The organism is Pseudoxanthomonas sp. SGT-18, from assembly GCF_003931645.1.
Taxonomy (GTDB): Bacteria; Pseudomonadota; Gammaproteobacteria; order Xanthomonadales; family Xanthomonadaceae; genus Pseudoxanthomonas.
Genome location: NZ_RRYJ01000001.1, coordinates 1 through 55,536 on the forward strand (window position 1 = coordinate 1; position 55,536 = coordinate 55,536).

Genomic DNA, 55,536 nt, shown 5'->3' on the forward strand with positions numbered 1-55,536 from the left:
GGGGGGGGGGGGGGGGGGGGGGGGGGGGGGGGGGGGGGGGGGGGGGGGGGGGGGGGGGGGGGGGGGGAACGCGCGCGTTGGGTAGCGGAATTTTAATTTCGGCAGCCGCCCCCGGCAGCCCGGCCCGTGGAACATTGCGTCATCGCTGCTTCAGCTGCGCGGGCGTCGCGCGGCTGTACGCGGGCCAGCCGCGTGGCACCCTGCGCAGTGCCAGGCACGGAGGAACGCGAACCATGACCCTGCGAATGCGGGCGGTACAGGCCGACATCACCACCCTGGCGGTGGACGCCATCGTCAATGCCGCCAATTCCTCGCTGCTGGGCGGCGGCGGGGTCGACGGCGCGATCCACAGCGCCGCCGGGCCGGGCCTGCTGGAGGAGTGCCGCGCGCTGGGCGGCTGCCCGACCGGCGAGGCGCGGATCACCGCCGGCCACCGCCTGCCGGCGCGGCACGTGATCCATACCGTCGGCCCGGTCTGGCGCGGCGGCCAGGCCGGCGAACCGGAACTGCTGGCGGCCTGCTACCGCAACAGCCTGGCCCTGGCCGAGGCGCATGGCTGCGCCAGCGTCGCCTTCCCCTCGATCAGCACCGGCGTGTACGGCTATCCACCGGACCTGGCGGCGCCGCTGGCGCTGGCCACAGTGGCGGGGTTCCCGGCGCGGGTGGTGCGGGAAGTGCTGTTCTGCTGCTTCTCGGCGGCCGACCTGGCGCGCTACCAGCGCCTGCTGGCCGGCGCCTGAGCCGGCTCAGGGCAGCGGCAGCGGCTCGTCGAACACCGCCACGTGCGGCACCCCGTCGGCGCCGATCCAGCCGCGGTACATGCCGCCGGTGTTGAACGGCAGGGCGATGCTGCCGTCCGCGCCCAGGGCGATGGCGCCGCCGTTGCCGCCGGCGGCGGGGATGTCGCGGTTGATCACCTCCGCGGCCGCCTGCACCAGCGGCTGCCCGGCCAGCCGCACCCGCGCGCAGATCTCGTGCGCGGCGGCGGCGCGGATGTAGTACTCGCCCCAGCCGGTGCCGGACACCGCGCAGCGGGCGTCGGCCCAGGTGCCGGCACCGATGATCGGGGAGTCGCCGATCCGGCCCCAGCGCTTGTTGGTCATGCCGCCGGTGGAGGTGCCGGCGGCCAGGCCGCCGCGCGCGTCCAGCGCCACCGCGCCGACCGTGCCGAAGTAGGGGTGCGCCGGCGCGGTGGCGGCCTGGCCCTGCTCGCGCGCCCGCGCCTGCTGCAGCTGGCGCCAGCGCTTGTCGGTGCGGAACCAGGACGGATCGACCAGCTCGATGCCCCGGGCCGCGGCGAAGGCCTCGGCGCCCTCGCCGGCGAGCATCACGTGCGGGGAGGCTTCCATCACCGCGCGCGCCAGGCGGATCGGGTTGCGCACCCGGCGCACCCCGGCGATCGCGCCGGCGCGGCCACTGGCGCCGTCCATGATCGCCGCGTCCAGCGCGTTGTGGCCGTCGTGGGTGAACACCGCGCCGCGGCCGGCATTGAACTCCGGCGCGTCCTCCAGCACCGCGATCGCGGCAGTCACCGCGTCCAGCGCCGCGCCGCCCTCGCGCAGCACCGCGTGCCCGGCCTGCAGCGCCCGGGCCAGGGCCTGGCGCGCGGCGGCTTCCTCGGCGGCCGCCAGGCTGCCTCGCTCCACCCCGGCGCCGCCATGCAGCACCAGCAGTGGCGCCGCTGCCGGGGCGCCGTCGTGTACCGGATCGGACTGCACTCCGGCCTGGGCGCCGGCCGCGAGCATCGCGCCCAGTGCCAGCCAGGCCGCCATCCAGGTCCCGCCACGCTTGCCCATTGCCATCCTCCTCTTCCGGTGCGGCGCGCGGCGCCGCGCTCAGGCCGGGTGCACCACGCCCAGCACGCGGGGTCCGCGCGCGCCGGTGACCGCCGCCAGGTTGCCGGGGCGCCCGGCCAGGGTTTCGCGCGCCAGCCAGGCGAACGCCATCGCTTCCACGAAATCCGGGTCCAGGCCGTAGGCCGCGGTGGACTCGACCGCCACCTGCGGCAGGCGCGCGCCCAGCCGCGCCATCAGCACGGGGTTGCGCACGCCGCCGCCGCATACCAGCACGCGCGCGGTGCCGGGCTGGTGCGCCTGCAGCGCGTCCGCGACGGTGGCGGCGGTCAGTTCCAGCAGGGTGGCCTGCACGTCGGCCGCGGGCTCGCCGCGCAGGCGCGCTTCCACCCACTCCAGGTGGAACTGCTCGCGGCCGGTGCTCTTGGGCGGTGGCAGGGCGAACCAGGGCTCGTCCAGCAGCCGTGCCAGCAGCGCCTGGTCCACGCTGCCGGAGGCGGCGAACGCGCCGCCGGCGTCGAACGCCGCGCCGGTATGGCGCAGGCACCAGGCATCGAGCAGGGCGTTGGCCGGGCCGGTGTCGAAGCCGCGTATCGCGCCGGCGCGCGGCAGCAGGGTGTAGTTGCCGATCCCGCCGAGGTTGAGCACGGCGCGGTCCTCGGCCGGCGAATGCAGCAGGGCGGCGTGGAACGCCGGCACCAGCGGCGCGCCCTGGCCACCGGCGGCGACGTCGCGGCGGCGGAAGTCGCAGACCGTGGCGATGCCGGTGCGCTCGGCGATCACCGCGCCGTCGCCGACCTGCAGGGTGAACGGCGCCGGGCCGTGCGGGCGGTGGCGCAGGGTCTGGCCGTGCGAGCCGATCGCCGCCACCTGCGCCGGCGGCACCCCGGCCTGGCGCAGCAGGGCCAGGGCCGCGGCGGCGAAGGCCTCGCCCACCTGCACGTCCAGCCGGCCCAGCTCGTCCAGCGACTGCGGCTCGCCGCCCTGGCCGATCGCGACCAGGCGTGCGCGCACGGCTTCTTCCCAGGGATGGGTATGGGCGGCGACCAGGCGCAGGCCCGCGGTGGCGGGGCCGTGGGGGAATTCGACCAGCGCCGCGTCGATGCCGTCGGCGCTGGTGCCCGAGATCAGGCCAAGGAAGAGTCGGGACATGCGCGCCATTGTAGGCGCGGGCGCCGGCTCAGCCGCGCTTGCCGGCGGCCTTGTCCGCCTCCGCCTTGGGTGCGCTGGCGTAGAGCAGCTGCTCCATCGACTCGATGCGCGCCAGGGTCGGCGCGGTCTGCTGCCGGAACGCGGCCAGGGCGGCGCCCTTGAGCGGCTCCGGTGGCGGCATGGTCACCGACAGCGGGTTGCGGTGCTGGCCGTTGACCCGGAATTCGTAGTGCAGGTGCGGGCCGGTGGCCAGGCCGGTGGAGCCGACGTAGCCGATCACCGTGCCCTGGGACACGTGCTGGCCCTGGCGGATCTTGCCGAAGCGCGACATGTGCGCGTACAGCGTGGTGTGGCCCTTGCCGTGGTCGAGGATCACCACGTTGCCGTAGCCACGCTGCTGGCCGACGAACTGCACCCTGGCGTCGCCGGCGGCCATGATCGGGGTGCCGGTGCCGGCGGCGTAGTCCACGCCCTTGTGCATGCGCATCTTGCCCAGCACCGGGTGGTGGCGCGCGCCGAACTTGGACGACAGCCGCGCATACGGGATCGGCATGCGGATGAAGCTCTTCTTCAGCGGGCGCCCGTCGGGGGTGTAGTAGCCGACCTTGCCCTCGTGCTCGAAGCGCACGCCGGTGTAGGTCTTGCCGCCGGTGGTGAAGCTTGCCGCCAGGATGCGGCCGCCGCCGATGCGCTCGCCCTCGCGCCAGGTCTCCTCGATCACGGCGCTGAAGCGGTCGCCGCGCTGCACGTCCTTGAAGTCGATGTCGTACTTGAAGATCTCGTCGGTCATCACCGCGATCGAGGCCGGGCTCAGGCCGGCCTTGCGCCCGGCGGCGTACAGCGAGTGCTCGATCTCGGCGCTGGCCACCGCGATCCGGGTGGTGGTGGCGCGCTCGAGCACCTTCTGGTGGATCTTGCCGCCGGCCAGGGTCAGCTCGACCCGCTCGGTCGGGCTGCGGTCGAAGCGGAAGCCGTGCAGCTGCCCGTCCTCGCCCAGGGCGAAGGCCAGTTCGGCGCCGGGACGCAGGCGGCTGAGCGGCTCGCGGTTGCCGGGCTGCTCGAGGATCTGGTGCATCACCTGGCTGGACACGCCCATCGCCGCGAACAGCGCGCCCAGGGTCTGGCCGGGCTGGATCTGGACCACTTCCCACTGGTGCCCGGGCTGGGCCGCGGTGGGCGCGCGCACGGTCAGCGGCGGCAGGCTCAGCGGCAGGGTGGCGTGCAGCCGGGTCTGCGGCTCCAGCTGCGCGGAGAATCCGGGGATGATGGTGGCGATCAGGGCGCCGAGGGTGGCGAACAGGCTGGCGTGGACCCAGTGGCGGCGGGTCCAGCGGGTGTTGAAGGCCGCCGGGAAGCGCTTCTTCAGCTTGAGCTTGTGGCGGAGGGTTCTGTGGTGGAGGATCCCGAGCCGGTCGTGGAACTGCTGCTTGCGCACGCGGTGTTCGGTCAGGGGCATTGGACGGCTTCCTTCACGGGACCCCGGAATGCGGCCCACCGCCGCGTACCTTAGACACATGAAATCCATGCGTCAAACCATTGAAGAACCTGAACTTTCCGGTGGCGCCCCCGTTAACTAGCACTTAACATGACGTTCAAGTTTGTCAGCCCCCTTCCCCCGACTTCCCGCTGGAGCAGAACGTGCCTTCCGTCGAAGAATCCCTTGCCCTGATCGGTCGCGGCGCCGACGAGATCCTCAAGCCCGAGGAGCTGGAGGCGCGGCTGAAGCTTGGCCGCCCGCTGCGGGTCAAGGCCGGCTTCGACCCCACCGCGCCGGACCTGCACCTGGGCCATACGGTGCTGCTGAACAAGATGCGCCAGTTCCAGGACCTGGGCCACCAGGTGATCTTCCTGATTGGCGACTTCACCGGGATGATCGGCGACCCCACCGGCAAGAGCGCCACCCGCAAGCCGCTGACCCGCGAGGACGTGCTGGCCAACGCCCAGACCTACGCCGAGCAGGTGTTCAAGGTGCTGGACCGCGAGCGCACCGAGGTCCGCTTCAACAGCGAGTGGTTCGGCAAGATGTCGGCGGCGGACATGATCCGCCTGGCCGGCCAGCACACCGTGGCGCGCATGCTCGAGCGCGACGACTTCTCCAAGCGCTTCGCCGCGCAGCAGTCGATCGCCATCCACGAGTTCCTGTACCCGCTGGTGCAGGGCTACGACTCGGTGGCGCTGCAGGCCGACGTCGAGCTGGGCGGCACCGACCAGAAGTTCAACCTGCTGATGGGCCGCGGCCTGCAGGAGCACTACGGGCAGGCGCCGCAGATCGTGCTGACCATGCCGCTGCTGGAAGGCCTGGACGGCGTGAACAAGATGAGCAAGTCGCTGGGCAACTACATCGGCATCGCCGAAGCCGCGATCGACATCGTCAACAAGACGATGAAGATCGGCGACGAGCTGATGTGGAAGTGGATCGAGCTGCTCAGCTTCGAGATCTCCGCCGCCGAGGCGCGCAAGCTGCGCGAGGAGGTCGCCGCCGGCCTCAATCCGCGCGACGTCAAGCTGCGCCTGGCGCGCGAGCTGGCCACCCGCTTCCACGACGCCGCCGCGGCCGAGACCGCGATCGCCGGCTGGCACGCCGCGGTCACCGGCCAGGGCGATACCTCGCTGCTGCCGCTGCAGGACGTGGCCGTTCCGGCCGAGGGCCTGCGCATCGCCGCCCTGCTGACCGCCGCCGGCATCACCCCGTCCAACTCCGAGGCCAACCGCAAGCTCAAGGAGCGCGCGGTCAAGGTCGACGGCGAAGTGGTCGAGGACGCCTCGCGGGTATTCACCCCGGGCTTCGAAGGCGTGCTGCAGGTGGGCAAGCGCAACTTCGCGCGGGTGCGCCTGGTCGCCGCCTGAGCCCGGCGGCCGGCGGATGGAAAAGGGGCGCCGATGGCGCCCCTTTCCGTTTCCTGCGTGGCTGGCCGCGGCTCAGTCGCCCAGGGTCAGCAGCGAGGCGTTGCCGCCGGCGGCGGTGGTGTTGATGGTCACCGTCTTCTCGGTGGCGAAGCGCAGCAGGTAGTGCGGGCCGCCGGCCTTGGGGCCGGTGCCGGACAGGCCCTGGCCGCCGAACGGCTGCACGCCCACCACCGCGCCGATCTGGTTGCGGTTGACGTAGACGTTGCCGACCTTGGCCCGCGCCACGATGTGCTCGACGGTCCCGTCGATGCGCGAGTGGATGCCCAGGGTCAGGCCGTAGCCGGTGGCGTTGACCTGGTCGATCACCGCGTCCAGCTGGTCGGCCTTCCAGCGGACCACGTGCAGCACCGGGCCGAACACCTCGCGCTGCAGCTGCGAAAGCGACTGCAGCTCGTAGGCGCGCGGGGCGAAGAAGCTGCCGTGCTCCAGCGCCGGATCCAGCGGCGCCACCGCGATCGCGCGCGCCTCCTGGTCCATGCGCGCGGCGTGCGCCTTGAGCATCTCCAGCGCGTCGGCGTCGATCACCGGGCCGACGTCGGTGGCCAGCAGCGCCGGGTCGCCAACCTGCAGCTCGGCCATTGCGCCGGCCAGCATGGTGGTGACCTTGTCGGCGATGTCCTCCTGCACGAACAGCACGCGCGCGGCCGAGCAGCGCTGGCCGGCGGAGGTGAAGGCGCTGGCGATGGCGTCCTTGACCAGCTGCTCGGGCAGGGCCGAGGAATCGGCAATCAGCGCGTTCTGGCCACCGGTCTCGGCGATCAGCACGGCGATGCCGGCGTCCTCGCGCGCGGCCAGGGCGCGGTTGATCGCGCGCGCGGTCTCGGTCGAGCCGGTGAAGGCCACGCCGGCCACGCGCGCGTCGCTGGTGAGCGCGGCGCCGACGCTGGCGCCGTCGCCGGGCACGAACTGCAGCACCGCCTCCGGCACGCCGGCCTCGTGCAGCAGTTGCACCGCGGCGTGGCCGACCAGGCTGGTCTGCTCGGCCGGCTTGGCCACCACCGCGTTGCCGGCGGCCAGGGCCGCGGCCACCTGGCCGAGGAAGATCGCCAGCGGGAAGTTCCACGGGCTGATGCACGCGAACACGCCGCGGCCCTGCAGCTGCAGCTGGTTGGACTCGCCGGTCGGGCCCGGCATCTGCTCCGGGGCGCCGAACTTCGCCCGTGCCTGGGCGGCGTAGTAGCGCAGGAAGTCGACCGCCTCGCGTACCTCGGCCACCGAGTCGGGGATGGTCTTGCCGGCCTCGCGCACGCACATGGCCATGAACTGCGGCATGCGCTGCTCCAGCAGGTCGGCGGCGTGCTCGAGGATCGCGGCGCGGCTGGCGGCCGGGGTGCGGTCCCACTGCGGCTGCGCGGCCACGGCATTGGCCAGGGCGCGGTCCACGGTGGCCGCATCGCCCGGCTGCCACTGGCCGACGACCTGGCGGCGGTCGGCCGGGTTGCGCACCACCGCCGGCTCGCCGGCGGGCGCGGCGGCGCCCGGCACCAGCGGCGCCGCGCGCCACGGACCGGTATGCGCGGCCATCTGCGCGGCCAGTTCCCTGATGGTGTTGTCGTCGGCGAGGTTGAGGCCCATGGAGTTGTTCCTGTCGAAGCCCTGGTGGGTGTAGAGGTCGCGCGGCAGCGGGATGCGCGGATGGGGGATGGAGGCGAAGCCGGAGACCACGGCCACCGGATCGCGCACCAGCTCGGCCACCGGCACGTCCTCGTCGGTGATGCGGTTGACGAAGCTGGAATTGGCGCCGTTCTCCAGCAGGCGGCGGACCAGGTAGGGCAGCAGGTCCTCGTGGCTGCCCACCGGCGCGTACACCCGGCAGGGCACGCCCAGGCGGTCGGCCGGAACCACCTCGGCGTAGAGGTCGTCGCCCATGCCGTGCAGCTTCTGGTGCTCGTAGGTGCGGCCTTCGGCGATCGCCCGCACCGCGGCGATGGTGTGCGCGTTGTGGGTGGCGAACATCGGGTAAAGCGCGTCGGCATGGCCGAACAGGCGCCGCGCGCAGGCCATGTAGGACACGTCGGTGTTCTGCTTGCGGGTGAACACCGGGTAGCCGGCCAGGCCCTCGACCTGGGCGCGCTTGATTTCCGCGTCCCAGTACGCGCCCTTGACCAGGCGCACCTGCAGGCGGCGGCCGGTGCGGCGGGCCAGGTCGGCCAGGTAGTCGATCACGAACGGCGCGCGCTTCTGGTAGGCCTGCACCACCACGCCGAAGCCGTCCCAGCCTTCCAGCGAGGCGTCGCTGACGACCTTCCCGATCACGTCCAGCGACAGCTCCAGGCGGTCGCATTCCTCGGCGTCGACGGTGCAGCCGATGCCGTAGGAACGGGCCAGCTGCGCAAGTTCCAGCACCGCCGGGGCCAGTTCGGCCAGCACCCGCCCGCGCTTGGCGTGCTCGTAGCGCGGATGCAGGGCCGAGAGCTTGATCGAGATGCCGTGGGCGCGGGTGACGTCGCCGCCCGGGCCGCCGCCGCGGGCGAGGTTGTCCTTGCCGATGGCGTGGATGGCGCGCTTGTAGTCCTCCAGGTAGCGGCGCGCGTCCTTCGTGGTCAGCGCGCCCTCGCCGAGCATGTCGAAGGAATAGCGGTAGCCGGCGTTGTCGCCCTTGTGCGAGCGGGCCAGCGCCTCCTCGATGGTGCGGCCCATGACGAACTGGTGGCCCATGATCCGCATCGCCTGGCGCACGGCCAGGCGCACCACCGGCTCGCCGATGCGCGCCACCAGGCGCTTGAACGCGCCGGGCACGTCGTGGCGGGTGGCGTCGTTGAGCTGCACCAGGCGGCCGGTGAGCATCAGGCCCCAGGTCGAGGCGTTGACCAGCACCGATTCGCTCTGGCCCAGGTGCTTCTCCCAGTCGGCGTCGCCGAGCTTGTCGCGGATCAGCTTGTCGGCCGTTTCCTGGTCGGGGATGCGCAGCAGCGCCTCGGCCACGCACATCAGCAGCACGCCTTCCTCGCTGCCCAGGTCGTACTGGCGCATGAAGGCCTCGATCGCGCCCTGGTCGGCGGCGCGGGCGCGCACGCGGCGGACCAGGTCGGTGGCGAGGGCCTCGACCTCGGCCTGGCGGGCGGGGTCCAGGCGCGCCTGCTCCAGCAGCTCGCGCACATGGGTGGTCTCGTCGCGCAGCCAGGCGGCGGTGATGGCTGCGCGCAGGGGCGAAGCGGTGCCAGGCGGCAGCTCCTGGCAGGGGACGGTCAGGGCGGACATGGGTCGACTCGGAACGGGGCGGCCGGAGGGCCGCCGTGCGAGCGCATCTTCGCCGCCGGGCGTGGCGGCTGGATTGATCGATTCCCCCGGCGCGGACGCGGGGGGCGGCACAAACGCAGCGCGCGCGGGCCGCGTCCCCAGCCTGGTCCACCGGCGGGCGGATGGCGTGAACGCCGGCGTCGCCTGCCTGTCCGGTTCAGCCCGCGCGCAGGCGCCGGTACTCGCCCGGGGTCATGCCCACCAGGGCCACGAAGCGCCGGGTGAAGGCGCTCTGGTCGGAGAAGCCGCAGGCCTGGGCAATGGAGGCGATGCTGCCGGGCCCGTGCAGGCGGTGCATCGCCGCCTGGATCCGCACCCGGGTCAGCAGCTGCAACGGCGAGAGCTGGAACACCTTCTGGAAGGTGCGCTCGAGCTTGGACTCGGAGAAGCCGGTGATGTCCAGCAGGTCCTGCACCCGGATGTTCTCGGCGTAGTGCCGGTTCATGTGCACCAGGGCCTCGCGCAGGGAGCGGTAGTCCGCCTCCAGGCCCTCGCGCCCGGCCAGGTCGCGGGAGATGCCGATCAGCCCGGCCACCTGGCCGTCGATCCGCAGCGGGCGCTTGCAGGTCAGGCACCAGCCCGGCTCCTGGTCGGAGAACAGGTGCAGCTCCAGCAGGTTGTCGATCACCGCCCCTTCCAGCACCTGGCGGTCCTGCAGGCCGTAGTTGGCGCCCAGGCCGCTGGGATACACCTCGCTGGCGCGCTTGCCGATGATCTCCTTGCGCGAGCGCAGGCCGAGGCGGCGCAGCATGGTGGCGTTGACGTGGGTGTAGCGGCCCTCGCGGTCCTTGATGAAGAACAGCACGTCCGGGATCGAGTCGAACAGGGCCTCGACCTCGGCGGCATCCACGGCGAGCGGGCTGGGCTTCACGGGGGCAGGGGGTCCGGCGGCAGGGCACGACATTCTAATTGGGTGCGGTGCCAGGCCGCCCCCGGTCCGGCCCGGGCCGCCCGGGCGCGACCCCCTCCATGCCACGGCCCGGGCCCGGCCGCCTTGTCCTGGATCAATGCGGGTTGCCGCTGCCAGTGATTCGCGCTTACCATCTTTCGGTTTTCCGCAGCTGCGAGCGGCGGTAGGCGACGTGATCGAGGTGCTGCCAGGCAGGTCCGGCGACGCCGGCGCGCAGTTGAGGCTGCGCCCGCCGCGGGCCCTGACGGCAGGCCAGTTCAGGGCGCTGTTCGCCGCGCTGGCGGGGGCGATGTGGCTGGCGGCCGGCCTGGGCTGGCTGGCGGGCAACGTCTTCGCGCCGGCGTTCGCACTGCTGCACAGCGCAGGGGTGGCGCTGGCGTTGCGCATGCTGTGGAGCAACGGGGAACGCGGCGAGGAGATCGCCATCGGGCCGCGGGCGGTGGAAGTCCGCCGCGGCGCCGAGACGGTATTCAGCGCCCATCCTTACTGGGTGAGGCTGCAGGTGGCGCCGGAAGATGGCATGGTCATGCTCTCCTCCGGCGGCCGGGACGTGGAGGTGGGAGCCTTCCTCGGCCCGGGCGAGCGCCGGCAGCTGGCGCGGTGCCTGAGGGAATTCCTGGCGGCCGCCAGCGGCCGCAACCGATGACGCAACCAGGGTCTAGGCAATGATGCAAGCGAAGGGATGGTGGAAGCGTTGGATGGCTGCGGGCACGCTGATGGCGGCACCGTTGCTGGCCTGGGCCCAGTCGGCCGATCCGCAACGGTGGCAGCTGAACATGGGGCGCGGCGTCACCGCCACCTCCCAGAACGCCTATGACGCGCACATGGTCGCGCTGTGGATCTGCGTGGCCATCGGCGTGGTGGTGTTCGGCGCGATGGCCGTGGCGGTGGTCCGCTTCCGCAAGTCCAAGGGCGCGGTCGCGGCCCAGTTCAGCCACAACACCACCGCCGAGCTGATCTGGACGGTGATCCCGGTCCTGATCCTGATCGCGATGGCCTGGCCGGCCACCGCCAAGCTGATCTCGATGTACGACACCCGCGACGCCGAGATGACCGTCAAGGTCACCGGCTACCAGTGGATGTGGAAGTACGAGTACCTGGGCGAGGGCGTGAGCTTCACCAGCCGCCTGGACCGCGAGCACGACCGCATCCGCCAGAGCGGCGAGCGCCCGGACCCGGCGCAGCACCCGCACTACCTGCTCGAGGTGGACAACCGCCTGGTGCTGCCGGTGGACACCAAGGTCCGCTTCGTGATCACCGCCGACGACGTGATCCACTCCTGGTGGGTGCCGGCGCTGGGCTGGAAGCAGGACGCCATCCCCGGCCTGATCAACGAGGCCTGGACCGAGATCAAGACCCCTGGCGTGTACCGCGGCCAGTGCGCCGAGCTGTGCGGCAAGGACCACGCGTTCATGCCGATCGTGGTCGAGGCGGTCTCCAAGGAGGAATTCGCGCGCTGGCTGGCCTCGAAGAAGCCGGCCGCGCCGGAGGCGCCCGCGGAGGAGTCCGGCGAAGCGCCGGCCGACGCCGCCGAGCCGGTCGACGAGGCCGAGGGCAGCGCCCCGGCCGCGGCGCCGCAGGCCGCCTGATCCCGCACGCAACGGCCGCCGCCGCGGCCGCCACGCAAACGCATCCCAGAGGTAGCAACGCCATGGCCCATACCGCCGCCGAGCACCACGACGACCACCACGGCCACAAGCAGGGGTTCGTCGAGCGCTGGTTCTTCTCGACCAACCACAAGGACATCGGCACGCTGTACCTGCTGTTCTCCTTCGTGATGTTCATCATCGGCGCGGCCATGAGCGTGGTCATCCGCGCCGAGCTGGCCACCCCCGGCCTGCAGGTCGTCAGCCCCGAGTTCTTCAACCAGATGACCACGGTGCACGCCCTGGTCATGATCTTCGGCGGCGTGATGCCGGCCTTCGTCGGCCTGGCCAACTGGATGGTGCCGCTGCAGATCGGCGCGCCGGACATGGCCCTGCCGCGCATGAACAACTGGTCGTTCTGGCTGCTGCCGGTGGCCTTCACCCTGCTGCTGATCTCGCTGTTCCTGCCCGGTGGTGCGCCGGCCGGCGGCTGGACCCTGTACCCGCCGCTGTCGCTGCAGGGCGGCTACAACGTGGCCTTCACCATCTTCGCCATCCACGTGGCGGGCATCAGCTCGATCATGGGCGCGATCAACATCATCGCGACCATCCTCAACATGCGCGCCCCGGGCATCGACCTGCTGAAGATGCCGATCTTCTGCTGGACCTGGCTGATCACCGCGTTCCTGCTGATCGCGGTGATGCCGGTGCTGGCCGGCGCGGTGACCATGCTGCTGACCGACAAGTTCTTCGGCACCAGCTTCTTCAACGCCGCCGGCGGCGGCGACCCGGTGATGTACCAGCACATCTTCTGGTTCTTCGGCCACCCCGAGGTCTACATCATGATCCTGCCCGCCTTCGGCGTGGTCAGCGAGATCATCCCGACCTTCAGCCGCAAGCCGCTGTTCGGCTACCAGGCCATGGTGTACGCCACCGCCGCGATCGCCTTCCTGTCGTTCATCGTGTGGGCGCACCACATGTTCACGGTGGGCATGCCGCTGGGCGGCGAGATCTACTTCATGTTCGCGACCATGCTGATCTCGGTGCCGACCGGCGTGAAGGTGTTCAACTGGGTCTCCACCATGTGGAAGGGCTCGCTCACCTTCGAGGCGCCGATGCTGTGGGCGATCGCCTTCGTGCTGCTGTTCACCATCGGCGGCTTCTCCGGCCTGATGCTGGCGATCGTGCCGGCCGACTTCCAGTACCACGACACCTACTTCGTGGTCGCGCACTTCCACTACGTGCTGGTCACCGGCGCCGTGTTCGCGCTGATCGCCGCGGTGTACTACTGGTGGCCGAAGTTCACCGGCCGCATGTACAACGAGCGCTGGGCCAAGTTCCACTTCTGGTGGTCGGTGGTGTTCGCCAACCTGCTGTTCTTCCCGCAGCACTTCCTGGGCCTGGCCGGCATGCCGCGCCGCATCCCGGACTACAACGTGGTGTTCGCCGACTGGAACCTGGTCAGCTCGATCGGCGCGTTCGGCATGTTCGCCACGCCGTTCATGATGGGCTTCATCCTGTGGCACTCGCTGCGCCACGGCGCCAGGGCCGAGGCCCGCGCCTGGGAAGGCGCGCGTGGCCTGGAGTGGACCATCCCGTCGCCGGCGCCGCACCACACCTTCACCGTGCCGCCGGTGATCAAGGACGGCGACCTGGCCCACGGCGACATCACCCACTGAGCTTCCGCCGCGGCGGAAGCAGTTCCCGCCCGGCGCGCCCGGGCGGGCCCGGAACAACGGAGGAACGATGAACCACGCCCCCGACCATCGCGATGACGCCGCACGCCGCCGTGGCGTGGTGCGCACCGTGTGGGTCGTGGGCGCGATCGCCCTGGCGATCTACGTGGGCTTCATCCTCTCGGGGGTGCTGCAGGCATGAGCGATCCGCGCGCCGACGCCGCTCCGCGCCGCCGCGGCTGGCTGAAGCTGGCCGGGGTGTCGCTGGCCGCGTTCGCGTTCGCCTTCTCGCTGGTGCCGCTTTACCGGATCGCGTGCGAGAAGGTGTTCGGCATCCGCCTGGAAGGCGGCACCGGCCAGGCCCGTGCCGCCGCGCCGGCCGCCGCCGGGCCGCGCCAGGAACGCACCGTCACCGTGCTGTTCGATGGCGGCGTGAACTCGAAGCTGCCGTGGTCCTTCGGCCCGGAGCAGCTGACCATGCAGGTGGTCCCGGGCGAACTGGCCGAGGCGACGTACTACGCGCGCAACGACAGCGACCGCCCGATCGTCGGCAGCGCCGTGCCCTCGGTGGCGCCGGCGCGGGCCTCGGGCTACTTCACCAAGACCGAGTGCTTCTGCTTCACCGCCCAGACCCTGCAGCCGGGCGAGCGGCGCGAAATGCCGGTGCGCTTCATCGTGGACCCGGACCTGCCGGCCGACGTGAAGACCATCACCCTCTCGTATACCTTCTTCAGGAACGAGGCCCTCACCGCGCAATTGGGCGCGGGCGGGGCTTCCCGCGCGCCGCTCGCGGCGCCTTGACCCGAGCAACGGAATCCACGCCATGGCCCATTCCCAGACCGACGCCAACATCTACTTCGTGCCGGCCAAGAGCAAGGCGCCGATCTTCGCTTCGGTGTCGATGTTCGTGATGATGATCGGCGTGGCCACCTGGCTCAACGAGATCGCCTGGGGCAAGTGGTCGTTCTTCCTCGGCGTGGCGCTGATGGTGGCGACCCTGTTCTACTGGTTCGGCGAGGTGATCCGCGAGTCGCAGGGCGGCCACTACAACCGCCAGGTCGACGGCTCGTTCCGGATGGGAATGATCTGGTTCATCTTCTCCGAGGTGATGTTCTTCGGCGCGTTCTTCGGCGCGCTGTTCTACACCCGCCAGTTCGCGCTGCCGTGGCTGGGCGGCGAGGGCGACGGCGTGCTCACCAACGAGCTGCTGTGGCAGGGCTTCAGCGCGGCCTGGCCGAGCGCCGGCCCGGGCGGCGTCGGCGGCCAGTTCCAGACCATCCCGGCCTGGGGCCTGCCGCTGGTCAACACCCTGATCCTGCTGACCTCGGGCGCCACCCTGACCATCGCCCACCATGCGCTCAAGGCCGGCAAGCGCGGCCAGCTGCTGGTCTGGCTGGGTGCCACGGTGCTGCTGGGCCTGACCTTCCTGGTGTTCCAGGGCGAGGAGTACATCCACGCCTACAAGGAGCTGAACCTGACCCTGGGCTCGGGCATCTACGGTTCGACCTTCTTCATGCTCACCGGCTTCCACGGCGCCCACGTCGCCCTGGGCACGATCATGCTGATCGTGATGTGGTTCCGCGCGCTGAAGGGCCACTTCACCCGGGACAAGCACTTCGGCTTCGAAGCCGCGGCCTGGTACTGGCACTTCGTGGACGTGGTCTGGCTGGGGCTGTTCCTCTTTGTTTACGTGCTGTGATTCGTGATTCGATAGAAGCGAAGCGCGAGCCACAAGCAACAAGGGCGCCATCAGGCGCCCTTGTTGTTTCGGATCACTGATCACCAATGACAAACCACGGGCTGGCGGCCTCAGCCGCCAACCCCATGCGGCTGTATCACGCCGGTCCAGATGCCGATGATGACCAGCAGGATCAGGCCGATGGACAGGGCGATGCGGCGGGTGAGGGCGTTGACCGTGCGCTTGCTCTCGCCGCGGTCCACCATGAGGTAGTAAAGCGCCGAGCCGAGGTTCCAGATGATGAGCAGCAGGAACGCGACGACGATCAGGGTTTTGAGCGAATCGTTCACGGGACGTGGCTCGTGGCGTGCGGGTTTGCGCCGGGCATTATCGCAGCCCGGCGCCGCGGCGGGCGTGGGGGCCGCGTGAGCCGTCGCCTGCCGTCGTGGGCGGGCTGGGGCCTGGCCCTGGCCGTGGCCGCGGCCTGCTGCGGGCTGGGCACCTGGCAGCTGCAGCGCATGCACGCCAAGCAGGCCCTGCTGGACGCGTCGGCGCAGGTGCTGGCCGAGCGCCGGCCGCAACCGCTGGCGCTGGCCGCCGATCCGGCGCGCGCGCGCGGCTACGACTGGGCGTCCGGCCGCGGCCGCTTCGCCGACCTGCCGGCGGTGCTGCTGGACAACCAGAACCGCGATTCCCGGCCCGGCGTACGCGCCTACCGCGTGTTCGAACCGGAGGACGGGCTGCCGCTGCTGGTGGATCTGGGCTGGCTGCCCCTGCCCGGCGACCGCCGCATGCCGCAGGTCCCGCCACCGGCAGCCGGCACGATCGAAGCCTCGGGCCTGCTGCTGCCGCCGCCGGCCCGCGGCCTGGCCGCGCCGGCGGTGCAGCGCCAGGCCGACGGCACCGCGCTGGTGGTGGCGCTGGAGCCGGCGGCAGTGGCCGCCGCACTGGGCCTGCCGGCGCTGGCGCCGCGGGTGCTGCGCCTGGATCCGGAACTGCCGCTGGGCTACGCGCGCGACCTGGAACTGCTGCCGAACACGCTGCCTCCGCAGCGCCACCTGGGCTACGCGGTGCAGTGGTTCGCCCTGGCCGCCGCGGCGCTGGCCATCGCCCTGGTGCTGACCCTGCGGCGGCGCCGGTGAGGCGCGTGGCCGGCGCGCGGAACAGGGCATGGCCCGGCATGCGAAAATCCCGCGCATGAGCCATTCCGTTCCCGACGCTGATCGCACTGCCCGCGGCCGCCTGGTGCTGGTTGCGCTGTTCGTGCTGTTCTTTGGCAGCGCGCTGGCCGCCGGCGCGCTGCGCTTCAGCGGCTGGATGCCGGCCGGCCTGCGCAACCACGGCCAGCTGCTGGAGCCGCCGGTGGACCTGCGCCAGGCCCGCCTGCAGCTGGCCTCCGGCGAGGCCTATCCCTGGCAGCCGCAGGCCCGCATCTGGCGCATCGTGGCCGTGCCCCCGGCCTCCGGCTGCGACGCGGCGTGCACCACGCTGGCGGCGCAGCTGGACAAGGTCTGGCGCCTGTTCGGGCACAACGCCGACCACGTGCACGTGCTGTGGCTGGGCGCCGCCCCGGCCGGCGCTGCGCAGCTGCCGGAGATGCGCGTGCTGCGCGACGACCCGGGCGTGCGCGCGTCCCTGCCCGGCGCCTCCGACCCGGCCGGCGTGCCGGTGTACGTGGTCGATCCCAACGGCTTCGTGATCCTGCGCTACGCGCCGCAATCCGATCCGGCCGGCCTGCGCGCCGATGTCGCGCGCCTGCTGAAACTGAAGTGAGGCTTCCCATCCGATGAACGCGCTCGTCCGCCCGACGCTGGCACGCCATTTCCACCGCATCGCCTGGCTGGCGGTGGCGCTGACCGCCTGCGTGGTCGTGTTCGGCGCCTTCGTGCGCCTGTCCGACGCCGGCCTCAGCTGCCCGGACTGGCCGACCTGCTACGGCCGTGCCACCTGGCCATCGGCGCCGGCCGACGCGGCCGCGCACGCGGCCAGCGGGATCCGTCCGTTCGAGACCCACAAGGCCTGGCGCGAGCAGGTACACCGCCACCTCGCCGCCAGCCTGGGCGTGGTGGTGCTGCTGCTGGCGCTGCTGGCGGTGCGCCGCCGCCGCCTCGGCGTGCCGCTGGTGATCGGCGCCTCGCTGCTGGTCGCCGCCGCGATCCCGGCGTACATGTACGGCCACATCGGCCTGGCCTTCGCCCTGGCCGGTGCCGGCGAGGCGGTACTGCTGCTGGCGGCGCTGCGCTGGTCCAACATCGACCTGGCGCGCGCGGCGGTGCTGACCCTGGCGGTGATCGTGTTCCAGGCGCTGCTGGGCAAGTGGACCGTGACCCTGCTGCTCAAGCCGATCGTGGTGATGGGCCACCTGCTGGGCGGGCTGACCACGTTCGCGCTGCTGGTATGGATGGCCTGGCGCGCCACCGGCCTGCCGATCCGCCTGGCGGACGCGCGCGTGCTGCGGCGCTGGGTGGTCGCCGGGCTGGTGGTGCTGGGCCTGCAGATCGCGCTCGGCGGCTGGACCAGCGCCAACTACGCGGCGCTCGCCTGTGGCGGCGGCGGCTGGACCGGCGCCAGCCACCATTACATGGATTTCCCGCGCTGCGTCGGCCAGTGGTGGCCGCCTGCGGACTTCCGCGAAGGCTTCGTGCTGTGGCGCGGGATCGGCGTGGACTACGAAGGCGGCGTGCTCGACGGCGCCTCGCGCATCGCCATCCAGATGGCGCACCGGATGATGGCGGTGGTCGCGGCGCTGTACCTGCTGCTGCTGGCCGGGCGGCTGTACCGGCTGCCGGGCATGCGCGGCTGGGCCGCGCTGCTGGGCCTGCTGGTGCTGGTCCAGGTCGCGCTGGGCGTGCTCAACGTCAAGCTGTCGCTGCCGCTGCCGGTGGCGGTGATGCACAACGGCGGCGCCGCGGCCTTGCTGTTCGTGCTGGTGACCTTGCTGGCTCGGTTGCGGGAGCCCGAGCAGGTCGCATGAGCACCCACGTTTCCCTCTGGCGCGAATACCTGGAGCTGACCAAGCCGCGGGTGGTCGCGCTGCTGGTGTTCACCGCCCTGGTCGGCATGTTCCTGGCGGTGCCGGGGCTGCCGCCGCTGCGCGAATCGGTGCTGGGCCTGGTCGGCATCTGGCTGGCCGCGTCCTCGGCCGCGGCGATCAACCACCTGATCGACCAGCGCATCGACAAGCTGATGGCGCGCACCGCGCACCGCCCGCTGGCCACCGGCGCGCTGCGCCCGGCGCAGGTGCTGGCGTTCGCGCTGGCGCTGGGCGTGGCGTCGATGCTGGTGCTGGTGCTGTGGGTCAACACCGTCACCGCGGTGCTGACCTTCGCCTCGCTGATCGGCTACGCGGTGGTCTACACCGGCTACCTCAAGCGCGCCACGCCGCAGAACATCGTGATCGGCGGCGTGGCCGGCGCCGCGCCGCCGCTGCTGGGCTGGGCCGCGGTCACCAACATGCAGGGCGCCTGGGACTGGCAGCACGCGCTGCTGCTGGTGCTGATCATCTTCGTCTGGACCCCGCCGCACTTCTGGGCGCTGGCGATCTTCCGCCGCGAGGACTACGCGCGCGCGCTGATCCCGATGCTGCCGGTGACCCACGGCGTGACCTACACCCGCTGGCAGATCCTGTTCTACACCGTGCTGCTGGTCGAGGTGAGCGTGCTGCCGGTGGTGTTCGGCATGAGCGGCCTGTTCTACCTGGGTGGCGCGCTGGTGCTGGGCAGCGTGTTCCTGTGGTACGCCTGGCGCCTGCTCGATCCGCCGGACGAGTTCTACGCCATGCGCGTGTTCAACTACTCGATCGTCTACCTGATGGCGCTGTTCGCCTTCCTGCTGGTGGACCACTGGCTGCCGCTGCTGCTGCCGGCCTGAGCCGGCAGCACGGCCGGGCGCGGGCGGCGGCCCGCGCCCGGGCATCGCTTACTCGGCGACCCAGGCCAGCTGGCCGTCGCTGGCGCGCTCGATGCGGCCCAGGCCCGGGAACGGGAAGTGCACCGAGTACAGGCGTTCGCCGCTGTCGGCGGCGGTGTCCAGCATCTTCGCCCGCTGCGCCGTGCCGGCGGCGGCGTCGCGATCCCACTGGATCGTCCACTGCGGGCGCTGCACCGAGACCACCGGGTGGTGCACCAGGTCGCCCACGTACAGCAGGCTTTCCCCGCCGCTGCTGATGCGGAAGGAGACGTGGCCCGGGGTGTGTCCCGGGGTCGGCAGCGCCTGCACCATGCCCGGCACCAGCTCCGCCTCCGGGGCAAAGGCGTCGACCTGCGGCGCGATCGCCGCGACCAGGCTGGCCATGGCCGCGCCTTCGCCGCTGGCCTGGGCCTGCAGGTCCTCCCACTCCGGCTGCGAGACATGGATGGTGGCGTTGGGGAAGGCCAGCGCGCCGCTGGCATCGACCAGGCCGCCGACATGGTCGCCGTGCGCATGCGAGATGAACACGTCGGTGACCTGCGCCGGCACGATGCCGGCCGCCTGCAGCGCCGCGCCCAGCTTGCCCGCGCTGTCGCCGACGAACTGGCCGGCGCCGGCATCGAACAGCATCACCCGCTGCCCGTCGCGCACCAGCAGCGGCTGCACGCTCAGGTGCAGGCGATCGGTGTCCAGGCCAGCGCCCGACAACACGCCGGCGACCTCGTCCGGAGTCAGGCCGACGCCAAACACCGAGTTGTCGTTGGGCACGGCAATGCCGCCGTCGCGCAGCGCGGCAGCCTGCAGCGATCCGACCTGGAACGGGTGGACGTGCTCGCTGGCGGGCACGCCGGCCTGGGTGGCCTCCGGCGCGGCGACCGGGGCAGGCGCGGCCCCGGCCGCTTCCTCGTTGCGGCTGCAGGCGGCAAGCGCCGCGCCCATTGCTACCACCAGCAGCGGCAGCGCCGCCTTGCGTACGTGCGACATGGCTGACTCCCGTGGATTGACCGCCGGATTCTGGCGGCGCGCCGGCGCAGCGGCAAGGCGATGGCGGCAGGCGCCGACGGAAGGCGGGAACCAGCCCCGCGCCGCCGCGGGCGGGCATGGTGGCTTCCGGCGCCCACCGGGCATGCCCGCCGCCGGCGACCCGCGGCGCGCGCATGACCGCGACGGAAGCATCCGGCTGCCGCGCCGTGTTGCCGCGCTTCACGGTCACGCGGCCATCGGCCGCCCCTGGGCGATACCTGCCCTCCCTTCGCCGGGCGGGGCCGCGCAACCAGGGGCGCGCGTCAGTCCCCGCCTGCCCGCGCCACAGCCTGCTGCTCGCGGCGCCGGATCCACAGGTTGATCAGCTCGACGAACACCGAGAAGGCCATCGCCGCGTAGATGTAGCCCTTGGGGATGTGCTGGCCGAAGCCGTCGGCGATCAGCACCAGGCCGATCATGATCAGGAAGCTCAGCGCGAGCACCTTGACCGTGGGATGGCGCTCGACGAAATCGCCGATCGGGCCGGCGAAGCCGATCATGAACACGATCGAGATCAGGATCGCGGTGGCCATCACCCAGCGCTCGTCGACCATGCCCACGGCGGTGATGATCGAGTCCAGCGAGAACACGATGTCCAGCACCATGATCTGCAGGATCACGCCACCGAAGGAGGTCGCGGCGCGGGCCAGGTTCGGCCCTTCCTCGGCCAGCCCGGCACCCTCGATCTTCTGGTGGATCTCATGGGTGGCCTTGGCGATCAGGAACAGGCCGCCGCCGATCAGGATCAGGTCGCGCCAGGAGAAGGCATGGCCGAACAGCTCGAACAGCGGCCTGGTCAGGCCAATGATCCAGGCGATGGTGAACAGCAGGCCCAGGCGGGTGATCGCTGCGGCGGCGATGCCGAGCCTGCGCGCCCTGTTGCGCTGTTCCGGCGGCAGGCGCCCGGCCAGGATCGAGATGAAGATGATGTTGTCGATACCCAGCACCAGTTCCAGCGCGGTGAGGGTGGCCAGGGCGATCCAGATTTCGGGGTTGAGCAGGGCGTCCATGTGGGTGCGCTTCGGTCAGGCAATCGGAGGGTGCCGCGCCGCGGGTGCAGGCGGCGTCGGCGTGGATGGGGGAGGGGTATCAGAAGTCGAACAGTTCGCCCAGCAGCGACTTCGGCTTCCTGCGCCGATGGTCGCCATGCCGGGCATGGCCGCCGTCGTGTCCGGGGCCGCGCTGGGCGGGATATGCGGGTGCGGGCGCCGCCTCGGCACGGGCGAGCAGCCTGTCCAGTTCGCCACGGTCCAGCCAGACGCCACGGCAGGACGGGCAGTAATCGATCTCGATGCCCTGGCGTTCGGTCATGGCCAGGGTCACGGTGGTGCAGTGCGGGCATTGCATGGGGAGCGGGCTCCGGAAGGTCCAGGGGCCGCGGTGGAGTGGCATCGTGGAACGGATGCACCTTCGCCGCGGGACGGCGAAGGTCTTGCCCACAGGCCGGTGGCCTGCCGCTGCGCCGGGGTCCGGGGACCCGTAATGACGACGCCAGCGTTTGGGGGCTACTCCCCTTCGAGGTGCGCATCCTAGCATGGCCGGGGCTGGCGCCATGGCATGCCAGGCGCGGGCGTGGCCTCAGCCGCGCAGGCTGCTCAGGGCCTGCAGCAGCATGCGCAGCTCGTACTTGTCGGTCTCGTCCAGGCCCTGGCTGCGCTGCTTCTGCTGCAGTTCGTCGATGCGCTGCTGCAGGGTCTGCTTCTCCAGCTGGGCCGCCGCGTCCTGCAGCTCATGCGCCCAGCTGTTCTCGTCGCCCGGCAGCGACTGCGCGGCCAGCTTGCGCAGCGCCTCGCCCTGTTCGTGTTCGGCGAAGTGCTCCAGCAGCGCGCCGGTACTGATTTCCGGGCGCTGGTGGACGACGTCCAGCAGTTCCAGCAGCAGGGGCATGCCCGGCAGGCGCAGTTCGGCGAACGGATACGGCGGCTGCAGCTGCAGGCCCAGCGAGGGCTGCTGCAGGAGCAGGGCGATCATGCTGCGGACCAGGCTGCGCTTCTGCGCCGGTGCGCCCACCCGCCGCGGCGGTGCGCGCTGCGGTTCCGGCGCGGTGGCGGGGGCGGTTGCGCCCACGCCGGTCTGGCGCTGCAGCTCCTGGCGCATCAGGTCGGCGAAGGCGCCGTCGGGCAGCTGTGCCAGCAGCGGACGCGCGCGCTCGGCCAGGCGGGCGCGGCCGTCGAGGGTGTTGCGGTTGATGTCGCGGCCCAGTTCCTCGAAGAAGAACTGCGACAGTGGCGTGGCCTGGGCCAGGCGCGCGTCGAACCCGGCCGCGCCCTCCTTGCGCACGATGGTGTCCGGGTCCTCGCCCTCCGGCAGGAACAGGAAGAACGCCTGGCGCCCGTCCTTCATCCGCGGCAGCACCGACTCGACCGCGCGCCAGGCCGCGCGCCGGCCGGCGGCGTCGCCGTCGAAGCAGAAGTACACGTCCGGCGCGTTGCGGAACAGCAGCTCGGCGTGCTCGGCGGTGGTGGAGGTGCCCAGGGTCGCCACCGCCTGGGTGACGCCGAACTGGAACAGGGTGACCACGTCCATGTAGCCCTCGACCACCACCAGCCGCTCCAGCTTCTGGTTGGCCTGGCGTGCCTGCCACAGGCCGTACAGCTCGCGGCCCTTGTGGAACAGCGGGGTTTCCGGCGAGTTGAGGTATTTGGGGCTGGCGTCCTTGTCCAGCACGCGACCGCCGAAGGCGATCACCCGGCCGCGGCGGTCGTGGATCGGGAACATGATCCGGTCGCGGAACTTGTCGTACACGCTGCCGCGCTCGTTGCGCGAGAGCATGCCGGTGCGCTCCAGCAGCTTGCGCCGGCGTTCGTCCGTGCCCAGCGCGTCCAGCAGGGTGGAATAGCCGTCGGCGGCGTAGCCGATGCCGAAGCGGGCGCGGGTGTCCGCGTCCACCCCGCGGCCCTGCAGGTAGGACAGCGCGCGCGGGCTGTCGGCCAGCTGGCGCTGGAACAGCCGGGCCGCCGCCTCCAGCGCCGCGTACTGGTCGCGCAGGTCGTTGTCCTGCGGGCCGGCGCGGGTGTCCTTTGGCATCTCCATGCCGGCGCGTCGCGCCAGTTCCTCGACCGCGTCGAGGAACTCGAGGCGGTCGTAGTTCATCAGGAAGCTGATCGCGGTGCCGTGCGCGCCGCAGCCGAAGCAGTGGTAGAACTGCTTGGTCGGCGAGACGTAGAACGAGGGCGTGCGCTCGTCGTGGAACGGGCAGGGCGCGGCGTATTCGCGGCCCTTGCGCTTGAGTGGCACCCGCGCACCGACGATCTCGACGATGTCGGTGCGCGCGAGCAGGTCGTCGATGAACGCGTCGGGCAGGCGGGCCATCGCAATAGGATGCCATCCGCGCGGGTTCCTGGCCCTGTCCGCGTGGCGGAAAAAGCCCCGGCGGGGCGCGGCGGCGCGCGCGGGGCCTCAGGGCGCGGCCTGCGTGCCCCCGTCAGCGCCGGTGCGCGGGGGCACGGCGCCGATCCCGGCCCGGCGCAGCCGCTGGCGCGCGTGCGCGCGTTCGTCGATCACCGCGGTCACCAGGGCCCCGGCGAAGAACACCAGGGCCGCGTAGTACATCCACACCAGCAGCAGCACCAGCGCGCCCATCGAGCCGTAGGCGCTGCCCGGGGCGGCCTGGGCCAGGTACAGGCCGATCAGGTAGCGGCCCAGGGCGAACAGCCCGGAGGTGATCGCCCCGCCCAGCCAGGCCTGGCGCCAGTCGACCCGGCGGTCGGGCAGGTAGTGGTAGAGGAAGGCGAAGGCCAGCGCGTACAGCAGCAGGGTGGTCACGTAGCCGACCACCGGCAGCAGCGAGGGGATGCGCGCGAACACCAGCTGCAGCGCGGTGGTGGCGATCATCGACACGATCAGCAGGAAGCCCAGGGCCAGGACCACCCCCAGCGAGAACACCCGCTTGCGCAGCCAGGCACCCAGCCCGCCGAGCTTTTCGCCGCCGGTGCGGAAGATCAGGTTGAGCGCGCCCTGCAGCTGGGCGAACACCACGGTGGCGCCGACGAATAGCAGGCCGGTGCTGGCCAGGCCGGCCAGCGAGCCCACGTCCGGCTGTGAATCGGCATTGCGGATGATGGTTTCGGCCACCACCGCGGCCTGCTCGCCGGCCAGCGCGCCGATCTGGTCCACCAGCGACTGCTGCGCCGGCGGGTACAGCGAGGCGGTCAGCCACAGCAGCAGCACCAGCAGCGGCGCCAGCGACAGCAGGGTGTAGAAGGACAGCGAGGCGGCCTGGGTCATCAGGTCGGCCTCGACGAAGCGCTTCACCAGCGCCACCGGCAGGCTTTCCTGCAGGCGCTGCAGGTGCCGGCGCAGCTTGTTGAGCGAGGGACGGGTCATGCGGGCACGGTCGCGGTGGCGGGCCCAGCTTGTTGGCTGGCGCGTTGCCGGTGCGTGAGCGCTCAGCCGCCGGCCTGGGCCGCCAGCGCGTGCAGGGCCTGGCCGTCGACGCGCTGCACGGTCCATTCGTCCATCGGCCGCGCGCCGAGGCGGCGGTAGAAGGCGATCGCGGGCGCGTTCCAGTCCAGCACCGACCACTCGAAGCGGCCGTAGCCGCGCTCCACCGCCAGCGCCGCCAGATGGGCCATCAGCCGGTGGCCGATGCCACGGCTGCGGAATTCCGGGCGCACGTACAGGTCCTCCAGGTACAGGCCGGGCTTGCACAGGAAGGTGGAGAAGGAAACGAAGAACAGGGCGAACCCGGCGGCCTGGCCGTCGCATTCGGCGATCACCACCTCCGCCGCCGGGCGCGCGCCGAACAGGGCCGCCTCCAGGTCGGCGGCGGTGCCCACCGCCTCGTGGGCCAGGCGCTCGTATTCGGCCAGTTCGCGGACCAGCGACAGGATCAGCGGGATATCCGCGGGGGTGGCGGGGCGCAGGGACAGGTGGCTCATGCGTCGGCGGGAATGGATACGGTGCTGGAACCGCCAACTCTAGGGCGCGCGGAATGAATCGGTACTGGCCTCCGCCCGGTGTGGCGCACGCGCAAACGGCGCCGCCTTGCCGGGGCACCGCTGGCGCGTGGCGGGGCGGCGGGTCAGGGCAATGCCAGCGCGGCGGCCAGGGCGCGGCCCAGCGCCTGGAATGCCTGCTCGGCCTGCTCCAGTTCGCCGAAGTGCTCGGCGCAGGCCACCACGACGGTGGCGCCGTCGCGGCCCAGGCCGGGATCGAGCAGGCCGACATTGCACGCGCGCTGCTGCTGGGTGCCGGTCTTCTGCGCGAAGTCCGCGCCTGCCGGCAGCCCGGCCTGGATGCGGCGGCTGCCGGTGCTGATCGCGCGCATGTGCCCGAGCAGCAGCGCGGTCGAGCGCGGCGACAGCAGCTCGCCGCTGGCCAGCCGCTCCAGCAGGCGGCCGTAGGCCGGCAGGGTCGCCGAGTTCAGGCCGCGCGCGTAGTAGTCCTCGAACACCTGCTCCAGGGTGGTGTCGCCCAGCTCCGCGCGCGGTACGCCCAGCGCATCGGCCAGCGCCTGCAGCCGCGGCTCGCCGGCCTCGGCCTGGCGCAGGGCCAGCATCTGCATGCTGTCCAGCCCGGCCACCCCCGGATGCAGCGCGCCATAGGCGTCGTAGCGTACCTGGCGGATGCTGGTGACGCGGCCGAAGCCGGAGCCGTTCCAGGCGGACAGGCGCGCGTTGAGCCGGTCCTGGCCGATCCGCCGGACCAGCATGTCGGTGGCGGTGCTGTCGCTGTCGCGCAGCGACTTGTGCAGCAGGGTGGCGATGCTGAAGCGCTCGCCCGGTTCGTGCTGGAGCATGTCGCCGGCGCCATCTACGAAGTCGCCGGCGGTCAGTTCCAGTTCCTCGTCCAGGGCCAGTTCGCCGGCATCCACCGCCTCCAGCACCGCGATCGCCACCGGCACCTTGATGGTCGAGGACAGGTACCAGGCACGGCCTTGGCCCAGGTCCAGCTTGCCGGCCTGGGCCGGGGGCCCCAGGCGGTGCACGTACACGCCGAAATCGCCGGGCATGGCCGCGTCGATCGCCGCCACGTCCCGCTCCAGCGCGGCGATCCACGCCGGCGCTTCCGCTTCCGTTGCCGTGGGCGCGGCAGGCGGCTGGGCAGGGCGGCTGCAGGCGGCCAGCACCAGGGCCAGCACGGCCGGCAGCGCAGGATGCAGGGGGCGGGAACTCAGGGCCATGCCGGCGGCGACACCGTGGGTCGTGGCGGGGTGTCCACGAATACCCCGGCGGCGGTGATGGCTGCGGCAATCCGCTGCAGGGCGTGCTCGCCGGCGGCGGTGCCGGTGCCGCGCACGCAGGCGGCAACCACCACCCGCGCCGGATCCGGACGCGCCGGCGGATCGGCCGGCTGCATGGCGATGCCCAGGTCGCAGGTGCGCCGGTACTGGGTGCCGGTCTTGTGGGCGAAGGCGATGCCCGGCGGCAGGCCGGCGCGCAGGCGGCGGTGGCCGGTTTCCACCCGCAGCATCCGCTCCAGCAGCCAGCCGGTGGCCTCCGCGCCCAGGGCCTTGCCGTCGGCCAGGGTGGCGAGCATGCGCCCGTAGTCGACCAGGGTCGCGCTATTGGCGCCGGTGGCGTAGTAGGCCTCGAACGCCGCGGCCAGGTCCGGTTGCCGCAGCTGTTCCGGCGGCACGCCCAGCAGCGCGGCGAGCTTGCGTACCCGTGCCGGGCCGGCGGGGACGCGTTTGAGTGCCAGCAGGTCCTGCGCGTCCAGCCGTGCCGCGCCGGGATGGAACTGGCCGTAGGCCAGGCGGCGCACGTCGGCCAGGGTGGTGATGCGCAGGCGCGCGTCCACCAGTTCGGCCGCGACCCGGTTCACCGCGGCCAGGCCGACGGTGCGGATCAGCACGTCGGTGGCGGTGTTGTCGCTGTGCACGATCATCTGCTCCAGCAGCCAGGACAGCGCCAGCGCCTCGCCGGGGCGGTGCCGGTTCGTGGCGCCGGCGCCGTCGACGTAGTCGTCGGCCCGCAACACCACCGGCGTGTCCAGCGCCAGCGTGCCGCGCTCGACCTCGCGCAGTACCGCGATCGCCACCGGCACCTTCACCCCGGAGGCCAGGTACCAGGGCTCGCCGGCGCGGTAGCCGTAGGACTCGTCGCGATCCATGTGCAGCACGTAGACCCCGATCCCGGCGCCCTCGCCCAGCGCGGCCTCGATCGCGCGCAGCCTGGGCTCCAGTGCGGTGGACCAGGCCGGCACCGCGGCCTGGGTGGCGGGAGGCGCGGTCGGCGGCGCGGCGGCCGCCGGCGGCGGCAGCAGGACGAGCAGGGCCAGCAGCAGGCAGCAGCGGCTAGCCCGCATGCGCGGCTCCGCGCTGCCGCTCCCGCCACTGGCGCAGGCGCGCGCGCAGCGCCTGCCACAGCGCGATCCACGCCGCGGTCGCGACGACCAGGCCGCCGGACAGCAGCAGCGCGTGCTCGTAGGACACGGCCTGGTAATAGCCCAGCGTCCCGCGCAGCAGCAGGAAGATCACCGAGATGTGGACGATGAAGGCCATCAGCGAGTCGCTGCCGACCACCGCCAGCGGCCGCAGTGCGCGCGCCAGGAGGTTGCCGCCGGCCACGCTGAGGCCCAGCAGGACCAGGGCGCCGCCGACGCTGAACAGCGAGAACAGCAGGCCGGGCGGATGCTTGCCTTGGTTGCGGCCGATCTCCACCAGCACCGGGCGCAGCGGTTCGCCGGCCAGGTGTGCGAAGGCCGCCAGCAGCAGCAAGCCGGCCACCACGATCCCGCCCGCCAGCAGCAGCCGGCTGCGGGCCTCCTGGTCCCAGCGCCGCAGCAGGCCGCCGAGCAGCAGTCCCAGCAGCACCAGCGGCAGGCGCGACAGCTGGCCCCAGGTGTACAGCTCGTGGTCTTCGACCAGCACCGCGCGCAGCGGCCGGCTGTCGAAGTCGACGTGGCCGGACACCCACCACCACAGCCCGCCCGCCAGCAGCGGGCTGGCCCAGCGCAGCCAGGCCGGGGTACGCGCCCACAGCGGCAGCAGCCAGGGGATCCACAGCAGGGCGATGGCGTAAAAGCCCAGGATCTCCACGAACGAGGGGAAGGACCGGTACAGCAGGGCGTCCACCACCGCGTCGCGGCCGCGGTCCCACAGCTCGACCACGGTCAGCAGCTTGTACCAGAACAGCACCAGCAGGCCGCGCCGGACCAGGTGGTTGCGCCGCCCGGGCCAGTCCGGGGCGGCGGTCTTCGGCACGAAGGCCACGGCCAGGGCGATGCCGAAGACGATGAAGAACAGCGAGGAGGAGAACTTGGTCAGGGCGTGGACCGGCACCTGGCCCCAGTCCGGGAAGTCGGCGTAGGGCATCAGCCCGTTGGTGCCGTGGGAAACGATCATCAGGCACACGGCCAGGCCGCGGGCCAGGTCGATCGAGCCGATCCGGCCACCGCGCACGGCCACGGCGGCCGGGACCGTCCCGGGCGCGGCCGTGGTCGCGAGGCTGTCAGCGGACATGCGCCCGATCCGCCGCGCAAGCGGGACGGCTGCCCGCGGCGGCGCGGATGGCAACGGGGGCGGCGGCGGGCCGGTCGGGGCGCCCGTCGCGGGCGTGGGTGGCCATGGGCGGGTTCCGGGCGCGGGGACGGCCATTGCAGCAATGCCGCCGTGAGGGCCCGATCAGGGATAGGGCTGCCCCGGTCGCGGGGGCGGCCGGGGCAGGGGCCGGTGCGGGGGCACCGGCGGGGGGAGGGATCAGCCGGCGAGGCGGCGCTTGACCAGGGCCGAGACCTGGCCCATGTCGGCCTGGCCGGCCAGCTGCGGCTTGAGCACGCCCATCAGCTTGCCCATGTCGGCCGGGCCGGCGGCGCCGGTCTGGGCGATGGCGGCGTCGATCGCCGCCAGGATCGCGGCCTCGTCCAGCTTGGCCGGCAGGTAGCGTTCGATCACCGCGATCTCGTTGCGCTCGACCGCGGCCAGGTCCTCGCGGCCGGCGGCCTCGTACTGGGACACCGAGTCGCGGCGCTGCTTGACCATCTTGTCCAGCACGCCGACCACCGCGGCATCGTCCAGCTGGATGCGCTCGTCGACTTCCTTCTGCTTGATCGCGGCGTTGATCAGCCGGATCACGGCCAGGGTTTCCTTGTCGCCGCCCTTCATGGCGGCCTTCATGTCGTCGGTCAGACGCTGCTTGAGGCTCATGGCACACCTTCCAAGGTCGCTAAATCAAAGCCGGACGGCCGCCCGGGGCGGTGCCGCGGCGAACACAAAAAGCCGGCCACGCGACGGCGTGCCGGCTTCGGTGCCCTGTACACCATGCGCCCGCGCACGGGCGGCATGGCGTCAGCAGCGCAGGCTCAGTACAGGCGCTGGCGCTTGGTGACGTCGCGCGACATGCGACGCAGCTGGCGCTTCACCGCGGCAGCAGCCTTGCGCTTGCGCTCCTGGGTCGGCTTCTCGTAGTACTCGCGCTTGCGGGTTTCGGCCAGGACACCGGCCTTCTCGCAGGTGCGCTTGAAGCGACGCAGCGCAAACTCGAAGGGCTCGTTCTCGCGGACTTTGACGCTGGGCATGGAATCTCCGGGACACAAAATACCGGGTCGCGCCCGGTGAGCCGCGTATGATAGCCACCTCGCCGGCCGCGCTGCAAGTGCGCCGGTGCAGGCCGCGCCGCGGCCGCCCCCTTTCCCCCGGAACTCCCCCCATGCGTGTCCTTGGCATCGAAACCTCCTGCGACGAAACCGGCGTGGCCGTGTACGACACCGCCCCCGGCGCAGGCCTGCTCGCCCATGCGGTCTACAGCCAGATCGCCCTGCACGCTGAATACGGCGGCGTGGTGCCGGAACTGGCCAGCCGCGACCACGTGCGCAAGCTGCTGCCGCTGGTGCGCCAGACCCTGGCCGAGGCCGGGCTGGCCCCGGCCGACCTGGACGGGGTGGCGTACACCGCCGGCCCCGGCCTGGTCGGCGCCCTGCTGGTCGGCGCCGGCACCGCGCGGGCCCTGGCCTGGGCGCTGGACGTGCCGGCGGTGGCGGTGCACCACATGGAAGGCCACCTGCTGGCGCCGTTGATGGAGGACAACCCGCCGGCTCCGCCGTTCGTGGCCCTGCTGGTCTCCGGTGGCCATACCCAGCTGGTGGCGGTGGAGGCGATCGGCCGCTACCGCCTGCTCGGCGAGACCCTGGACGATGCCGCCGGCGAGGCCTTCGACAAGACCGCCAAGCTGATGGGCCTGCCGTACCCGGGCGGCCCGCAGCTGGCCGCGCTGGCCGAACGCGGCACGCCGGGTGCGTTCCGCTTCGCCCGGCCGATGACCGACCGCCCGGGACTGGATTTCTCCTTCAGCGGGCTGAAGACCCAGGTGCTGCTGGCCTGGCAGCAGTCCGACCAGTCGGAGCAGACCCGCGCCGACATCGCCCGCGGCTTCGAGGACGCGGTGGTCGACACCCTGGCGATCAAGTGCGGGCGCGCGCTGGACGCGGCCGGCAGCGACACCCTGGTGATCGCCGGCGGCGTCGGCGCCAACAAGCGCCTGCGCGCCAGGCTGCAGGAGATGTGCGCCCGGCGCGGCGGCCGCGCCTGCTTCCCGCGTCCGTCGCTGTGCACCGACAACGGCGCCATGATCGCCTTCGCCGGCGCGCTGCGCCTGGAGGCCGGCCAGCACGAGGACACGTCGGTGCGGGTCACGCCGCGGTGGGACATGGCCGCCCTGCCGGCACTGGCCGCCTCAGGCGCGTAACAGCCCTTCGAACAGCGCCTGCCAGCGGGCCATCACCGCCTGCCCGGAGAAACGCGCGATGTTGCGGTGGGCGGCGGCGCCCATCGCGTCGCGCAGCGACGGATCCGACAGCAGCCGGTCCAGCGCCGCGGCCATGCCTTCGATGTCGCCTGGCGCGACCAGGAAGCCGTCCTCGCCGTGGGTGACGATTTCCGCCGGGCCGCTGCGGCAGTCGCTGGCCACCACCGGCAGGCCGCAGCTCATCGCCTCCAGCAGTACCATCGGGAATCCCTCGTACTGCGAGGACAACGCCAGCACGCTTGCCTGCATCAGCGCGCCGGGCACGTCGCGCACGGCGTCGTCCAGGGTGACCTGCGACTCGATCCCCAGCCTGTGCGCGAGCCGGCGCAGGTCGTCCTTGCCGCCCGGGCCGACGATGCGCAGGGTCGCATCCGGATGGCGTGGCGCCACCCGCGACCACGCTTCCAGCAGGCGGTCGAAGCGCTTCTGCCGGGTATTGCGGCCAAGCGCGATGACCTGCTTCGAATCCAGCGGTGCGCGCGTGGGGCAGGCGAAGCTGGCGGCGTTGGGGATGGAGGTGATGTTGGGGAGCCGGCCCCAGGCCTCGGCATCCTGCGCGGTCAGGGTCACGAAGGCGTCGTAGCCGCCGATCAGGCGGTAGTCGGCGTGCTTGTAGAGCCGGCACAGGGCGCGTCCGGCGGCGGTCCGCTCCAGCCGGTACATGTGCTGCGCGCTCTTGTGCTTGGCGAAATGCAGCTCGCCGACCTTGCGGCACGCATGGCGGGTACGCGGCAGGTGGCGCGAGTACTCGTCGAACATCGAGATCGCGATGTCCGGCTGGAACTGCGTGAGCCAGCGGTCGGCGGCGGCGACGAACGCTTCGACGTTGCGTCCCTTGCGCAGCTTGTTCGCCAGGCCCTTGCGGTAGATCCGCTGCAGGCCGAGGTTGTGGTGGCGCACCTGCGCGGGAAACGGGAAGAACGGCTCGCGTCCCTGCGGATCGACCAGCGACACCACATGCACCTCGTGTCCCTGCGCGCACCACCAGGCGCACTTGTTGGAGAGCACGCGCTCCATGCCGCCGGAAGCGGTCGCATCCTTGAGGAAATAGGCCAGTTTCATTCGGTGCCGTCGCCCTTGGGCTAGAATCCTGAGCCCGTATTGTCGCAGCATCCAATGGACAAGGTATTCATCGAGGGCCTGGAAATCGAGGCGCTGATCGGCATCTACGACTGGGAGCGGCGCATCCGCCAGACCCTGCGCTTCGACCTGGAGATGGCCTTCGACAACCGCGTGCCCGCGGCCAGCGACGACATCGCCGACACCCTCGACTACAAGGCGGTGAGCAAGCGCCTGATCGAGTACGTGGGCCAGTCCGGCTTCGGCCTGGTCGAGACCCTGGCCGAACGTTGCGTCGAACTGGTCATCCGCGAGTTCGGCGTGCAGTGGGTGCGGTTGAAGCTGAGCAAGCCCGGTGCGGTGCGCGGTGCGCAGGCGGTGGGCGTGGTGATCGAGCGCAGTGCGCCGGCGAAGGAGTCGTAAGTGGTGTGGGGTGTATCGACTGCGGGTGATTGGACCAGCCTGATCGGGCTGCATGGGGTGAGGGACCTGCTGGGGCCTTGGCCCTGGGCCTGGCCGGCCCTGCTGCTGGCGCTGCTGCTGGGCGCCGCGGCCATCGCGAACTTCGTCACCAAGCGCATCCTGCTGCGCGGCCTGCGCCGGTTGCTGGCGATGCTCGCCAGCCAGACCGGCAAGGCCGGGATCGCCGACATGCGGGTGATCCCGCGCCTGGCCAACGTGGTGCCGGCGATGGTGATCTCCTCCGGCATCGGCTGGATCCCCGACCTGTCGCCGACGCTGGTCGCCTTCGTCCACGGCGCCTGCCAGGCCTGGGTGGTGCTGACCCTGGCGCTGGCGGTGTCGCACGCGCTGGACGCGGCCAACGAGCTGTACGAGCGCCGTCCCGACGCGCGCAACAAGCCGATCAAGGGCTACCTGCAGGTGGCCAAGATCGTGGTCTTCGCCCTGGCCGGCCTGTCGATCGTCGCCACCCTGGCCGGGGTGAAGCTGCTGCACCTGCTGACCGGCCTGGGCGCGGCCACCGCGGTGCTGATGCTGGTGTTCCAGGACACCCTGCTGTCGCTGGTGGCCAGCGTGCAGATCAGCGGCGACGGCCGCGTGCGCATCGGCGACTGGATCGAGATGCCCAGCCAGAACGCCGATGGCGACGTGATCGACATCGCCCTGCACACGGTCACGGTGCAGAACTGGGACAAGACCGTCACCACCATCCCGACCAAGAAGCTGATCAGCGAGTCGTTCAAGAACTGGCGCGGCATGCAGGAGGCGGGCGGGCGCCGGATCAAGCGCGCGCTGTACCTGGACCAGTCCAGCGTGCGCTTCCTGGAGCCGGAGGAGCGCCAGCGCCTTGGGCGCTTCGTGCTGCTGCGCGAGTACCTGGCGCAGAAGGAGCGCGAGCTGGCCGAGTGGAATGCCGGCCTGGGCGAGGACGGCCAGCTGCCGGTCAACGCCCGCCGCATCACCAACCTCGGCACCTTCCGCGCCTACGTGGAGCGCTACCTGCGCCGCCATCCCGGCGTGCACCAGGACATGACCCTGCTGGTGCGCCAGCTGCAGCCGGGTGCCGACGGCATCCCGCTGGAGATCTACTGCTTCACCAACGACACCCGCTGGGCGGTGTACGAGGGCATCCAGTCGGACATCTTCGACCACCTGCTGGCGATCCTGCCGGAGTTCGGCCTGCGCGTGTTCCAGCAGCCCGGGGGCGCCGATTTCCGCGCCCTGCTGGCCGAACGGGGCGGGCAGGGCCCGCTCGCCCCGGCCTCTTGACGGCCGCCCGCCGGCGTTGCATGTTGCGGTGCAACAACCGGCGCGGGGCCGCCGGGAGGCCGGGCGGGTGCGATGGACTGGACGAAGTACCGGACGCCTTCGTATGACGAGCTGATCGGGCCGGACGGCCGGCCACGCCCGGCCGCGCGCCCGCTGGTGGAATACCTGTCCGGGCTCTCCGACCAGGAGCTGGCCGAGCGCCAGCTGGCGGCCGACGTCGCCGCCCGGGTCATGGGCATCACCTTCACCGTCTACAGCGACGGCCGCAACGTCGACCGCACCCTGCCGTTCGACCTGATCCCGCGCATCATCGACCGCCGCGAGTGGCAGCGCACCGAGGCGGGGCTGGTCCAGCGCATGCGCGCGCTCAACCTGTTCATCGCCGACATCTACGGCGAACAGCGCATCGTCCGCGACAAGGTGTTCCCGGCCGCGCTGCTGGAGCGCTCGGTCAACTTCCGCCCGCAGTGCGTGGGCGTGCGCCCGCCGCTGGACGTGTGGGCGCACGTCTGCGGCTCGGACCTGGTGCGCGACGCCAACGGCACCCTGTACGCGCTGGAGGACAACCTGCGCATCCCCTCCGGGGTGTCGTACATGCTCGAGAACCGCATGGTCGCCAAGCGCGTGTTCCCGGAGCTGTTCGAGACCAGCGCGATCCTGCCGGTGGACGACTACACCGCGCAGCTGTACGACACCCTGGCCGCGCTGTCGCCGCGCCCGGGCGACACCCCGGTGATCGTGCTGCTGACCCCGGGGGTGTTCAACAGCGCCTACTTCGAGCACGCCTACCTGGCCCAGGCCATGGGCATCGAGCTGGTCGAGGGCAGCGACCTGTTCGTGGCCGACGACGACTGCACCTACATGCGCACGGTCGACGGCCCGCAGCGGGTGGACGTGGTCTACCGCCGGGTCGACGACCTGTTCCTGGACCCGGAGGTGTTCCACCCGGACTCGCTGCTGGGCGTGCCGGGGCTGATCCGCAGCTGGCGCGCCGGCAAGGTCGCGCTGGCCAACGCGCCCGGCGCCGGCGTGGCCGACGACAAGGTCGTGTTCGCCTACGTGCCGAGGATGATCCGCTACTACCTGGGCGAGGAGCCGATCCTGCCCAACGTGCCCAGCTACCTGTGCCACGACGCCGACGACCGCCGCTACGTGCTCGAGCACCTTGGCGAACTGGTGGTGAAGCCGGCCAACGAGTCCGGCGGCTACGGCATGCTGATCGGCCCGCGCGCCAGCAGCAGGGAACGCGAGAAGTTCCGCGCCCTGATCGAGGCCGACCCGCGCAACTACATGGCCCAGCCCACGCTGTCGCTGTCCACCGCGCCGATCATCGGTCCCGGCGGGCCGGTGCCGCGGCACATCGACCTGCGGCCGTTCATCCTCTCCCGCGGCGATACCTACGTGACCACCGGTGGCCTCACCCGGGTGGCGATGGCCGAGGGCTCGCTGGTGGTCAATTCCTCCCAGGGCGGCGGCGCCAAGGACACCTGGGTGGTGGACCTGGAGGAGACCGCCTGATGCTCTCGCGCGTCGCCAGCCAGCTGTACTGGTTCAGCCGCTACCTGCGCCGCGCCGAGAACACCGCGCGGCTGGTGGGCGTGGGCAGCCTGCTGCAGCTGGACCTGCCGCGCTCGGTGCGCTTCACCTGGCGGCCGATGATCGCCACGGTCGGCGCCGAGGAGCTGTTCCTGGGCGTGCATCCGGAGCCGGACGAGGCCGATGTGCTGGACTTCCTGCTGCTGGACGCGCGCAACCCGTCCTCGCTGCGCAGTTCGGTGGCGCAGGCGCGCGAGATCCTGCGCAGCATCCGCGACGCGCTGCCGCAGGAGGTGTGGGAGGCGGTCAACGACCTGCACCTGTACCTGGACGCCGACGGCCCGCGGGTGCTCACCCGCCGCTACCGCATGGACTTCATCGGCCGCATCACCGACGGCTGCCTCAAGGTCTCCGGCCTGCTGCAGGCCAACGTCAGCCGCGACATGGGCTTCCACTTCCTGCGCCTGGGCACGGCGATCGAGCAGGCGGACATGACCACCCGGATCATCGACGCCGGCGCCTCCGGCCTGGTGCGGCCGCGCCACGAGGACGACCTGGAGGCCTGGCGCAACATGCAGTGGATGGCGGTGCTGCGCGCGCTGGCGGCGTACCAGATGTACCGCCGCCACCTGCGCCAGCGGGTCACCGCCGCCCACGCCCTGCGCTTCCTGCTGCATGACAACGAGTTCCCGCGCAGCGTGCAGTTCTGCCTGGGGCGGCTGCACCGGATCCTGCCGGCGCTGCCGCCGCGGCCGCCGGTGGACCGCGCCCTCAACCGGGTCACCGGGCTGGTGCGCCAGGCCGACCCGGCGCTGCTGGCCGCAGGCGACCCGGCCGGCTTCATGGACGAGGCGCAGGTGCTGCTTGGGCGCCTGCACGAGGCCATCGCCGAGGGCTATTTCGCCGGCTGAGCGCGCGCCGGCCGCCACCGGGGCCGGGTGTAGAATCCACCGAACCGCAACCTGCAGATACCCATGACCTATTGCGTCGGCATCGAAGTGGACGAGGGCCTGGTGTTCGCGGCCGACACCCGCACCAACGCCTCGCTCGACGACGTGCGCGTGCACCGCAAGCTGCACGTGTTCGAGTATCCCGGCGAGCGCGTGTTCGTGGTCATGAGCGCGGGCAACCTGGCCACCACCCAGCTGGCGGTGTCGCGCCTGCGCCGCGACGCGGAGGATCCGTCCGCGCCGCGCAGCCTGCGCAACTTCCGCCACCTGTTCGAGGTGGCCGAGTACGTCGGCGAGGTGCTGGTCGCCAGCCAGGTGCAGGCCGGCAGCGACAACCCGCACGGCGGCATCAACACCCAGGCCACGCTGATCCTGGGCGGACAGATCGCCGGCGAGCGCCCGGGCCTGTACCTGGTGTACCCGCTGGGCAACTGCATCTCCGCCTCGCCGGAAACGCCCTACCTGCAGATCGGCGAATCCAAGTACGGCAAGCCGATCCTGGACCGCATCGTGCGCCCTGGCACCGCGCTGGAGGACGCCGCGCGCTGCGCCCTGCTGTCGCTGGACTCGACCATCCGCTCCAACCTCTCGGTCGGGCTGCCGGTGGACCTGGCGCTGGTCCGCGCCGGCGACCTGCGGGTGAGCCAGCAGATGCGGCTGGAGGCCGACACCCCGCTGTACGCGGAGATCCACGACACCTGGTCGCGCAAGCTGGAGAACGCGGTGCGCACCCTGCCGCGCTTCCCCTGGGAGCCGCAGGCGCAGGCCACGGAGGACCCGTCCGCGCTGCCACCGTTGCCACCGCGCCGGGTGCCGGCGCGCAAGGATCCCGGCGACCAGTCCGCGCAGCAGTAACAGGCACGCACCGCATGCACAGCCAGCCGGCGCCCGCGGGCGCCACCCCCGTATTGCTCAGCCTCGGCAGCAACCTGCAGCCGGAGCGCCACCTGCGCGCGGCGCTGGAGGAATTGCGCGCCCGCTTCGGCACGCTGCGGGTCTCCCCGGCCTACCGCACCCCGGCGGTCGGCTTCGACGGCCCGCCCTTCCTCAACAACGCCGCCCTGCTGCATACCGGCCTCGCGCTGCCGGAGCTGGAAGCCTGGCTGCACGCGCTGGAAGACCGCCACGGCCGCGTGCGCAGCGGCCCGCGCCTGGCCGACCGCACCCTGGACGTGGACGTGGTGTTCCATGGCGACCTGGTGCTGCGCGAGGGCGGCAAGGTGCGGATCCCGCGCCCGGAACTGAAGCACGCCTTCGTGCTCAAGCCGGCGGCCGACATCGCCCCGGACTTCGTCGATCCGCTCAGCGGCCGCACCCTGGCCGAGCTGTGGCGCGACCACCCGCAGCACGGCGAGGCGTTCGAGGTGGTGCCGCTGTGACCCGCCTTCAGTGGGTGCGGCCGCCGTCCACGTGCAGCACCTGGCCGGTGACGTAGCCGGCCTCCTCCGACAGCAGCCAGGCCACGGCGGCGGCGATGTCCTCCGGCGTGCCGGCCCGGCCAAGCGCGGTATCGCCAAGGATCGTGGCTTGCGCCGCCGGGTCCTGCGCCTGCTCCGGCCACAGGATCGCGCCCGGCGCCACCGCGTTGGCCCGCGCCTGCGGCGCCAGTGCCTGGGCCAGGCCGCGGGTCAGCGAGACCAGCGCCGCCTTGGCCGCCGAGTACAGCGGATGCCCGCGCAGCGGCGTCCCGGCGTACACGTCGGCCAGGTTGACCACCGCGCCGCCGCGCTCGCGCAGGTGTGCGGCAGCGGCCTGGGCGAGGAAGAACGGCGCGCGCGCGTTGACCGCGAACAGCGCGTCCCACTGCGCCGGCGTGGCCTGGTCCAGCGGCGTGGGGAAGAAGTTGGAGGCGTTGTTGACCAGCCCGTCCAGGCGGCCGTAGCGGGCGATGCAGGCCTGCACCAGTGCCGCCGGCGCTTCCTCCGCCTGCAGGTCCGCCTGCAGCACCAGCACGCTGCCCGGGCGCGCCGCCTCCAGGGTGCCGGCCAGCGCCTGCAGTTCGGCGTGCGAGCCGTGGCAGTGCAGGGCGAGGTCGAAGCCGTCGCGGTGCAGGCGCCGGGCGATGGCCGCGCCGATGCGGCGGGCGGCGCCGGTGACCAGGACGACGGGGCGGGGATGGGGCATCGGGCATGTCCGCTCGGCTATGCTGGCCATTCTCCACGCCGTCCCACAGCGATGCACCCCCACACCGACCTGCCGGAACCCGCGCCCGGCGCCCTCCACCACAGCGCGATCCTGGCCGACCACATCCGCGAGGAGATCCGCCACGGCGGTGGCGCGATCCCGATGTCCCGGTTCATGGAGCTTTGTCTGTACGCACCCGGCCTGGGCTACTACAGCGCCGGCGCGACCAAGTTCGGCCCGGCCGGCGACTTCGTCACCGCACCCGAGTCCGGGCGGCTGTTCGCGGCCACCGTGGCGGGCGTGCTGGCCGAGGGCCTGCGCCAGCTCGGCGGCCACGCGCGGGTGCTGGAAGTGGGCGGCGGCAGCGGCGTGTTCGCCGAGGTCGCGCTCAAGCGACTGCTGGAACTGGACGCGCTGCCGGACCGCTACGCGATCCTGGAGCCCTCGGCCGACCTGCGCGAGCGCCAGCGCGAGCACCTCCGGCGTACCCTGGTGCCCACCGTGTTCGAGCTGGTGGAGTGGCTGGACCGCCCGTTCCAGGACGAGTGGGACGGCCTGCTGTTCGCCAACGAGGTGATCGACGCCCTGCCGACGCCGCGCTTCGTGCTGCGCGACCGCCGGGTGTACGAGGAGCACGTGGCGCTGGACGGCAACGACGGCTTCGTGCGCGTGGACCGCCCGGCCGACGCCCTGCTGGAAGCGGCGGTGCGCCACATCGAGGACTACCTGGAGCAGCCATTCCCGGACGGCTACCGCTCCGAGCTGCTGCCGCAGCTGCCGTACTGGCTGCAGGCGGTCGGCGGCGGCCTGCGCAGCGGCGGCATGCTGTTCTTCGACTACGGCTACTCCCGCCGCGAGTACTACCTGCCGCAGCGCAGCGACGGCACCCTGCGCGCGTTCTACCGCCAGCGCATGCACGATGACGTGCTGCGCTGGCCCGGGTTGCAGGACATCACCGCCTCGGTCGACTTCACCGCGCTGGCCGAGGCCGGCACCGGCGCCGGCCTGGACCTGGCCGGCTACTGCAGCCAGGCCAGCTTCCTGCTGGGCAACGGCATCGACCGCCTGCTGGCCGAGGCCGAGACGCGTACCGACGAGGCCGGCGTGCTGCGCCTGCGCCAGGAACTCAAGCGCCTGACCCTGCCCGAACAGATGGGCGAGCGCTTCCAGGCCATGGCTTTCACCCGCGACATCGACCTGGGTGCGGCCTTCCTGCTCGGCGACATGACCTGGCGGCTGTGAGCACCGGCGCGCTGAAGCCGCTGCGGCGGCCGCATCTGTGGCTGGGCCTGTGGCTGCTGGCGGTGGCCGTGGTCTGCGTGGCCAGCCTGACCCCGCCGCCGCCGATGGAACTGCCGCGGCATGGCGACAAGGTCGAGCACCTGCTGGCCTATGCCGCGCTGGCGGCCGCGGCGGTGCAGGTTTTCCGTCCCGGGCGCGCGCTGTGGGCGGCGGGCATCGGCCTGGTCCTGATGGGCGTGGCGCTGGAGTTCGCCCAGGGGGCGCTGACGCAGACGCGCATGGCCGATCCGGCCGATGCCCTGGCCAATACCGCTGGCGTGCTGCTGGGCCTGGGCACCCGCCTGACCCGCTGGCGCGACCTGCTGCTGCGGCGCGGCGGCTGAACGCGACGCCGGCCGCAGCCGCGGGCCGGCGTCGCGCCGCGCGGTCAGCGCCTTTCCAGCGTCACCCGGTCGACCACCCACATTTGCGGGCGGGTATCGCCGGTAAAGCGCAGGCACAGGTCCTGGCGCCCGGACAGCGCGGGCGCCAGCGGCGCCTCCAGTTCGACGAAACCGTCCGCGTCCGGCGCCGCCGGCAGCGGCACGCTGGCCACGCGCTGGCCGTCGCAGCCGCCGGCATGCACGTCCAGCTCGCCATGTGCCGAACGCGCCGGCTCGAAGCGGCGGTGCGGTTCGTCGTGCGCCAGCTGGAAGTAGTAGGGGATGCGCCCGGCGCGCACCTTCACCGCGACCACCCCGTCCAGGCGCGCGGCGGTCCATTGCCAGCACGGATAGAAGATGTCGGTGTCGAAGATCGCGCGCTCGCCCTCGGCCGGGCCGTCGTCCTCCAGGCGCAGGCGCAGCGCCGCGCGCCCGCGGCAGGCGTCCAGCTGCTCGTCGCTGCGGGTCAGCAGCGAGGCCGCGTCCCAGTGCCAGGCGCGCGCCGGCGCCAGCGGCTTGCCGGCGAAGAACGCCGCGGCCTGCAGCCGCGCCGGCAGCGGCAGCTGCAGCGGCGCCTGGTAGCGCGGCGAGGCCGCGGTCGGCGCGCTGCCGTCGCTGCTGTAGCGGATCTCGTAGCCCAGCGGGTTGGACAGGGCCACGCGCACGCCGGCGTCGCTTTCGTCCTGCAGTTCCACGTCCACCTGGAACGGGGTGGACGCGTAGCCGATGCCCCAGCGCCGGTAGCGCTGCAGCTGCACCGGCAGGCGCTGCAGGAAGGAACCCAGGTCGCGCGCCTGGCGCGGCGACCAGGCCACCTCGGCCAGCGCCGCCAGGCGCGGGAACATGTGGTGCTGCAGGCGCTCGAAGCTGCGCGTGTGCTCGGTCCACAGGTTGGCCTGCACGCCGAGGATGTGGTGCTGCCGCTCCGGCTCCAGGCCCTCGGGCACCGGCTCGAAGCCGTAGACCTGCTGCAGGGTGATGGTGGCCGGGCGGCCCGGCGGCTCGTGCGGGGAACCGGTCTGCAGGTAGTCCAGGTACAGCGCCGACACCGGCGCCATGACCACGTCGTGGCCCAGGCGCGCGGCCTTGAGCCCGCCCTCGGTGCCGCGCCAGGACATCACCGCCGCGCCGGCCGGCAGTTCGCCGTCGAGGATCTCGTCCCAGCCGATCGCGCGCTTGCCGTGCTTCTCCAGGAAGGCGGCGAGGCGATGGACGACATGCGCCTGCATCGCGGTCTCGTCGGCCAGTCCCAGCTCGCGCATGCGCGCCTGCACCCGCGCCGAGGCCTGCCACTGGTCCTTGACCGCCTCGTCGCCGCCGATGTGGAAGTAGCGGCCGGGGAACAGCGGCAGCAGCTCGGCGATCACGTCCTCGAGGAAGGCCAGGGTGGCTTCCTCGGTGTTGAACAGGTTGGGGAACACGCCCCACTCGCTGGTCGGGCGCAGCGGCGCATCGGTGCTGCCCAGCTCCGGGTAGGCGGCGATCGCCGCGGTGGCGTGGCCGGGCACGTCGAATTCCGGCACCACGGTGATGTGGTGCTGCGCGGCGTAGGCCACGACCTCGCGCACCTGCTCCTGGGTGTAGTGGCCGCAGTAAGGGCGCGGCTGGCCGCTGGCCGGATCGATGGCGCCGTCGCCGGCCGGCAGGCGGCAGCTGCCGGCCTCCACCAGGCGCGGATGGCGCCTGATTTCCACCCGCCAGCCCTGGTCGTCGGTCAGGTGCCAGTGCAGGGTATTGAGCTTGTGCAGGGCCATCGCGTCGATGACCTGCTTGACCTGCTCCACGCTCCAGAAGTGCCGGGCCGGATCGAGCATGAAGCCGCGCCAGGGGAAGCGCGGCGCGTCCTCGATCCGCAGCGCCGGCAGCCGGATGGGGCCGGACTCGTCCAGGGTGGCCAGCTGCAGCAGGGTCACCGCGCCGTAGAACAGGCCGGCCTGGTCGCCGGCGGTGATGCTGGCGCCGCCGGGCGCGACTTCCAGCAGGTAGCTTTCGCGGCCGCCACCGTGCGCCGGGTCCAGGCGGAAGCGGATGCCGGGGCGGCGGCTGCCGGCCACCACCTTCGGCGCGATGCCGCGGCTCTTTTCCAGCAGCGCGGAAAACTGCGCGGCCACGGTGCGCTCGGCCTCGCCGGCGGCCAGCAGCGGCGTGTCCGCGTCCAGCGCGAACTGCCCGCGCAGCGGCTCGAGCGAGGCCGGCATCGGGATCAGCGGCAGCGGTTGCGCCGGGGCGGAGGCGGTGGCGGTACCGGCCAGCGTGCCTGCCAGCACGACGGCGCCCAGCAGGCACAGCCGCCGCAACGGGTTGGATCGGGTCATGCGTGCTCCCTGGTCATGGCCTTCGGCAATGCAGCGGGCCCGGAAGGCTCCGGGCCCGATGATGCGGCCGGCGCGGACGCGGGTCGACCGCGCCGCGCCGGCGTCCCCGCTCAGTACTTCAGGCGGACGTTGAAGTAGTACTGGCGGCCGTTGCTGTAGAAGGCCGTGGGAATGGTGGAGCTCTGGTAGTAGGTGATCTCCGGGTCGTTGAGGTTCAGCGCGTCCAGGCTGAAGCTGAGCTGGTCGTTGAGCTTGTAGCTCAGTGCCGCCGACAGGGTGCCGAAGTCGTCCTGGTAGTACGGGTTGGCGCCGGACAGGCCGATCAGGAACTCCGAGCGGCGGGTGTAGCTGAGCCGCGCGCCGAAGGCCTCGTTCTCGAACCAGGCGCCGACGTTGTAGGTGTGCCTGGAGGTACCCAGCAGGTTGTTGCTGCCGTCGGCCCAGGTGTGCGCGGTGCTGCCGTCGGCGAAGGTGTAGTTGGCGCTGACGCCGAAGTTCTCGCCGATCGGCTGCTCGTAGGCCAGCTCGACGCCGTGCACCTTGCCGTCGGAGTTCACCGGCACCGAGACCAGGTAGTCCTCCAGCTGGTTGGTCAGCTCCGAGAACAGCTGCCGGGTCTCGGTGCCGAAGGCCACGTAGTCCTTCAGGTCCATGGCATAGGCGCCGACCGAGAGCAGGCCGCGCGGCATGAAGTACCACTCCAGGTTGGCGTCGAAGTTGGTCGACACCACCGGCTTGAGGTTGGGATTGCCGCCGCCGCCGGTCTTGTTGAGGTCCGAGCCCCAGGACGCGGCGCCCAGCGCCGAGTAGTCGGGCAGGGTCTGGGTCTGCGAGGCGGCGAAGCGGAACACCAGGTCCGGGGCCAAGTTGAACTTCAGGTTCGCGCTGGGCAGCACGCGGCTGTGCGAGTTGCTGGTGCGGACCCGGATCCACTGCCCGAACAGGCTGGAGACCTCGGCGTTGGCCGGATTGCTGACCGCCTGGTAGGAGTGGATGTCCTGGTCGATGTCGACGTAGCGCAGGCCGACGTTGCCGCTCCAGTTGTCGCCGCGGAAGTTGGCCTGCACGTAGGCGGCCAGGCTTTCCTCGGCCACCTTCCACTCGCCGCCGTAGTTGTGGCGGCCGGTGGGGCCGTCGTCGCCGGACAGCCAGGTGGAGTTGCCGACCACCGCGTCGCGCAGCGCGCCGGGGGTGAAGTACCACAGGTTGCGCGGGAAGCTGCCGCCGATGCCGTCGGCGAAGCCGGACGGGTAGGGCGCGGTGGCGCCGTCCTGCAGGTCGCTCCAGATGTCGCCCGGGGTCGCGCCCTCGGGCGAGCGTGCCTCGCGCTCGTGGTCGGCGTAGCGCAGGCCGAAGTCCAGCGAGGACAGCGCGCCAACGTCGAAGTAGCGGGTGAAGTCGGCGCTGAACCAGTCCTCCTCGTCGATCGCGCTCACCAGCTGGTTGCCCCAGGTGCCGAAGCTGGTGACGCCGGCCGGGCTGGTGTCGCCGCCCACGCTCCAGTCCACCGGCGCGCTGGCGCCGTGGGTGTTCCAGCTGGCGCCGCCGCCGCGGGCGAGGGTGACCTCGGCGATGTACTGGCGGTTGGTGGTGCCTTCGCCCTTGGTGGTGCCGGCCTGGAAGCGCGAGCGCAGGTCCGGGCTGATGTCCCAGTCCACGTCGAAGGTGGCGTAGCGGGTCTTGGCGCTGGCCTCGCGGTAGATCATGTCGTACACCGCGTAGTCGCGGTCCGGGTCGCCGGCGTAGCTGGCCTGGGCCAGCACGCCGTCGCGCACCACGTAGCCCGGCTCCGGCGCCTGCGCGCGGGCGAAGTTGCCGCCCCAGAGCATGAAGTTGCGGTTGTAGTTGTCCGCGTCCATGTCCGAGCTGAAGGCGCTCACGCCCAGGGTGAGGTTGTCGGCCGGCTTGAACTGGACATCGACCAGTCCGCCCTTGCGCTCGCGCGTCTGCTCGAACAGGGTCGAGCCCAGCAGGCCCGGCGCCCACACCCCGACCAGGTCGGGGTTGGTCGCGGCCACCGGGTCGTCCTCGCCGATCTGGAAGAAGCCGCCCGGGATCTCCTGCGCCTCGCGGCGCAGCTCGCGCTTCTGGCTGAAGGCCTGGACCAGGATGCCGAAGGTGCCCTGCTCGTTGCGGTAGTTGAACAGCGCCGACAGCTGCGGGTCGGTGGAGTCGGCCTGCTCGGAGTTGACCACGCCCAGCGAGGCCTCGGCGGTGATCGCGTCGGCGAATTGCAGCGGCTTGCGGGTGACGATGTTGACGCTGCCGGTGGTGCCGCCGTCCGGCAGCTTGGCCTGCGAGGACTTGTGCACCTCGACCGAGCTGACCAGTTCCGAGGGCAGCAGGGTGTAGCTGACGCTGCGGCCGACGTTGTTGCCCTGGCTGAGCACGAACCAGTCGGCCGAGCCGACGCTGTGGCCGTTGATCAGGGTCTGGGTGAGGCTGGGGCTGGTGCCGCGCAGGCTGACCCGGTCGGCCTCGTCGAAGCCGCCTTCGTCGGCGGAGGAGGAGCTGATGTTCACGCCCGGCAGGCGCTGCAGGGTGTCGGCGACGTTGTGCGCCGGCAGCTTGCCCACGTCCTCGGCGGTGACCACCTCCAGGCGCGCGTCGGCCTCGCGCTTGGTGTCCAGCGAGCGTTCCATCGAGCCGCGGATGCCGGTGACCACGACCGTGTCCAGCTCGGTGGCCCGTTCCCCCGCATCCTGGGCTTGCGCGCCGGCGGCCACGGCCAGGCTGGCAAGGATCGCCGCGCTCAGTGCTGACTTGCAGTACTTCATGATGTCTCTCCCATCATCGGTTTGGTTGTGCCGGCATGCCGGCAATGGACTGCATCAGGTGCGACGGAACGGCACGACCGCTCGACTCCGCGGCACGACTACACCCGGCGCCTGGCGCGCCGTTCCACTCACTGCTCCACGAATTCCGAACCCAGGTACCAGCTGGCGGCGCCGATCACGCCCAGCTGCCCGTGCTCGACCAGCTTCACCGAGACCCGTTCCAGCGCCTCGCGCATCGAACCCTTGTTGAGGAAACGCTCGCGGAAGCGGCTGCCGGCGAGGAAACGGCCGATCTGCGGCAGGATCCCGCCGGCCAGGTACACGCCGTGCACGCCGTACAGCAGGGCCATGTCGCCGACCGTGCTGCCGAGCAGGCCGCAGAACACCTCCAGCGCCTCGCGTGCCAGCGGGTCGCCGCCGCCCAGCGCGGCGGCGGTGATCTCGCCCGGGCGCGCGTGCACCGGCGCGGCGCCGCGCAGCGCGCACAGCGCCTGGTACAGGTTCAGCAGGCCGGGCCCGGACAGCGCGTGCTCGATCGGCACGTGGCTGCGCTGGCCGAGCATGTGCTGCAGCAGCTGCATCTCCAGTTCCGTGCCCACCGCCAGCGCCGCCTGCCCGGCCTCGGTGGCCAGCACCACGCCGCGGCGGCCGGTGGGGATCCACACCGCCGCGCCCAGGCCGGTACCGGGGCCCAGCACCAGCAGCGGGCCGGGTGCGGCCTGGGCAGGGCCGCACAGCTGCAGCACCTCGCTGGAGCCGAGCTGGTTGACCGCGTTGGCCACCGCCTCGAAGTCGTTGATCAGGTGCACCGCGTCCAGGCCGAAGCGCTCGCGCAGTTCGCGCGGCGACAGCGGCCAGGGCAGGTTGTTGGTGATCACCGTGCCGTCGGCCAGCGGGTAGCCGGCGCTGGCGATCACCGCCACCGACACCGGATGGCGGCCGAGGCTGGCGATGAACTCGGCGAGGATGTCGCCGAGGCTGGCGTAGTCGGAGCAGCGGAACTTGCTGTAGGCCAGCACCTGTGGCGCGCCGCCGTCGCCGTCGGCGGCGACCAGGCTGATGCGCACGTGGGTGCCGCCGACGTCGGCGGCGATGAAGGGCGCGATGCGGGATTGGATCGATGCGGTCACGCGGGCTCCCGTTGGGCGGCATGGTTGGCGTGGGCGGCTATCCCGGGCGCCCACCGGACGGGCCGAGTCTTGGGTCATCGTGACAACGATGTCAACACTTCCCCCGGACTATCCCGGGGCGCTGGCCGTGGGTTGCGGCGGCACCCGGCACGAATCCCGGCATTCCCTCGTATTCAGCAAAAAACAGCCGGGTCAAGCGAGGCAGGGCGATGTTGCGGGGCAGCACCACGGATGCGCCGGACGGCGCGCGGGGCGGTTGACATCCGGGCAAGTCTCGCGGAAAGAATGTGACAACGTTGTTCCCACCTGGCTGGCGCCCGTCGCGCCCCCGGGAGCTGCGCGGGAACGGCATCCAGCCGCCGGGGAGGGCTCCACCAGATGTCCGCGACCACCGCCACGCAAGCGCGTTCCAGCCTCGCCGCCTCGATCGCCATCGTCGGCGGGCTGTTCTTCATCATCGGCTTCTTCACCTGGATCAACGGCCCGCTGATCACCTTCGTGCAGCTGGCCTTCGACGTGAGCGAGATCGCCGCGTTCCTGGTGCTGATGGTGTTCTACCTGTCGTACTTCTTCCTCGCCCTGCCGGCGTCGTGGATCCTGCGCCGCACCGGCCTGAAGAAGGGCCTGGCGCTGAGCCTGGCGGTGATGGCCGCCGGCGCGGCGCTGTTCGGCGAGTTCGCCACCCGCCGCTGGTTCGGCGGCGCCCTCGGCGGGCTGTTCGTGATCGGCGGCGGCCTGGCCCTGCTGCAGACCGCGGTCAACCCGTACATCTCCATCCTCGGCCCGATCGAGACCGCGGCGCGGCGCATCGCGCTGATGGGCATCTGCAACAAGATCGCCGGCATCCTCGCCCCGGTGGTGCTCGGCTCGCTGGTGCTGCGCGGCATCGGCGACCTGGCGGCGCAGGTGCAGGCGGCCGACCCGGCGCTGCGCGAGCAGCTGCTGGAGGGCTTCGCCACCCGCATCCACGCGCCGTACCTGGCGATGGCCGCGGTGCTGCTGGTGGTGGCGGTGGCGGTGCTGTTCTCGCCGCTGCCGGAGCTGCGCAGCGAGGAAGCCAACGCCACCCCCGCGCACGCCGGCGGCGGGGGGCCGCGCAGCATCTTCGGCTTCCCGCACCTGTGGCTGGGCGTGGCCTGCCTGTTCGCCTACGTCGGGGTGGAAGTGCTGGCCGGCGATGCCATCGGCACCTACGGCCACGCCTTCCACCTGCCGCTGGACCAGACCAAGTTCTTCACCTCCTTCACCCTGGCGGCGATGCTGCTGGGCTACCTGGCCGGGCTGGCGCTGATCCCGCGGGTGTTCACCCAGGAGCGCTGGCTGAGCGTGTCGGCGGTGCTGGGCGTGCTGCTGTCGCTGGGCGCCCTGCTGACCCATGGCTACGCCTCGGTGGGCTTCGTCGCCGCGCTGGGCTTCGCCAACGCGATGATGTGGCCGGCGATCTTCCCGCTGGCGATCCGCGGCCTGGGCCGCTTCACCGAGACCGGCTCGGCGCTGCTGATCATGGGCATCGCCGGCGGCGCGGTCATCCCGCAGGCGTTCGCCGTGCTCAAGCAGTACTTCCACTTCCAGTGGGTGTTCGCCGCGCTGGGCGTGCCCTGCTACCTGTACATCCTCTACTACGCCCTGCGCGGCCACCGCGCCGGGCTGCCGGCCGGTCGCTGATCGCGCATCATGGACACGGTTTCCAGGAAGACGGACGGCATGCGCAGGCCCACCATCAAGGACGTCGCGGAACGGGCGAAGGTCTCGCTCAAGACCGTGTCGCGGGTCATCAACAACGAGCCTTCGGTGATGCAGGCGACCCGCTCGCGGGTGCTGGCGGCGATCGCCGAGCTGGACTACGAGCCGGACGCCACCGCGCGCAACCTGCGCAGCGGCACCCCGTTCGTGATCGGGCTGGTGTACGACAACCCCAACCCGTACCACATCATCGCGGTGCAGAACGGCGTGCTGGCGGCCTGCCGCGAGACCGGCTTCGGCCTGCAGATCCATCCGTGCGACTCGACCTCGCCGCTGCTGGCCGAGGAGCTGGCCGAGCTGGTGCAGCGCTCGCGCCTGGCCGGGCTGGTGCTGACCGCGCCGATGTCGGAGCGGCCGGACCTGGTGGCGGCGCTGGTGGCGCGCGGCATCCGCGTGGTGCGGATCATCGCCGCCACCGAGGACCCTGGCGATGGTCCCTGCGTGCATATCGACGACCGCGACGCCGCCTACGAGATCACCGAGCACCTGATCCAGCTTGGCCACCAGCGCATCGGCTTCCTCTGGGGCGGGCCGCAGCACCGCTCCTCGGCCGAGCGCTACGCCGGCTACGAGGCCGCGCTCAACGACTACGGCATCACCCTGGACAAGCACCTGGTGATCCCGGGCGACTACACCTTCGACGACGGTTTCCGCGGCGCGCGCCGGCTGCTGGCGCTGCGCGAGCCACCCACGGCGATCTTCGGCTCCAACGACGAGATCGCCGCAGGCGTGCTGGCCGCGGCCAAGTCGGTGGGGCTCAACGTGCCCTACGACCTGTCGATCGCCGGATTCGAGGACAGCCCGTTCTCGCGCCAGTCCTGGCCGGCGCTGACCACCGCCAAGCAGGCCACCGAGGACATCGCCCGCCATGCCGCGCGGCTGCTGATCGGCAGCCTGCGCCAGGACGCGTACGCCGAACACCCGCTGGGCCTGTCCAACCAGGGCTTCGTGCCGCAGCTGGTGGTGCGCGGCTCCACCGGCCCGGCGCCGCTGCCGCGCGCCCGCGCCGCTTCGCCATCCTCCGACGAGGCCTGAACCCGCCATGGCCCTGCCCGCGCAAGACCAGACCCTGATGTTCCGCGAGGCCGCGCAGGCGGCCGAGGTGGTGGCCGCGCAGCTGCGCCGCAACCACGATGCCGTGGCCGCGCTGGCTGCGCGCCTGCGCGCGGACACGCCGCCGTTCGTGGCCACCTGCGCGCGCGGCAGCTCCGACCATGCCGCCACCTACGCCAAGTACCTGGTGGAGACCCGGCTGGGCGTGGTGACTGCCTCGCTGTCGCCCTCGGTGGGCTCGGTCTACGCCGCGCCACTGCGGCTGCGCGGCGCGTTGTTCCTGGCGATCTCGCAGTCCGGGCGCAGCCCGGACCTGCTGCGCAACGCCGAGGCCGCGCGCGCGGCCGGCGCCTGCGTGGTGGCGCTGGTCAACGTCGAGGATTCGCCGCTGGCTCGGCTGGCCGACGCGGTGCTGCCGCTGGGCGCCGGGCCGGAGCGCAGCGTGGCGGCGACCAAGAGCTACCTGGCCTCGCTGGCGGCCATCGCCCAGCTGGTCGCGCACTGGAGCCAGGACGCGGCCCTGCTGCGCGCGCTCGAGGCGCTGCCGGACGCGCTCGCGGAGGCGTGGACGCAGGACTGGTCGCCGCTGGTCGATGGCCTGGCCGATGCGCACAACCTGTTCGTGCTCGGCCGCGGCCTGGGCCTGGCCGGGGCCCAGGAAGCGGCGCTCAAGTTCAAGGAAACCTGCGGCCTGCATGCGGAAGCCTATAGCTCGGCCGAGGTGCGGCACGGGCCGATGGCGCTGGTCGGCCCGGGCTTCCCGGTGCTGGCCTTCGCCCAGCCCGACGCCACCGGCGCCGATGCCGGATCGGCCGCCGCGCAGTTCCATGCGCGCGGCGCACAGGTCTGGCTGGCCGCCGCCGATGCCAGCGCCGGCGGCGCCGGCACGGCGCTGCCGCTGGCCGCCGCGCCGGACCCGGCGCTGGCGCCGCTGCTGGCGGTGCAGAGCTTCTACCGTGCGGTCAACGCGCTGGCGCTGCGGCGCGGGCACAACCCGGACCTGCCGCCGCACCTCAACAAGGTCACGGAGACGGTGTGATGGCCACCCAGGCCCTGGTGAACGGCCGCGTCCTGCTGGACGACGACTTCCATGACGACGTGGCGGTGCTGGTCGACGGCAGCGGCCGCATCCAGGCGCTGGTGCCCGAGGGCCAGGCGCGGATCAAGGCCGGCAAGGTGCGCGACCTCGGCGGCGGCTGGCTGCTGCCGGGCTTCATCGACGTGCAGGTCAACGGTGGCGGCGGCGTGCTGTTCAACAACGACACCCGTCCCGAGGCGATCGACGCCATCGGCCGCGCGCACCGCCGCTACGGCACCACCAGCTTCCTGCCGACCCTGATCAGCGACACCGCCGAGGTGATGGAGCGCGCCATCGCCGGCACCCGCGCGGCGATCGCCGCCGGCGTGCCCGGGGTACTGGGCATCCACCTGGAAGGCCCCTACCTGGCGCCGGCGCGCAAGGGCACGCACGACGCCAGCCGCTTCCGCGTGCCGGACGCGGCCGAACTGGCCATGGCCACCTCGCTGGACAACGGCATCACCCTGGTCACCCTGGCGCCGGAGCAGGTGCCGGCCGACACCATCCGCGCCATGGTCGCGCGCGGGGCCATCGTCTGCGCCGGGCATACCGCCGGCACCTACGAGCAGGTCCGTGCCGGGCTGGAGGCCGGGGTGCGCGGCTTCACCCACCTGTACAACGCGATGTCGCCGCTGCAGGGGCGCGAGCCGGGCACGGTCGGCGCCGCGCTGGAAAGCCGCGAGGCCTACTGCGGGATCATCGTCGACGGCGTGCACGTGCATCCGGCCAGCCTGCGCGTGGCGCTGGCGGCCAAGCCGCGCGGCACCCTGTTCCTGGTCACCGATGCGATGCCGATGGTCGGCTCCGACGATCCCTCGTTCGAGCTGTACGGCGAAACCATCACTGCGGTGGATGGCGTGGTGCGCAACGCCGCCGGCGCACTGGCGGGCTCGGCCCTGGACATGGCCACCGCGGTGCGCAACACGGTGCGGCTGCTGGGCCTGCCGCTGGAGGAGGCGGCGCGCATGGCCTCGACCTACCCGGCGCGCTTCCTTGGCGTGGATTCGCGGCTGGGCCGGATCGCGCCGGGCTGGCAGGCCGACCTGGTGCTGCTGGACGAGGCGCTGCAGGTGCAGGCGACCTGGGTCGCAGGCGCCGCTTCGGACGCCTGAGCGTCGCGGGGAGCCACGATGGCCCTGGCGCTGGTTTCCCGGTGAGTTCCATGGCGCACGCGGGCGTGCAACGCCTGGCCTCGGTCGATGCCCTGCGCGGGCTGACCGTGGCGGCGATGCTGCTGGTCAACAACCCCGGCGACTGGGGCCACGTGTATGCCCCGCTGCTGCACGCAGACTGGCAGGGCTGCACGCCGACCGACCTGGTGTTCCCGTTCTTCCTGGCGATCGTCGGGGTTTCCATCGCGCTGGGCGTGGTGCCGCGCGCGGAGGCTGGCGGCGACCGCGCCGTGCTGATGCGCGCGGTGGCGGTGCGCGCGCTGCGCATCCTCGGCCTGGGCCTGCTGCTGCACCTGCTGGCCTGGTGGTGGCTGGACCTGCCGCATTACCGGCCGTGGGGCGTGCTGCAGCGGATCGGCCTGTGCTTCCTCGCCGCCGGCGCGGCGGCGCTGTACCTGCGGCCGCGCGGGCAGTGGCTGCTGCTGGCGGGCCTGCTCGCCGGCTGGTGGGCGTTGCTGCGCGCCGGCGGCAGCCTGGAGCCTTACGCCAACATCGCCAGCCGCATCGACGATGCGCTGCTGGGTCCATGGCTGTACCAGCACGACGCCGCCGGCCGCGGCCATGATCCGGAAGGCCTGCCCACCACCCTTGGAGCGCTGGCCACGACCCTCCTGGGCCTGCGTGCCGGCGACTGGCTGCGCCACGGCCAGCTGCGGCGGCTGGCGGGCGTGGCTGCGCTGGCGCTGCTGCTGGGCCTGGCCTGCACGCCATGGATGCCCTGGAACAAGAACCTGTGGACGCCGTCCTACGTGGCGTGGAGCGGCGGCTGGGCGCTGCTGGCGCTGGTGGTGGCGCACGCACTGGTGGACCTGCGCGGCTGGCCGGCGCTGGGCCGCGCGTTCGGGGTCAATGCGATCGCCGCCTACGCGGGTTCGGCGGTGATGGTCTACGCGCTGGCCGGGCGCGGCTGGTGGGAGCCGCTCTACCGCGGCGTCTTCGCCGGATGGATGACGCCGCGCTTCGGGCCGTACCTGCCGTCGCTGGCGTTCGCCCTGGCCTTCGTCGGCCTGTGGTGGCTGCTGGTGCGCTGGATGGACCGGCGCGGCTGGTACCTGAAGATCTGAGCCGCCAGCTAGGCGTGGCAACGCGCGGCGCGCGCCAGCAGCAGGCCGCGCTCGCGGGCGTTGCCGGTCATCGCCGCGGCGCGCTCGAACTCGGCGCGCGCCTCGTGCAGGCGGCCGAGCCGGAACAGCAGGTCGCCGCGCACGCTGGGCAGCGGGTGGTAGCTGGACAGCTTGGGCTCGTCCAGCAGCGCATCGACCAGCGGCAGCGCCGCTTCCGGGCCGGCGGCCATCGACACCGCCACCGCGCGGTTGAGTTCGACCACCGGCGACTGGGTCAGCCGCGCCAGCGCGTCGTACAGCGCCACGATCCGGTTCCAGTCGGTGTCCTCCGGCGCCAGGGCGCGGGCATGGCAGGCCGCGATCGCCGCCTGCAGCGCGTAGAAGCCCGCGCCGCCGCCCAGCCGCTGCGCGCGCTCGAGCGCCTCCAGGCCGCGCCCGATCAGCAGCCGGTCCCAGCGCGAGCGGTCCTGCAGCAGCAGCAGGACGGGCTCGCCGTCCGGGCCGGTGCGCGCGTGCAGGCGCGAGGCCTGCAGTTCCATCAGCGCGACCAGGCCATGCACCTCCGGTTCCTCCGGCATCAGCCCGGCCAGCACCCGGCCCAGGCGCATGGCCTCCTCGCACAGCGCCGGGCGCATCCAGTCGTCGCCGCTGCTGGCGGCGTAGCCTTCGTTGAACACCAGGTAGATCACCCCCAGCACCGCCGACAGCCGCTCCGGCAACTCCTCGCGGCGCGGGATCTCGAACGGCACCCCGGCCTCGGCCAGGGTGCGCTTGGCGCGCACGATGCGCTGGGCGATGGTGGCCTCGTTGGCCAGGAACGCGCGCGCGATCTCGCCGGTCTCCAGGCCGCCGAGCAGGCGCAGGGTCAGGGCCACGCGCGAGTCCTGCGGCAGCACCGGGTGGCAGGCGATGAACATCAGCCGCAGCACGTCGTCGCCGACGGTGTCGTCCAGCAGGTGCTCCGCGCGCGCGGCCACGTCCTCCTGCAGCTGCTCCAGCTCCCAGGCCACCTGCACGTGCTTCTCCTCGCGCAGCTTCAGGTGGCGCAGGCGGTCGATGGCGCGGTTGCGCGCGGTGGTCATCAGCCAGGCCCCGGGATTGTCCGGCACGCCGTCGGCCGGCCACTTCTCCAGCGCCGCCACCAGCGCGTCCTGGGCCAGCTCCTCGGCCAGGCCGACGTCGCGCACGAGCCGGGTCAGGCCGCCGATCACGCGCGCCGATTCCATCCGCCAGACGGCGTCGATGGTGCGGGCGATGTCGACCTGGTGCGGGTGCGGACTCATGCGCGGTGGATCACACCACCGCGCGCGGCGCGGAGCAAGCCGTGATGCGCTTCGCATTGCGGCGCCCGGCCCTGGGGCCGGCGGCCGGACCGGCGGGAAGCGGCCATGGTCGGCGCGTGCCCCGGGCAGCCCGGGCAAGGCCGCCGCGCGTGGTGCCACCACGCGGCATGCACGCCATGCATGCGATCAGGAAGCTCCGGATCACGGGAAGCGGAGGCGGTGGTGGACGCCAGGCTGCTCGCACGGCGGTACCGCGATTACATTGCCTGCCTGAACGCGCGCGACTGGGACGCGCTGGGCCGGTTCGTCGATGCGGCCGTGGAGCACAACGGCAGGGCCCTGGGCCTGGCCGGCTACCGCCGGATGCTGGAGCAGGACGTGGCGGCGATCCCGGACCTGCAGTACGCGGTCGAACTGCTGGTGGCTGAGCCGCCGCGGCTTGCCGCGCGCCTGGATTTCCACTGCACGCCGCGGGGCCGCTTCCTCGGCCTGGACGCAGGCGGCCGGCGGATCCGCTTCGCCGAGCACGCGTTCTACGAATTCGCCGGCGAGCGCATCGCGCGGGTGTGGTCGGTGATCGACAAGGCGTCGATCGAGGCGCAGCTGGAGCCGGGAGCCGGCCGGTAGCGGCATGCGTCGCGGAACCGCGCGCGCCTGCCGGCTAGACTCGGCCATCGATCGCCGGAGGACGCGGGCATGCGGCAGTCGCTGGGCCTGGTATCGCTGGTCGTGCGCGAATACGACGAGGCGATCGCGTTCTTCGTCGGCACGCTGTGCTTCCGCCTGGTCGAGGACAGCTGCGTGCCGGAGCAGGGCAAGCGCTGGGTAGTGGTGGCGCCGCCGGGCGCGGACGCGGGCCAGCTGCTGCTGGCGCGCGCGTCCACCCTGGAGCAACGGGCGCGGATCGGCGCGCAGGCCGGCGGGCGCGTCTTCCTGTTCCTGTATACCGACGACTTCTGGCGCGATTGCCACGCCTACCGCGCCAGGGGCGTGGTGTTCGTGCGCGCGCCAAGGACCAGGTCCTACGGCACGGTGGCGGTGTTCCGCGACCTGTACGGCAACCTGTGGGACCTGCTGCAGCCTTCGCCGGCGCCGCGCGCCGCCGGCGATCCGCCCACGTGACCGCGGAGGAGATGCCATGACCCGTCGCCATGCCTCATGCAGCTGCGGCCAGCTGGCCCTGACCGCCGAAGGCGAACCGCTGCGCGTGTCGGTCTGCCACTGCCTGGAATGCCAGCGGCGCTCCGGCAGCGTGTTCGCGGTGCAGGCCAGGTTCCCGGCCGACGCGGTGGCGATCCGCGGCCAGGCCAGTGCCTACGCGCGCACCGGCGACGAAGGCACCTCGTGCACCTTCCATTTCTGCCCGCGCTGCGGCACCACCGTGTACTTCGTACCCGATGCGATCCCGGGCGTGGTGAGCGTCCCGGTGGGCGTGTTCGCCGATCCCGGCTTCCCGCCACCGCGCGTATCCGTGTACGAGGCGCGCAGGCACGCCTGGGTGCGCCTGTCCGGGGACATCGAGCACATCGACTGACCCGCGCTGCGCGACCGGCGTCAGCGCCCGCCGTGGCCCGGTTCCCAGGGCGGATCGGCGAAGCGCTCGGCGAGGAAGTCGACGAACGCGCGCACCCGCGGCGGCACCAGGCGGCGTTGCGGCATCACCGCGTGGATGCCGGTGGCCGCGATCGGGTAATCGGCCAGCAGCTGCACCAGCCGGCCCCGGCGCAGGTCCTCGCAGACCTGCCAGGTCGAGTGCATGGCGATGCCCAGGCCGGCCAGCGAGGCGTCGTGCAGGGCCTCGCCGTAGTTGCTTTCCAGGCGGCCGCGCACGCGCACCACGATTTCGCCGCCGCGGCCGTCGCCGAACCGCCACACGTCCTGGCGGCCGTGGCGGCCCACCAGCAGCAGGCAGTCGTGCGCGGCCAGTTCCTGCGGCGTGCGCGGGGTGCCGCGGCGGCGCAGGTAGGCGGGTGCGGCGCACAGCACCCGCCGGTTCTCGGCCAGCCGCCGCGCGACCAGGCTGGAATCGCCCAGCTCGCCGATCCGCACCGCCAGGTCGAAGCCGTCGCTGACCAGGTCGCGCAGCTGGTCGTTGAGGTCCAGGCGCAGGGTCAGCTTCGGGTGCCGGGCCAGGAACTCCGGCAGCAGCGGCGAGATGTACTCGCGTCCGAACGAGGCCGAGGCGGTCACCCGCAGGGTGCCGGCGACCTCGGTGCCGGCCTGGCGCAGGCCCCCGGCCAGGGCCTCCAGGTCCTCGACCAGCGGACGGCCCTGCTCGGCCAGGGCCATGCCTTCGGG

At 72.2% G+C, this 55,536-nt stretch carries 52 protein-coding genes and 1 pseudogene (1 of these 53 only partly in view); 29 read left to right on the forward strand and 24 right to left on the reverse strand.

Annotation, left to right across the window (positions count from 1 at the left end):
* The first annotated feature begins 233 nt into the window (after positions 1–233).
* Positions 234–740: an O-acetyl-ADP-ribose deacetylase gene (locus EIM47_RS00005; protein WP_026010175.1), complete on the forward strand. Its 507-nt coding sequence runs from the start codon at positions 234–236 to the stop codon at positions 738–740.
* 6 nt (positions 741–746) lie between these two features.
* Here EIM47_RS00005 and EIM47_RS00010 read toward each other — a convergent pair whose 3' ends face one another.
* The 3 genes from EIM47_RS00010 to EIM47_RS00020 form a co-directional block, all read right to left on the reverse strand.
* On the reverse strand, positions 747–1,745 hold the full coding sequence (locus tag EIM47_RS00010; RefSeq protein ID WP_050992098.1) for an isoaspartyl peptidase/L-asparaginase: 999 nt from the start codon (positions 1,743–1,745) through the stop codon (positions 747–749).
* A 90-nt stretch (positions 1,746–1,835) separates the two neighbouring features.
* Entirely contained in the window at positions 1,836–2,954 is a 1,119-nt protein-coding gene (locus EIM47_RS00015; protein WP_164514516.1) for an anhydro-N-acetylmuramic acid kinase, read from the reverse strand.
* Positions 2,955–2,973: 19 nt separating this feature from the next.
* Positions 2,974–4,401: a peptidoglycan DD-metalloendopeptidase family protein gene (locus tag EIM47_RS00020; protein WP_125075743.1), complete on the reverse strand. Its 1,428-nt coding sequence runs from the start codon at positions 4,399–4,401 to the stop codon at positions 2,974–2,976.
* Between the two features lie 182 nt (positions 4,402–4,583).
* On the opposite strand from EIM47_RS00020, the gene tyrS reads away from it, so the two are divergent.
* The gene (tyrS, locus tag EIM47_RS00025; protein ID WP_028914390.1) at positions 4,584–5,792 is read left to right on the forward strand and encodes a tyrosine--tRNA ligase; all 1,209 of its coding nucleotides are present in this window, start codon (positions 4,584–4,586) and stop codon (positions 5,790–5,792) included.
* A gap of 72 nt (positions 5,793–5,864) precedes the next feature.
* Here the strand turns inward: tyrS and putA are convergent, their stop codons facing one another.
* Both putA and EIM47_RS00035 read right to left on the reverse strand, forming a co-directional pair.
* Positions 5,865–9,053: a bifunctional proline dehydrogenase/L-glutamate gamma-semialdehyde dehydrogenase PutA gene (gene putA, locus EIM47_RS00030; protein WP_125075744.1), complete on the reverse strand. Its 3,189-nt coding sequence runs from the start codon at positions 9,051–9,053 to the stop codon at positions 5,865–5,867.
* Between the two features lie 196 nt (positions 9,054–9,249).
* Positions 9,250–9,963 (reverse strand): AraC family transcriptional regulator, encoded by a 714-nt coding sequence (locus EIM47_RS00035; RefSeq protein ID WP_019397020.1) that lies wholly within the window; start codon positions 9,961–9,963, stop codon positions 9,250–9,252.
* 211 nt (positions 9,964–10,174) lie between these two features.
* Here EIM47_RS00035 and EIM47_RS00040 point away from each other — a divergent pair, with 211 nt between their 5' ends.
* The 6 genes from EIM47_RS00040 (at position 10,175) to EIM47_RS00060 (ending at position 14,963) form a co-directional block, all read left to right on the forward strand.
* The gene (locus tag EIM47_RS00040; protein ID WP_028914392.1) at positions 10,175–10,648 is read left to right on the forward strand and encodes a DUF2244 domain-containing protein; all 474 of its coding nucleotides are present in this window, start codon (positions 10,175–10,177) and stop codon (positions 10,646–10,648) included.
* A gap of 19 nt (positions 10,649–10,667) precedes the next feature.
* The gene (gene coxB / locus EIM47_RS00045) at positions 10,668–11,591 is read left to right on the forward strand and encodes a cytochrome c oxidase subunit II (RefSeq protein ID WP_026010171.1); all 924 of its coding nucleotides are present in this window, start codon (positions 10,668–10,670) and stop codon (positions 11,589–11,591) included.
* Between the two features lie 62 nt (positions 11,592–11,653).
* A complete protein-coding gene (gene ctaD, locus EIM47_RS00050) occupies positions 11,654–13,267 on the forward strand; it encodes a cytochrome c oxidase subunit I (protein WP_019397017.1) in 1,614 nt (537 codons plus the stop codon).
* A 67-nt stretch (positions 13,268–13,334) separates the two neighbouring features.
* On the forward strand, positions 13,335–13,466 hold the full coding sequence (locus EIM47_RS16060; protein WP_255326644.1) for a hypothetical protein: 132 nt from the start codon (positions 13,335–13,337) through the stop codon (positions 13,464–13,466).
* The gene (locus tag EIM47_RS00055) at positions 13,463–14,065 is read left to right on the forward strand and encodes a cytochrome c oxidase assembly protein (protein WP_019397016.1); all 603 of its coding nucleotides are present in this window, start codon (positions 13,463–13,465) and stop codon (positions 14,063–14,065) included. The genes EIM47_RS16060 and EIM47_RS00055 overlap by 4 nt, the downstream gene beginning before the upstream one ends.
* A gap of 22 nt (positions 14,066–14,087) precedes the next feature.
* On the forward strand, positions 14,088–14,963 hold the full coding sequence (locus tag EIM47_RS00060) for a cytochrome c oxidase subunit 3 (protein WP_028914393.1): 876 nt from the start codon (positions 14,088–14,090) through the stop codon (positions 14,961–14,963).
* Positions 14,964–15,073: 110 nt separating this feature from the next.
* Here the strand turns inward: EIM47_RS00060 and EIM47_RS00065 are convergent, their stop codons facing one another.
* Entirely contained in the window at positions 15,074–15,292 is a 219-nt protein-coding gene (locus EIM47_RS00065) for a twin transmembrane helix small protein (protein WP_019397014.1), read from the reverse strand.
* A 75-nt stretch (positions 15,293–15,367) separates the two neighbouring features.
* On the opposite strand from EIM47_RS00065, the gene EIM47_RS00070 reads away from it, so the two are divergent.
* From EIM47_RS00070 to EIM47_RS00085, 4 genes are read left to right on the forward strand one after another with little or no spacing between them, the layout of a single operon-like run.
* A complete protein-coding gene (locus tag EIM47_RS00070) occupies positions 15,368–16,084 on the forward strand; it encodes an SURF1 family protein (RefSeq protein ID WP_050992095.1) in 717 nt (238 codons plus the stop codon).
* Positions 16,085–16,139: 55 nt separating this feature from the next.
* A complete protein-coding gene (locus EIM47_RS00075) occupies positions 16,140–16,715 on the forward strand; it encodes a hypothetical protein (RefSeq protein WP_125075745.1) in 576 nt (191 codons plus the stop codon).
* 13 nt (positions 16,716–16,728) lie between these two features.
* Positions 16,729–17,916 carry a COX15/CtaA family protein gene (locus EIM47_RS00080; RefSeq protein ID WP_019397011.1) on the forward strand — a complete coding sequence of 396 codons (1,188 nt, stop codon included), beginning with the start codon at positions 16,729–16,731 and terminating at the stop codon, positions 17,914–17,916.
* Complete coding sequence (locus EIM47_RS00085; protein ID WP_019397010.1) at positions 17,913–18,812, forward strand: heme o synthase; 900 nt, start codon at positions 17,913–17,915, stop codon at positions 18,810–18,812. The genes EIM47_RS00080 and EIM47_RS00085 overlap by 4 nt, the downstream gene beginning before the upstream one ends.
* 48 nt (positions 18,813–18,860) lie before the next feature.
* On the opposite strand, the gene EIM47_RS00090 is transcribed toward EIM47_RS00085, so the two are convergent.
* The 11 genes and pseudogenes from EIM47_RS00090 to rpsU form a co-directional block, all read right to left on the reverse strand.
* On the reverse strand, positions 18,861–19,835 hold the full coding sequence (locus EIM47_RS00090) for an MBL fold metallo-hydrolase (RefSeq protein WP_125075746.1): 975 nt from the start codon (positions 19,833–19,835) through the stop codon (positions 18,861–18,863).
* 302 nt (positions 19,836–20,137) lie between these two features.
* Entirely contained in the window at positions 20,138–20,884 is a 747-nt protein-coding gene (locus EIM47_RS00095) for a TerC family protein (RefSeq protein ID WP_125075747.1), read from the reverse strand.
* 79 nt (positions 20,885–20,963) lie between these two features.
* Positions 20,964–21,221, reverse strand: coding sequence for a zf-TFIIB domain-containing protein (locus EIM47_RS00100; RefSeq protein WP_125075748.1), 258 nt, complete (start codon positions 21,219–21,221; stop codon positions 20,964–20,966).
* Between the two features lie 231 nt (positions 21,222–21,452).
* Entirely contained in the window at positions 21,453–23,186 is a 1,734-nt protein-coding gene (gene dnaG, locus EIM47_RS00105; protein ID WP_125075749.1) for a DNA primase, read from the reverse strand.
* Positions 23,187–23,327: 141 nt separating this feature from the next.
* Positions 23,328–24,200, reverse strand: a pseudogene (locus EIM47_RS00110) (YihY/virulence factor BrkB family protein); the annotation flags it as partial.
* A gap of 62 nt (positions 24,201–24,262) precedes the next feature.
* Positions 24,263–24,754, reverse strand: a complete 492-nt coding sequence (locus tag EIM47_RS00115) for a GNAT family N-acetyltransferase (RefSeq protein WP_125075751.1) — start codon at positions 24,752–24,754, stop codon at positions 24,263–24,265.
* Positions 24,755–24,897: 143 nt separating this feature from the next.
* Positions 24,898–25,998, reverse strand: coding sequence for a serine hydrolase (locus EIM47_RS00120; protein WP_125075752.1), 1,101 nt, complete (start codon positions 25,996–25,998; stop codon positions 24,898–24,900).
* A complete protein-coding gene (locus EIM47_RS00125; RefSeq protein WP_125075753.1) occupies positions 25,989–27,122 on the reverse strand; it encodes a serine hydrolase in 1,134 nt (377 codons plus the stop codon). Before EIM47_RS00125 ends, EIM47_RS00120 begins: the two co-directional genes overlap by 10 nt.
* Entirely contained in the window at positions 27,112–28,278 is a 1,167-nt protein-coding gene (locus tag EIM47_RS00130) for an acyltransferase family protein (RefSeq protein ID WP_125075754.1), read from the reverse strand. The genes EIM47_RS00125 and EIM47_RS00130 overlap by 11 nt, the downstream gene beginning before the upstream one ends.
* Before the next feature lie 237 nt (positions 28,279–28,515).
* On the reverse strand, positions 28,516–28,962 hold the full coding sequence (locus EIM47_RS00135; RefSeq protein ID WP_019397770.1) for a GatB/YqeY domain-containing protein: 447 nt from the start codon (positions 28,960–28,962) through the stop codon (positions 28,516–28,518).
* 155 nt (positions 28,963–29,117) lie between these two features.
* Entirely contained in the window at positions 29,118–29,333 is a 216-nt protein-coding gene (rpsU, locus tag EIM47_RS00140; RefSeq protein ID WP_013533886.1) for a 30S ribosomal protein S21, read from the reverse strand.
* Positions 29,334–29,464: 131 nt separating this feature from the next.
* Here rpsU and tsaD point away from each other — a divergent pair, with 131 nt between their 5' ends.
* Positions 29,465–30,499 (forward strand): tRNA (adenosine(37)-N6)-threonylcarbamoyltransferase complex transferase subunit TsaD, encoded by a 1,035-nt coding sequence (gene tsaD, locus EIM47_RS00145; protein WP_125075755.1) that lies wholly within the window; start codon positions 29,465–29,467, stop codon positions 30,497–30,499.
* On the opposite strand, the gene EIM47_RS00150 is transcribed toward tsaD, so the two are convergent.
* Positions 30,488–31,621, reverse strand: a complete 1,134-nt coding sequence (locus tag EIM47_RS00150; protein WP_164514517.1) for a glycosyltransferase family 4 protein — start codon at positions 31,619–31,621, stop codon at positions 30,488–30,490. The genes tsaD and EIM47_RS00150 overlap by 12 nt on opposite strands.
* A gap of 54 nt (positions 31,622–31,675) precedes the next feature.
* On the opposite strand from EIM47_RS00150, the gene folB reads away from it, so the two are divergent.
* From folB to folK, 6 genes are all read left to right on the forward strand, one after another.
* Positions 31,676–32,041: a dihydroneopterin aldolase gene (gene folB / locus EIM47_RS00155; RefSeq protein WP_019399235.1), complete on the forward strand. Its 366-nt coding sequence runs from the start codon at positions 31,676–31,678 to the stop codon at positions 32,039–32,041.
* Between the two features lie 57 nt (positions 32,042–32,098).
* Entirely contained in the window at positions 32,099–33,349 is a 1,251-nt protein-coding gene (locus tag EIM47_RS00160; protein WP_125075757.1) for a mechanosensitive ion channel domain-containing protein, read from the forward strand.
* A gap of 72 nt (positions 33,350–33,421) precedes the next feature.
* Positions 33,422–34,867: a circularly permuted type 2 ATP-grasp protein gene (locus tag EIM47_RS00165; RefSeq protein ID WP_125075758.1), complete on the forward strand. Its 1,446-nt coding sequence runs from the start codon at positions 33,422–33,424 to the stop codon at positions 34,865–34,867.
* Positions 34,867–35,796 carry an alpha-E domain-containing protein gene (locus EIM47_RS00170; protein WP_019399232.1) on the forward strand — a complete coding sequence of 310 codons (930 nt, stop codon included), beginning with the start codon at positions 34,867–34,869 and terminating at the stop codon, positions 35,794–35,796. Before EIM47_RS00165 ends, EIM47_RS00170 begins: the two co-directional genes overlap by 1 nt.
* Positions 35,797–35,859: 63 nt before the next feature.
* Positions 35,860–36,690 carry a 20S proteasome subunits A/B gene (locus EIM47_RS00175; protein ID WP_028914403.1) on the forward strand — a complete coding sequence of 277 codons (831 nt, stop codon included), beginning with the start codon at positions 35,860–35,862 and terminating at the stop codon, positions 36,688–36,690.
* 14 nt (positions 36,691–36,704) lie between these two features.
* Positions 36,705–37,214 (forward strand): 2-amino-4-hydroxy-6-hydroxymethyldihydropteridine diphosphokinase, encoded by a 510-nt coding sequence (gene folK / locus EIM47_RS00180; RefSeq protein ID WP_028914404.1) that lies wholly within the window; start codon positions 36,705–36,707, stop codon positions 37,212–37,214.
* 7 nt (positions 37,215–37,221) lie between these two features.
* Here the strand turns inward: folK and EIM47_RS00185 are convergent, their stop codons facing one another.
* A complete protein-coding gene (locus EIM47_RS00185; protein ID WP_019399229.1) occupies positions 37,222–37,959 on the reverse strand; it encodes a pteridine reductase in 738 nt (245 codons plus the stop codon).
* 51 nt (positions 37,960–38,010) lie between these two features.
* Here EIM47_RS00185 and EIM47_RS00190 point away from each other — a divergent pair, with 51 nt between their 5' ends.
* Together EIM47_RS00190 and EIM47_RS00195 are read left to right on the forward strand one after the other, a co-directional pair.
* Positions 38,011–39,201 carry an SAM-dependent methyltransferase gene (locus EIM47_RS00190; RefSeq protein ID WP_125075759.1) on the forward strand — a complete coding sequence of 397 codons (1,191 nt, stop codon included), beginning with the start codon at positions 38,011–38,013 and terminating at the stop codon, positions 39,199–39,201.
* Positions 39,198–39,584: a membrane protein gene (locus EIM47_RS00195; RefSeq protein ID WP_019399227.1), complete on the forward strand. Its 387-nt coding sequence runs from the start codon at positions 39,198–39,200 to the stop codon at positions 39,582–39,584. Before EIM47_RS00190 ends, EIM47_RS00195 begins: the two co-directional genes overlap by 4 nt.
* Positions 39,585–39,628: 44 nt before the next feature.
* Here EIM47_RS00195 and EIM47_RS00200 read toward each other — a convergent pair whose 3' ends face one another.
* From EIM47_RS00200 to EIM47_RS00210, 3 genes are all read right to left on the reverse strand, one after another.
* Positions 39,629–41,938: a family 20 glycosylhydrolase gene (locus EIM47_RS00200; protein ID WP_037034225.1), complete on the reverse strand. Its 2,310-nt coding sequence runs from the start codon at positions 41,936–41,938 to the stop codon at positions 39,629–39,631.
* Positions 41,939–42,048: 110 nt separating this feature from the next.
* Positions 42,049–44,715 (reverse strand): TonB-dependent receptor, encoded by a 2,667-nt coding sequence (locus EIM47_RS00205; protein WP_019399225.1) that lies wholly within the window; start codon positions 44,713–44,715, stop codon positions 42,049–42,051.
* 128 nt (positions 44,716–44,843) lie between these two features.
* Positions 44,844–45,845 (reverse strand): glucokinase family protein, encoded by a 1,002-nt coding sequence (locus tag EIM47_RS00210; protein WP_019399224.1) that lies wholly within the window; start codon positions 45,843–45,845, stop codon positions 44,844–44,846.
* 378 nt (positions 45,846–46,223) lie between these two features.
* Between EIM47_RS00210 and EIM47_RS00215 the strand changes: the two genes are divergently transcribed.
* The 5 genes from EIM47_RS00215 to EIM47_RS00235 are packed head-to-tail and all read left to right on the forward strand — an operon-like array spanning position 46,224 to position 51,955.
* Positions 46,224–47,510, forward strand: a complete 1,287-nt coding sequence (locus EIM47_RS00215) for a sugar MFS transporter (RefSeq protein ID WP_125075761.1) — start codon at positions 46,224–46,226, stop codon at positions 47,508–47,510.
* A 39-nt stretch (positions 47,511–47,549) separates the two neighbouring features.
* On the forward strand, positions 47,550–48,623 hold the full coding sequence (locus tag EIM47_RS00220) for a LacI family DNA-binding transcriptional regulator (protein WP_019399222.1): 1,074 nt from the start codon (positions 47,550–47,552) through the stop codon (positions 48,621–48,623).
* 7 nt (positions 48,624–48,630) lie between these two features.
* Positions 48,631–49,680: an SIS domain-containing protein gene (locus EIM47_RS00225; protein WP_125075762.1), complete on the forward strand. Its 1,050-nt coding sequence runs from the start codon at positions 48,631–48,633 to the stop codon at positions 49,678–49,680.
* Positions 49,680–50,831: an N-acetylglucosamine-6-phosphate deacetylase gene (gene nagA, locus EIM47_RS00230; RefSeq protein ID WP_125075763.1), complete on the forward strand. Its 1,152-nt coding sequence runs from the start codon at positions 49,680–49,682 to the stop codon at positions 50,829–50,831. Before EIM47_RS00225 ends, nagA begins: the two co-directional genes overlap by 1 nt.
* Before the next feature lie 50 nt (positions 50,832–50,881).
* A complete protein-coding gene (locus EIM47_RS00235; protein WP_205948681.1) occupies positions 50,882–51,955 on the forward strand; it encodes a heparan-alpha-glucosaminide N-acetyltransferase domain-containing protein in 1,074 nt (357 codons plus the stop codon).
* Between the two features lie 8 nt (positions 51,956–51,963).
* Here EIM47_RS00235 and EIM47_RS00240 read toward each other — a convergent pair whose 3' ends face one another.
* The gene (locus EIM47_RS00240; protein WP_125075764.1) at positions 51,964–53,238 is read right to left on the reverse strand and encodes an RNA polymerase sigma factor; all 1,275 of its coding nucleotides are present in this window, start codon (positions 53,236–53,238) and stop codon (positions 51,964–51,966) included.
* Between the two features lie 222 nt (positions 53,239–53,460).
* Between EIM47_RS00240 and EIM47_RS00245 the strand changes: the two genes are divergently transcribed.
* The 3 genes from EIM47_RS00245 to EIM47_RS00255 all read left to right on the forward strand — a co-directional run bounded on the left by EIM47_RS00245 (position 53,461) and on the right by EIM47_RS00255 (position 54,772).
* Positions 53,461–53,865, forward strand: coding sequence for an ester cyclase (locus EIM47_RS00245; RefSeq protein ID WP_037034338.1), 405 nt, complete (start codon positions 53,461–53,463; stop codon positions 53,863–53,865).
* A gap of 69 nt (positions 53,866–53,934) precedes the next feature.
* Complete coding sequence (locus EIM47_RS00250) at positions 53,935–54,360, forward strand: VOC family protein (protein ID WP_125075765.1); 426 nt, start codon at positions 53,935–53,937, stop codon at positions 54,358–54,360.
* Positions 54,361–54,376: 16 nt separating this feature from the next.
* Positions 54,377–54,772 (forward strand): GFA family protein, encoded by a 396-nt coding sequence (locus EIM47_RS00255; RefSeq protein WP_019399215.1) that lies wholly within the window; start codon positions 54,377–54,379, stop codon positions 54,770–54,772.
* Positions 54,773–54,792: 20 nt separating this feature from the next.
* On the opposite strand, the gene EIM47_RS00260 is transcribed toward EIM47_RS00255, so the two are convergent.
* On the reverse strand, positions 54,793–55,536 hold the 3' portion of the coding sequence (locus EIM47_RS00260) for a LysR family transcriptional regulator (RefSeq protein ID WP_125075766.1). It continues 177 nt past the right edge of the window; 744 of the gene's 921 nt are visible here — the last part of the coding sequence; its start codon lies beyond the right edge, outside the window; the stop codon is at positions 54,793–54,795.

Bases quoted from the DNA above. Each gene is read 5' to 3' on its own strand.
- EIM47_RS00080 (WP_019397011.1), top strand. From the start codon at position 16,729: ATGAACGCGCTCGTCCGCCCGACGCTGGCACGCCATTTCCACCGCATC.
- EIM47_RS16060 (WP_255326644.1), top strand. From the start codon at position 13,335: ATGAACCACGCCCCCGACCATCGCGATGACGCCGCACGCCGCCGTGGC.
- EIM47_RS00090 (WP_125075746.1), bottom strand. From the start codon at position 19,835: ATGTCGCACGTACGCAAGGCGGCGCTGCCGCTGCTGGTGGTAGCAATG.
- folB (WP_019399235.1), top strand. From the start codon at position 31,676: ATGGACAAGGTATTCATCGAGGGCCTGGAAATCGAGGCGCTGATCGGC.
- EIM47_RS00005 (WP_026010175.1), top strand. From the start codon at position 234: ATGACCCTGCGAATGCGGGCGGTACAGGCCGACATCACCACCCTGGCG.
- EIM47_RS00125 (WP_125075753.1), bottom strand. From the start codon at position 27,122: ATGCGGGCTAGCCGCTGCTGCCTGCTGCTGGCCCTGCTCGTCCTGCTG.
- EIM47_RS00225 (WP_125075762.1), top strand. From the start codon at position 48,631: ATGGCCCTGCCCGCGCAAGACCAGACCCTGATGTTCCGCGAGGCCGCG.
- EIM47_RS00055 (WP_019397016.1), top strand. From the start codon at position 13,463: ATGAGCGATCCGCGCGCCGACGCCGCTCCGCGCCGCCGCGGCTGGCTG.
- EIM47_RS00235 (WP_205948681.1), top strand. From the start codon at position 50,882: ATGGCGCACGCGGGCGTGCAACGCCTGGCCTCGGTCGATGCCCTGCGC.
- EIM47_RS00085 (WP_019397010.1), top strand. From the start codon at position 17,913: ATGAGCACCCACGTTTCCCTCTGGCGCGAATACCTGGAGCTGACCAAG.
- dnaG (WP_125075749.1), bottom strand. From the start codon at position 23,186: ATGGCCCGCCTGCCCGACGCGTTCATCGACGACCTGCTCGCGCGCACC.
- EIM47_RS00205 (WP_019399225.1), bottom strand. From the start codon at position 44,715: ATGAAGTACTGCAAGTCAGCACTGAGCGCGGCGATCCTTGCCAGCCTG.
- EIM47_RS00100 (WP_125075748.1), bottom strand. From the start codon at position 21,221: ATGCAATGCCCGCACTGCACCACCGTGACCCTGGCCATGACCGAACGC.
- EIM47_RS00165 (WP_125075758.1), top strand. From the start codon at position 33,422: ATGGACTGGACGAAGTACCGGACGCCTTCGTATGACGAGCTGATCGGG.
- tsaD (WP_125075755.1), top strand. From the start codon at position 29,465: ATGCGTGTCCTTGGCATCGAAACCTCCTGCGACGAAACCGGCGTGGCC.
- EIM47_RS00170 (WP_019399232.1), top strand. From the start codon at position 34,867: ATGCTCTCGCGCGTCGCCAGCCAGCTGTACTGGTTCAGCCGCTACCTG.
- EIM47_RS00075 (WP_125075745.1), top strand. From the start codon at position 16,140: ATGAGCCATTCCGTTCCCGACGCTGATCGCACTGCCCGCGGCCGCCTG.
- EIM47_RS00115 (WP_125075751.1), bottom strand. From the start codon at position 24,754: ATGAGCCACCTGTCCCTGCGCCCCGCCACCCCCGCGGATATCCCGCTG.
- folK (WP_028914404.1), top strand. From the start codon at position 36,705: ATGCACAGCCAGCCGGCGCCCGCGGGCGCCACCCCCGTATTGCTCAGC.
- EIM47_RS00060 (WP_028914393.1), top strand. From the start codon at position 14,088: ATGGCCCATTCCCAGACCGACGCCAACATCTACTTCGTGCCGGCCAAG.
- EIM47_RS00200 (WP_037034225.1), bottom strand. From the start codon at position 41,938: ATGACCCGATCCAACCCGTTGCGGCGGCTGTGCCTGCTGGGCGCCGTC.
- EIM47_RS00120 (WP_125075752.1), bottom strand. From the start codon at position 25,998: ATGGCCCTGAGTTCCCGCCCCCTGCATCCTGCGCTGCCGGCCGTGCTG.
- EIM47_RS00215 (WP_125075761.1), top strand. From the start codon at position 46,224: ATGTCCGCGACCACCGCCACGCAAGCGCGTTCCAGCCTCGCCGCCTCG.
- EIM47_RS00150 (WP_164514517.1), bottom strand. From the start codon at position 31,621: ATGAAACTGGCCTATTTCCTCAAGGATGCGACCGCTTCCGGCGGCATG.
- EIM47_RS00220 (WP_019399222.1), top strand. From the start codon at position 47,550: ATGCGCAGGCCCACCATCAAGGACGTCGCGGAACGGGCGAAGGTCTCG.
- rpsU (WP_013533886.1), bottom strand. From the start codon at position 29,333: ATGCCCAGCGTCAAAGTCCGCGAGAACGAGCCCTTCGAGTTTGCGCTG.
- EIM47_RS00130 (WP_125075754.1), bottom strand. From the start codon at position 28,278: ATGTCCGCTGACAGCCTCGCGACCACGGCCGCGCCCGGGACGGTCCCG.
- EIM47_RS00015 (WP_164514516.1), bottom strand. From the start codon at position 2,954: ATGGCGCGCATGTCCCGACTCTTCCTTGGCCTGATCTCGGGCACCAGC.
- EIM47_RS00255 (WP_019399215.1), top strand. From the start codon at position 54,377: ATGACCCGTCGCCATGCCTCATGCAGCTGCGGCCAGCTGGCCCTGACC.
- EIM47_RS00020 (WP_125075743.1), bottom strand. From the start codon at position 4,401: ATGCCCCTGACCGAACACCGCGTGCGCAAGCAGCAGTTCCACGACCGG.
- ctaD (WP_019397017.1), top strand. From the start codon at position 11,654: ATGGCCCATACCGCCGCCGAGCACCACGACGACCACCACGGCCACAAG.
- putA (WP_125075744.1), bottom strand. From the start codon at position 9,053: ATGTCCGCCCTGACCGTCCCCTGCCAGGAGCTGCCGCCTGGCACCGCT.
- EIM47_RS00095 (WP_125075747.1), bottom strand. From the start codon at position 20,884: ATGGACGCCCTGCTCAACCCCGAAATCTGGATCGCCCTGGCCACCCTC.
- EIM47_RS00250 (WP_125075765.1), top strand. From the start codon at position 53,935: ATGCGGCAGTCGCTGGGCCTGGTATCGCTGGTCGTGCGCGAATACGAC.
- EIM47_RS00135 (WP_019397770.1), bottom strand. From the start codon at position 28,962: ATGAGCCTCAAGCAGCGTCTGACCGACGACATGAAGGCCGCCATGAAG.
- EIM47_RS00185 (WP_019399229.1), bottom strand. From the start codon at position 37,959: ATGCCCCATCCCCGCCCCGTCGTCCTGGTCACCGGCGCCGCCCGCCGC.
- coxB (WP_026010171.1), top strand. From the start codon at position 10,668: ATGATGCAAGCGAAGGGATGGTGGAAGCGTTGGATGGCTGCGGGCACG.
- nagA (WP_125075763.1), top strand. From the start codon at position 49,680: ATGGCCACCCAGGCCCTGGTGAACGGCCGCGTCCTGCTGGACGACGAC.
- EIM47_RS00175 (WP_028914403.1), top strand. From the start codon at position 35,860: ATGACCTATTGCGTCGGCATCGAAGTGGACGAGGGCCTGGTGTTCGCG.
- EIM47_RS00010 (WP_050992098.1), bottom strand. From the start codon at position 1,745: ATGCTCGCGGCCGGCGCCCAGGCCGGAGTGCAGTCCGATCCGGTACAC.
- EIM47_RS00240 (WP_125075764.1), bottom strand. From the start codon at position 53,238: ATGAGTCCGCACCCGCACCAGGTCGACATCGCCCGCACCATCGACGCC.
- EIM47_RS00190 (WP_125075759.1), top strand. From the start codon at position 38,011: ATGCACCCCCACACCGACCTGCCGGAACCCGCGCCCGGCGCCCTCCAC.